Source organism: Egibacteraceae bacterium, from assembly GCA_035540635.1.
Taxonomy (GTDB): domain Bacteria; phylum Actinomycetota; class Nitriliruptoria; order Euzebyales; family Egibacteraceae; genus DATLGH01.
The window spans coordinates 55,449-111,072 of record DATLGH010000003.1; the positions used below are offsets into that span (position 1 = coordinate 55,449).

Here is a 55,624-nt window from a genome sequence, read left to right on the forward strand (position 1 = left end):
GACGAGCTCGTCGCGGTTCTCCGCCGGCGAGGACTCGAGGACGGCCAGACCCCGCGGCTCGAGCTCGGCGCGCAGCCGCGCGGTGATCGCCTCGGGGTCGGTGGGGGCGATCTCCTCCTGGGTGATGAACGCGAGCGCGTTGCCGTTGTACTCGGGGAGGAAGTCGATCTCGCCCGACTCGAGGGCCGGGAAGGTGCCCTCCCGCCCGGCGAGCTGGCTGATGGCGGTCGTCGCGACCCCGCGGGCCTGCAGCGCCTGCGCGTAGAGCTCGGCGAGCACGACGCTCTCGCCGAAGTCGAACGCCCCCATGGACACCGGGGGTGTCGACACGCCGCCGCCGCAGCTGGCGAGTATCGCCAGCGCGACGGCGAGGCCCGCCACCGCCCGGACCCGCGGGTTCGTCATCGCGGCCTCCCGCCGGCTACTCGAGGAACCCCTGCTCGGTCAGCCAGTCCTCCGCGACGACCTCAGGGTCCTCCCGGTCGACCTCCATCCGGCGGTTGAGCTCGACGAGGTCCTCGGTCGAGAGGGCCGCGGCGACCTCGTCGAGCACCGCACGCACCTCGTCGGTCGCCGCCTCCTGGCGCACGACGGGGATGATGTTCTCCGCGGGGATGAGCGGGCGGTCCTCCTCGAGCACTACCCAGCCCTTGTCGTCGATGACGCCCTGCGTCGTGAAGAGCACGCCCACGTCGATGTCGCCCTGCTCGAGGGCCGCGATCGTCAGCACGCCGCCCGCGTCGAGGTCGCGGAAGCTCGCGAACTCGATGCCGTACACCTCCTCGAGCCCTGGCAGGCCGATGCGCCGCGTCCGGTACTCGGGCGGCCCGCCGAGGACGAGCTCGCCGCCGACCGGGGCGAGGTCGCTCACCGTCGAGAGGTCGTACTGCTCGGCGGTCTCAGGGGTGACCACGAGCGCGTTGCGGTTCTCCGCGGGGCTGGGGTCGAGCACGGCGATGCCCTCGTCCTCGAGCTCGGCGCGCAGCTCCTCCATGATCGCGTCGACGTCGGTGCTGTCCGTGCCCCCGGTGAGGTGGGACAGCAGCGCCCCGGCGTACTCCATGAGCACGTCGATCTCGCCGTTGCGCATCGCCGGGAAGTAGATCTCCCGGCTGCCGAGGTTCAGCTGGGTCTCGACGTCGAAGCCGCGCGCCTCGAGCGCCCCGGCGGCGATGTTGCCGAGCAGCAGGGCCTCGGGGAAATCCGCCGAGCCGACGGTGATCGTGCCCGGATCCGCGCCGGTGTCCGGGCCGGCCCCGGGCGCCTCCTGCCCGAGCGGGTCGTCGCCGGCGCAGGCGGCGAGCAGCAGCGCCAGGCCGACGAGCGCCCCGAGGACGCGGTGCGGCCCAGTTCGATGTCCCATATGCGTTCCTTTCGCGAGCGCAGGGTCCTCGTCAGGTCTATGCTGCGGCGGCGGTCATCTTCGCGTCCGCGTTCGCCTCCGCCAAACGCGCCGCCACCCCTTTGGGCACCACGAGTGCCTGGAGACGACCGAAGGCCAGCTCGACGGCGATGGCGAACAGGGCGACGAGCAACGCGCCGGCGAAGACCTGCGGGAAGTCCCGCACGGCGAAGCCGTTCACGATGTAGCGCCCGAGTCCTCCAGAGCCGGCGTAGGCGGCGAGCGTCGCGGTGGCCACGACCTGCACGGCCGAGGTGCGGATGCCGGCGAGCACGAGCGGCAGGGCCACGGGCAGCTCGACCCGCCAGAGCACCTGCAGGCCGGTCATGCCGACCCCCGCGGCGGCGTCGCGGACGTCGGGGTCGACCGCCCGGATGCCCGCGTAGGCGTTCGTGAGGATGGGCGGGACGGCGAACGCGACGAGCGGCAGGAAGATCGACAGGTCACCGAGCCCGACGAGCGTCACGACGAGCAGCACGAGGCCGAAGGTCGGCAGCGCGCGACCGGCGTTCGCGACGTTGACCGCGAGCGCCCCTCCCCGGCCGGTATGGCCGGCGGCGAGGCCCGCGGGCAGGGCGAGGAGGACCGCGACGAGGGTGGCCACGCCCGAGTAGTAGAGGTGCTCGAGCATGCGCGCGGGTACACCGTCGGTGCCCCGCCAGTGCACGGGGTCGGCGAACCAGGCGAGGGCGTCGGTGAGGAACTCCATCTATGCGCCCGCCCTTCGCCACGGCGTGCAGCGTCGCTCGACGGCGAGCAGGCCGAGGTCGGCGACGACGGCGAGCGCCACGCACCCCGCGACGCCGACGAGGAGCGGCGTGGCAAACCGCAGCCGGACCCCGTCGAGGAAGAGCCGCCCGAGGCCGCCTTGCCCGATGACCGCGGTGACCGTGACGAGGCCGATCGTCGTCACGGTCGCGATCCGCAACCCGGCGACGATGACCGGGAGCGCGAGGGGCAGCTCGACGGTGAGCAGCTGGCGCAGGCGGGTGTAGCCCATGGCCGCCGCGGCTTCCCGAACGTCGCTCGACACGCCGCGGAAGCCCTCGACGATGTTGCGGGTCAGCACGAGCAGCGTGTAGGCGGTGAGCGGCAGCACCGCGGTCGTTCGGGAGATGCCGGTGAAGGGCAGCAGCAGGACGAACAACGCGAGCGACGGCAGGGTGAACAGCAGCCCGGTGACGCTGAGCAGGGGCGCGTAGAAGCCGGGCCAGCGCACCGCGGCGAGCGACAGGGGGAAGGCGATCGCGAGGCCCGCGAGCACGGGCACGACGGTGAGCTCGACGTGCTCGACGACGAGACCCTGGATCCGTCCGGTGTTGCGGGCGATCCAGTCCCACCGGATGAGCGCCTCGCCGGCCTGGGCGACGGTGGGCAGCGCGGCGGGCAAGCTCACCGGATCTCCTTCGAGATCAGCTCCTGCGTGAGGATGCCCTCGTACACGCCGCCCCCCGACACCCGCACCGCCACGCCGGTGCGCGACGTGACCATGGCGTTCAGGGCTGCCCGCAGCGAGTCGTTCGCGTCGACCTGCAGGGCGAAAGGGCGCACGAGGCCGTCGCCGACCCGCTGCGCGTCGTCATCGAGCTCGTGGAGGGACACCCAGCCCTCCAGCGTGCGCTCGCCGCCGACGACCACGACCCAGTCGGTGCCGTGGGCACGAGCCACCTCGACCGCACGGCGGGCGCTGTCACCGGGGGACACGACGGGGCCCGGCTCGGCGGCGACCTCGCTGACCGCGATGAGGCCGAGGCGCTTCAACCCCCGCTCCTCGCCGAGGAACTCCTCCACGAAGGCGTTCGCGGGGTCGTTCAGCAGGTCGCGAGGGGCGTCGTACTGCTCGAGGACGCCCGCCTCGCTGAAGATGGCGATGCGGTCTCCCATGCGCAGCGCCTCGTCGATGTCGTGGGTGACGAAGGCGATGGTCTTGCGCACAGTGGCCTGGAGGCGCAGGAACTCCTCCTGCAGCCGCGCGCGCACGATCGGGTCGACGGCGCCGAAGGGCTCGTCCATGAGCATGATCGGCGGGTCGGCGGCAAGCGCCCGGGCCACGCCCACGCGCTGGCGCTGGCCGCCCGACAGCTCGTGGGGGTAGCGCCCCGCCGTGCCTGCCGGCAGCCCCACGAGCGCCAGCAGCTCTTCGACGCGCTCGGCTTTGCGGCGCTCGTCCCAGCCGAGCAGCGTCGGCACCGTCGCGATGTTGGCGGCCACCGTGCGGTGAGGGAACAACCCGATCTGCTGGATGACGTAGCCGATGCGCCGCCGCAGCTCCGCGGGGTTCGTCGCCGCCGCGTCCCGGCCGTCCACGACGATGCGCCCGCTCGTGGGCTCGACCATGCGGTTGATCATCCGCAGCGTCGTCGTCTTGCCGCAGCCTGACGGGCCCACGAAGACGACGACCTCCCCTTCGGCGATCTCGAGGCTGAGGTCGTCGACGGCCACGGTGCCGTCGGCGAAGCGCTTCGTCACCGCATCGAAGGTGATCACCGCGCCCTGAATCCTTCCACTCACTGCAGGCGCGCAGTATGGCACGAAGCGGACCGACGCCGAGGTCATCCGCCCGGGGCGACGCCCTCCTCGACAGGGTCGCCGCCGTGGGCGGGCCGCGTCCCCCGGGGGCGCGCCCGCGGCAGGCCGGCCACCCCGTCGAGCCGCCCCTCGGCGAGGGCCACGCCGAGGATGACCACGGCCGCGCCGGCGAAGAGGTTCCAGCCGAGGGGTTCGTCGAGCACCAGCACGCCGAGCGCCACGGCGACGACGGGGATGAGGTAGGTCACCATCGAGGTGCTCGTCGCCCCCGCCTCGGCGATGAGGTGGTAGTAGAGGAGGTAGGCAAGGCCGGTGCCGACCGCCCCGAGGGCGAGGACGCTGGCGACGACGGTCGAAGTGAGCGCAACGTCGCCGCCGGCCACGAGCGGCGCGGCGAGCCACAGAAGCGCCGCGGCCGCGCCGAGCTGGCCCGCCGCCAGGCTCGCGGGCGGGTAGCCGGTGCCGGACACGTACCGGCGGGTGTACACGAACGCCACGGCGTAGCAGGCGGACGCTCCGAGGCAGGCGAGCTGGCCGGGTAGCGAGCTCGTCAGCGGGTTGGTGTCCCAGGGCCCGACCACGAGGAGCACGCCGAGGAATCCGAGGCCGAGACCGAGTCCCCGCGGCAGGGACAGCCGCTCCTCGGGCAGCAGCCCCAGGGCGAACAACAGCGTGAACAGTGGGGTTGCGCCGTTCAGGACGCCGGCCAGGCCGGAGGTGATGCGCTCCTCGCCGTAGCCGATGAGGAAGAAGGGGATTATGTTCGCGATCACGCCGAGCGCCGTGAGGTGCGCCCACAGCCGCCTGCCTCTCGGCATCGGCTGGCGGCGCAGCGCGAGGATCGCCCACAGGACGATGGCCCCGGCGGACACGCGGCCGAGCACGATCTGCAGGGGGCTCAGGCCCTCGAGCGCGAGCTTGATGAACAGGAAGCTCGCGCCCCAGGCGAGCGCGAGCATGCCGAGCCGCACGAGGTTGCCACGGCTCACCGCGTCCGCTCCGTGCGCGCGGGCACCTGTTCGAGCCAGTCGGCCACCACCGTGACAATCTCGCTGAGGACGGCGCCCGGAGCCCGGCCGTCGGCCTTGCGCACCGCGAAGCCGTGGTCCGCCCCGACGACGACGTGGACCCGCGCGTCGATGCCCGACAGGTGCGCCCGCCGCTCCCGGTCGAGCAACGTGAGTTCGCAGAGACGGTCGCGGTCGCCCTGGACGAACAGCACCGGCACCGAAAGAGCCGGCCAGTGGTCGGTGCGCAGCCGCTCCGGCTGGCCCGCGGGGTGCAGGGGGTAGCCGAGCAGGACGAGGCCGGCGCAGGGTTCGCCCTGCGCCGCGAGCCGGCTGGCGATGCGCCCGCCCATGGAACGGCCACCGAGGACGAGTGCGCGAGCTCCCATGGCCTCGCGCGCGACGGCGATGGCGTCGCGGAAGGCCGACTCCAGGCGCGCCGCAGGGTCGGGCCGCTTCCGGCCGGCTTCGGCGTATGCGAAGTTGAAGGCGAGGACGGGGTGACCCCGGTCGGCAAGGCCCCGTCCCACCGCGAGCAGCAGGGGGTTCGACAGGTCCGTCCCCGCGCCGTGCCCGAGGACGAGACCGGCCCCTCCGCCATCGTCGGGGGGCGCCCACAGAACCGCACTGCTGTGGGGGACCGCCTGGGGTGGGCGCAGCGGCACGCGCAGGCGCTGCGTGAGGGCGGGGGACACGGGGCAGGCGGCTCCGGCTGGCGAGGACGGTACCCGACGATGCTACCGTCGTCCGGCCCCGCCCCCACCCCAGCGGCGGCCTGCGACATCGGGGGAGGGGAGACGCTACGGTCGGGGGTGCAGTCGTTTCTTCCCGTGCCGCCGGACGAGGAGAAGGGGGGTGATGCGGGCGCAATGGGTCGCGTCGTCCTCGCCGCGGTGGCGGTCGTCATCGCCTACATGGGCGTGACCTTCGTGCAGGTCTGGCGGGCGTCCCTCCAGGACGACGACGCTCCCGCTCAGGCGATCATCGTCCTCGGCGCGGCCCAGTACGACGGCCGTCCCTCCCCGGCGCTGCGCGCCCGCCTCGACCACGCGGCGGAGCTCTACGAGCGGGGCCGGGCGCCGGTCGTGTGGGTCACCGGGGGCCGGCAGCCCGGCGACCGCACCACCGAGGGCAAGAGCAGCTACGACTACCTGCGCGCGCACGGCCTGCCCGACGAGGCGCTGGCCATCGAGAACCAGGGGCGCAGCACCTGGGAGTCCCTGGCGGCGACGGCCCGCTTCCTGCACCAGCAGGGCAGGACGGAGGTGCTGCTCGTGTCGCACCCCTACCACTCGTACCGGGTCGCGGGCATCGCCGGGGAGCTCGGCCTCACCGCCCATGTGTCGCCCACCAAGGGGCACCCCCCCACCCCCGTGGAGAGCGCGCGGGCGCTCGGCCGGGAGACGGCCGCCGTCGCGCTCGGCAGGCTCGTCGGCTACCGCCGCCTGACCGGCATCGACCAGCGGCTGCCGCCTGGGCTTCCCCGGCCCGCGATGACCTCGGGGGGCCTGGCTACCCTGTCGCCATGAGCCGACTCCTCATCGCCTTCGGGCTCGCCGTCGCCCTCGCAGTGCCCGCCTGCACCACGGAGGGGCCCGACGCTGGTGCGCCCGCCACCGAGGCGCAACGGGAGGCGGCGCCACCCGCCGACGCACCGGCCGAGCCGAGCCCGGCGCCGCCCGAGGCGCCACCCCAGACCCCGCCCGAGGTCGCTCCGGAGGCCCCGCCCGAGCCGGTGGCCCCACAGGGCCCTCCGGCACTCGCCGAGGACCCCGTCGGGCTCGCACAGCAGATCGTCGCGGCCGAGCAGGCGATCCGCTCGGACCACGCGAGCCCGCAGGAGCTCGCCGACGCGGGTCACGTCCAACAGGCGGCGTACCGCCGGCTCGCCGCGACGCCCGGGTGGCGCGACGCGGTGCTCGGCGCCGTCCCTGCCGAGCTGCACGGGATCGTGGCCGCCCACGTCGACGCGCAGACCGGCCTGAGCGCCCTCACGACCCCGCAGTCGCAGCTGCCGGTCTGGCGGATCCTCCCCCCACCCCCCGCCGAGGAGCTGCTCGGCCACTACCGCGAGGCCGAGGCCGCCTTCGGCGTCGGCTGGGAGTACCTCGCGGCGATCCACCTCGTCGAGACGCGCATGGGACGCATCCGCGGCACGAGCCCGGCGGGGGCGCAGGGACCGATGCAGTTCATGCCGGGCACGTGGGCCGCCTACGGGGAGGGTGACGTCAACGACCCCCGCGACGCAATCCTCGCCGCGGGCCGCTACCTCTCGGCGAACGGCGCACCCGGCAACATGGACAACGCGCTGTTCCGCTACAACCGCAGCAACGCCTACGTCAGGGCGATCACGACGTACGCGGAGCAGATGCGCGCCGATCCCCGCACGTACCGGGGCTACTACCACTGGCAGGTGTACTACCGCACGACCGAGGGCGACCGCCTGCTCCCCGAGGGCTACGACGGCTCGAGGTGACGCGCGCAGCAGGGCAGCGGCGACCCAGCTGCCGTCAGGAAGGTCCCGAAAAAACCCATTGACGGGGAGGGCCGGAGCGAGTCAACTTTTGCCCCGCCGGGGGATCGGCGGCACGCGAAGGGGCGGGGTGCCAGCGCCCCGGGGACCAGAGGGGAAGCCATGCACGCGACTCGTCGGCTCTTCGGTGCCACGCTCACGCTCGCCGTCCTGCTCTCGCTGCTGAGCGCACCGGCAAGCGCGGACCACCCCGACCCCGCCGACGCGGTTGCCGACGACGGGGTGGTCATCGACCCCAAGGCGCAGCACGGTCCCCAGGAGGGGCACCTGCCGGCGTCGAGCGAGAACGTCCAGCTCGTCGGCAGGCTCGACACGCTCGCGACCGTTCCCGGTGGCATCGCCGACGTCGCCGCCCACCGCCGCTACGCCTACCTCGGCGCCTTCCGCCCGGAGTGCACCGCGCTCGGCGGCGGGGGCACGGGTGTGCACGTCGTCGACATCCGCAACCCCGCGAAGCCGACGAAGGTCGCCTTCATCCCGGCGCACCCCAACTCCTACGTCGGCGAGGGCGTGTTCGTCATGGCGATGAGCACCCCCTCCTTCACCGGCGACATCCTCATCCACAACAACGAGCCGTGCGACAGCACCCAGCCGTATGTGGGTGGCGTGTCGCTGTGGGACGTCACCGACCCGCGCAACCCCCGGCCGCTCGCCCTCGAGGCCGGCGACTTCACCCTCCCCGACGGCAGCGCCCGCATCATCCACGGCAAGCCGACGGCAGCGGCCAGCCACAGCGCGCAGGGCTGGACCGTGGGCGACCGGGCCTACCTCGCGATGGTGAACAACCCCGAGGCGCGCGACGTCGACATCCTCGACATCACCGACCCGCGCAACCCCGTGCAGATCGCGGAGGTGGGCCTGCCCGACTGGCCGGCGGCCGTGGTGCAGGGACACGGCGACAACCCGCACCACCACGACATGCAGATCAACTTCATCGACGGGCACTGGTACCTGCTCGTGTCGTACTGGGACGCCGGGCACGTCCTGCTCAACGTCGACGACCCCGCCAACCCCGTCTACGTCGGCCAGACGCGCTTCTTCGACCCTGACCCGTTCACGGGCCTTTCCCCGCCGACCGGCAACGCCCACCAGGCTTACTGGTCGAGCGACAACCGTTTCATCCTCGGCACCGACGAGAACTTCAACCCCTACCGTCTCGTCCCGCGGATCACGTCAGGGCCGTTCGCCGGCGAGGTCTTCACCGCGGTTCCCGCCCCCGGCGCGGCAGCGGTCACCCCCGACGCGCCCCTGAGCGGACCCACACGGTTCGTGGGGCTGGCCTGCGACCCGGCCACCGTGCCGCCTGCCCAGAGCGCGGAAGAGATCGCGGTGATCGAACGCGGCGTGTGCGCCTTCCAGGTCAAGGCGCAGAACATCATCGCCGCCGGCTACGCGGGCGGTGTCGTGTTCAACGCGGCAGCTGCCGGGGCCTGCGAAGCACTGGTGAACATGCTCATCACGGACAGCAACGTGCCGATGATCTTCGTGCCCCGCTCGGCGGGCTACAGGATCCTCGGGATCGAGGGCTACGTACCGGCGAACTGCCCCGCTGGTCCCAATCCGCCGCTACCGGCCGTCGGCACTGGCGGGCAGGGCGTCGACATCCGCTCCATCTTCCAGGGCTGGGGCCACACGACGCTGTATGACGCGCGGACCCTCCAGCCGATCGACGCCTACGCCGTTCCCGAGGCCCTCGACCCCGCCTTCGCGCAGGGGTTCGGGAACCTCACGGTCCACGAGGTGAAGACCGACCCGCGGGCAGGCGTCAACATGGCGTACCTCTCCTACTACGCCGCCGGATTCCGCGTGGTGGCGTTCGACGAGACCGGCATCACCGAGATCGGTCACTACATCGCCGAGGGCGGCAACAACTTCTGGGGCGTCTTCCCCGTCCTGCCGGGCAACGTCGGCGAGAACGGCAGAGGCCGTGGGGCCGACCGGGCCCGCCCGTTGATCCTGCTGAGCGACCGCGACAGCGGGTTGTGGATCTTCCGCTACACCGGCAAGGAACCCAAACCGCGCCCCGGCCCCCGACGTCCGTAGCGGCGAACCGCCGACTGCCGTCGGGCAGGAGTGATCGAGGGGCCTGCCGCGTCTCGGGGTGGCCGGCAGTGCTTCGGCGCCCCCGTGACGGGGAAGGCACCGGGCATGACCCGCCATCACTTCATCGACGGCACCTCGACACCCGGCTTCGGCGAGAAGACCATCCCCGTCGTCGACCCCGCCACCGGCCGAGACGTCGGCGCCATACCGGCGGGTGGACCGGGTGAGGCCGACGCCGCGGTGGCGGCCGCGCGCAAGGCCGCCCCCGGCTGGGCCCGCGCGCCGACGACGAGCCGGGCCGCAGCCCTCAAGGCGGCCGCCCGCGCGGTGCGCGCATGCGCCGACGAGCTCGCACAGCTGCAGACCGCCGAGAACGGCAAACCCCTCGGCATGTCCCGCGGGGACGTCGAGACGGCGGCCGCAACCTTCGAGCAGTTCGCCGAGCTCGGGCCACTGCACCGGGGCCGATCCCTCCACGGCGACTGGGGCGCCCTCGACGCGATGGTGCACGAGCCCTACGGCGTCGCGGCCCTCGTCGTGCCGTGGAACGACCCCCTCGGGCTCGCCGCGCAGATGCTCGCCGCCACGCTCGTCGCCGGCAACACCGTCGTGCTGAAGCCCTCCGAGCGCACGCCGCTCGCCACCGCCCGCCTCGTCGAGCTGCTCGACCTGCCGGCGGGGGTCTGCAACCTCCTGCTCGGCGACGGCCGGGCGGGCGAACCGCTCGTCGAGCATCCCGACGTCGACCTCGTGCTCCACACCGGCTCGGTGGCCACGGGTCGGCGCATCGCCGAGGCGTGCGGCCGGCAGCTGAAGAAGGCCGTCGTCGAGCTCGGTGGCAAGGACCCGCTCGTCGTCGACGCGGGCGTCGACCCGCGGTGGGCCGCGGAGCAGGCGGCGCAGGGCGCCTTCGCCAACTGCGGGCAGATCTGCACTGCGGTGGAGCGCATCTACGTCCACGCCGACGTCGCCGACGCGTTCGTCGACGCGCTCGTGGAGCGGGCCGAGGAGCTCGTCGTCGGCGACGGCCGTGAACCTGGAACGGACATGGGACCGCTCGTCGACGCACGTCAGCGCAACCTCGTGCACCGCCACGTCACCGAGGCGGTGCATGCAGGCGCGATCCTGCGCACCGGTGGGGTGATCCCCGACGGCCCCGGCTTCTTCTACCCGCCGACCGTGCTGACCGGCGTGACGGACGACATGGCGGTCATGCGCGAGGAGACCTTCGGGCCGGTCGCGCCGGTTCGGGTCACCGCCTCCTTCGCCGAGGCGGTCGAAGCCGCGAACCGCACGGAGTACGGTTTGGCCGCGACGGTCCTCACCGCCTCGCAGGCGCACGCGCAGGAGGCGTGGCGCGAGCTGCGGGCCGGCACGGTGAAGGTCAACGCGGTGTGGGGCGGGGCGCCGGGCGGCGCCGCGCAGCCCCAAAAGGCGAGCGGTCTGGGCTACGGCTACGGCCCCGAGCTACTCGACGAGGTGACGACGACGAAGGTCGTGCACTATCGGCCGGCGGGCGGGTGACCTCGCCGGGCGTCGGGGGCCTCTCGAGGTGACGCGCGCCCCTCTCCCCGCAGCGACGTTGCGGGAGAACCTCTCAGCAGGCGTCGTCGGGCAGGTCCCCGCACCGTGGTCGTCGTCGGCCACGAGCAGTGCGTACACCCGCTCGGCAGCGCTCTGCATCCGCGACCCCAGTGGCCCGGTTGCCTCGGCGCGAAACGCGTCGACCAACTTGTTGTTGAAGGCTCAATAGCGCGCTATGGTGGAGGACATGAGGTTGAAGGATCAACTTTCGAGAGGGCCGGTGCGGTGATCACGCGACTGAACCACGCGGTGCTGTTCGTCCGCGACGTCGAGCGCAGCGCCGCCTTCTACGTGAACGTGCTGGGCTTCCGTCGCCTGCCGATGGACGTCGGGTTCGACGCGGCGTTCCTCCAGGCCCCCGGTTCCACGAACGACCACGACCTCGGGCTCTTCGGCATCGGTTCCGCGGCGCAGCCGTTCCCGGCCGGCCGCAGCAGCGTCGGGCTCTACCACCTCGCGTGGGAGGTCGACACGCTCGAGGCGCTCGGCCGCCTCGAGCGGGCGCTCGCCGACTCGGGCGCGCTCGTGGGCGCGAGCGACCACGGCACGACAAAGAGCGTGTACGGGCGCGACCCCGACGGGCTGCAGTTCGAGCTCGCCTGGATCGTGCCCGCGGACCGCCTGACCGAGGACGCGCTCGATGCACGCTCGCGCATCGGCCGCCTCGACCTCGCCCGGGAGCAGGCTCGGTACGGGTCTGCCACCCCGGGGGGAGTAGGAATCTCTCACTCCACACACCCCTGAAACCGTTCCCAGGGCGCTTCGGCGCCGCCGCACCCCAAGAAGGAGAGCACCATGTCGCAAGCTGTTTCCGTCCGCACCGTCGCCGGCGTGCAGGCCCCCGAGGCCGGCACCTACGCCATCGACCCCGACCACTCGGTCGTCGAGTTCGTCGTGCGCCACCTCGGCCTTGCGAAGGTGCGGGGCCGGTTCAACGAGTTCGAGGGCATGATCGACATCGCTGAGGACATCGAGCAGTCGTCCGCGCGGGTAACCATCCAGGCCGCGAGCATCGACACGCGCTCGCCCGACCGTGACACCCACCTGCGCAGCGGTGACTTCCTGGACGCCGAGAATCACCCCGCTCTGGAGTTCCGGTCGACCCACGTGCGGCACGAGGGTGGGGAGTGGCTGGTCGACGGCGAGCTCACCGTCGCCGGCGTCACCCGCCCCGTCACCCTCGACGTCGAGTTCGAAGGTGCCGCGACCGATCCGTGGGGCAACGTGCGCATCGGCTTCTCCGCAGGGACCAGGCTCAACCGGGAGGACTTCGGGCTGACCTGGAACCAGGCGCTCGAAACCGGCGGTTGGCTCGTCGGCAAGGACGTCCGGATCGAGCTGTCGGTCGAGGCGATCAGGCAGGGCTCGTAGGGCTGCTGCGCTCGAGCAGGCACAGCCCGAGCTGCGCCACCTCGGCAAGGGTGTCGCGGGCGTCGCCGCCCCACTCGGGGGCGTGCTCGCCGAGCAGCGTGGCGGTCGCCATCAGGGCGACCGCCACGTCCGCGTTCACCGCCACACCGAGCGCCGCGAGGTGTTCGGTCAGGGCGAGCTCGAGCAGATGGAGCTCTGCCGCCTGCCAGGCCTCGGCCTGCGCGGCCTGCCCCCGTACGCATGCCGCGAGGGCGCTGATGTCGTTCACGTGTCCCCCTTCCCGCGCCTCCTACGGTAGCGCCGGATCGGGGGGAGCGAAAGCCCCCCTTTCGGGGCGGGGCGTTGCTAGGAGCGGTCGTCCAACCGGGACCGCACGGCGTCGCGCACGCGGTCGACGAGCGCGGCCGCAGGCGCCGCCGCAAGCTTGCCGATCGGACCCGTCGGGGCCGAGGGGTGGGGGCGCGTCGGCACGATGGAGCGGGCGCCGTCGAGGGCCCTGCCGAGGCTGGCGAGCTCGTCGGCGGAAAGCGCCTCGCGCACCCGGGGGAAGAGCGTGGACTCCTCCTCCTCCACGTGGTGGCGCACCTCGCTAACCAGCTGCTGCATGCGCTGGTCGAAGCCGGCCTCGTCGGCGGTCATCTTGTCGACCTCGTTCAGCGTCTGCTTGATCTCGAGGTGCTCGTCGACGGCCTCGTCGGCCAGCGCCTCCCCGTCCGGGACGGCCGCTCGCAGCCTCGGGTAGAACAGCAGCTCCTCGATCTCGCCGTGGACGGCGAGGTCGTGGACGACCTCGTGGGCGATCTTCGTGCGCTCCTCCACGTCGGTCGTGCCCTCGTACTGCTCGAACAGGGTCTCGATGTGGCGGTGGTCGCGGGTCAACAGCTCGATCGCGTCGGTGTTGCTCTCCATGGCAAGCCTCCTCGGGACTGCGGGCGCGGTTCGCGTCCGGTTTCCCCCATGGGCCGGCGGTTATCCCCGGGGGCCTCTGCCGGGCGGACGGCCCATGCGGACTGTGCGGCAGCCCGCGGCCGCGAGAAGCGCGACGAGGGCCAGGCCGGGCACACCGCCGCCCACGCCCGCAGCGCTCCCTTCGCAGCCGGACGGGTGGGGAGGGCGGCGCTGTCCACAGCGGTCGCGCCGGGCCCGGGCGTCAGGGCCGCTGCCGCCTGCCCGCCGACCGGGACGCTGCCGGCGAGCTCGACGTCGACGAGCGCGGTGCCCGACCCCGTGCCGTAGCCGTAGAGCAGCGTGACCCAGCCCTGGTTGAGGACCGACCCGGAGTACAGCGCGTAGCGCAGGTCCGACCAGGAGATCTCCGGAGCGATGGCGTCGACGCGGGGGTCCACGGCTGCGCCCATCGTCTGGATGCCCGCGGCGTAGGAGCCGCCGGACATGCCGACGACGGGGTCGCCGGAGGCGTCGGTCGCGACCGGCGCGTTCTCCACCGCCCAGTCGATGAGGGCCCTGACGTCACAGCCCTCGACGTCGGGGTCGTTGATGCGGATCTCCCCGCCGGAGCAGCCGAAGCCCCGCTGGTCCCACGTGACCACGACGTAGCCCTCGGCGAGCAGGCGCGCGAGCGTGCCCGCGCCCGTGTCGACGAAGTCGCGTCCCGGCAGCCTGGTGCCCTGTCCCCGCTCCCGGCTGCCGCCCCACCCGTGCGTGCGGAGCATGAGCGGCGGCGCTCGAGGAGGCCCGGCGCTCCGCTGGGCGAGCGCGGGCAGGGCCGGGGACAGCCGGCTCGTCACCGCCTGCACCCCCGCCGGACGTTGGAGCGCCGCTACCCGCTCCGGGGCGCCCGGGGCGAGGACAGCGATTCACGTGGAGCCCGGAGGTGGGCTTTGCGCCCCGGCCGGCGCCCGCACGGCCAGGACGGTTTCTACGCATTCTCCCTGTTGCGTGCCGCCCACCGGCACGCGGATACTCCCGCCGGCGGAGAGGGTCAACCGGCCGGGGGGAGATCACCATGTGGAGCCAGGTGCACGAGATTGCGGCGGGGCAAGCAACGACTGCTCGGCCGCCCCGCAGGCGCGCTCTCACCGTCGCCCTTGCGGTGCTGCTCGCCACGGCGGCCAGCCTCGTCGCGTTGCCGGCGGCCGACGGCGCGCCCGCACGGCCGACCGGACCGCAGCGCTACGAGATCTGGGCCCTCGACCAGGGGGCGGGGATGAACCGCATCCACGTGTACAGCCCGGCCCTGCGCGAGCTCGCCCGCATCGAGCTCGACGGGATCGTCGACACGCCGCACATGATCGACTTCGACTCGCGCCAGCGGTACGCCTTCGTGGCGAACACCCGCTCGGGCAACGTCGTGGTGATCCGTGCGGTAGACCGCCAGGTCGTCGCGGTGATCCCGACCGGGGCGACGGCGCACATGGCGGCGGTGACCCCCGACGACTCCGCGGTGTGGGTGGCGAACATCGGCGCCGGCACGCTGACCGAGATCCTGCTCGACCTCGACGCGGAGCGTTTCACGCTCGGACGGACGATCAGGATCGCCGACGACCCGCTGTTCCGGCAGTGGGAGGGGTTCCCGAGCGCCCGCCCGGTCTGCCATGAGTACACCGCCGACAGCCGCTACGCCTACGTCACGCTCGGCCCCGCGGCGGGGGGGCTGGTCGTCGTCGACCTCCACGAGGGCCGGCTCGTGCGGGTCTTCGACCCCGACGTGGTCAAGGCGAACTGCGGCCTCGCCCGCTCCGCCGACGGCACGAAGATGTACGCCAACCACGGCCTGGTCGACCCGCCTGCCGGGGAGTGGTACGTGTTCGACACGCGCGACCACACGCTCCTGCGAACGGCCGGCAGCGGAGGCGTCGACGCACACGGCGTGCGGGTCAGCCCCTCGGGCGGGGAGCTGTGGATGGTCAACCGCGCGTCGAGCAACGCCATCGTGGTCGACACCGCCACCGACGAGGTGCTCCGCACCATCCCGTTCGTCGGCCGCTCCCCCGACATCCTCGACTTCTCGCCGGACGGCACGCGCGTGTACGTGAGCCTTCGCGGGCCGGAACCGCGCAGCGGACCCCACGCCATCCAGGGTGAGACGCCCGGCTTCTCCGTGCTCGACACGGCCACCGGCAAGATCCTGGCCACGGTCGTCCCGTCCCCCGGCCAGCGCGCGAGCGACTTCCACGGCATCGCCGTGCGACGCTGCCTGACCCCGGTCTCGCCGAAGGCGTCGCGCACCGGGGCGCAACGCGCCGAACGCTGCGCCGACTGAGCCGGTAGGTCGGCTGGCCGCCTGCGTCTTGCCGAGCGCTCAGCCGATCCGCCGGGAGGCCGGGACGGATCCGAGACCCCGCGCGCCATCCCCCTCCCACCGTGGGCGACTGGTGCGAACGCCCGGGGCGCCACTACCCTTCGGAAGTCGTGGCGGGCGTCAACCTCATCCCGCCGCGGAAGGTGAACCGTGGCTTCGACCCTGCATGCCGGCATCGGCATCGCCATCCTCGGTGTGCTGTCCGCTGCCATGACATTCGGCATGGCTCACCATGCGGCGCAGGTGTCAGCGCCCGAGGCCGAGTCCGAGCCCGCGACGTCGATCGCGGCGTTCAAGCCCCGGCCACCCGCACGCGCGCCGACCGACCAGCCGATGCGCGCGGCCCGCCCGGCGCCGGCGTTCCGGATCTCCGGGAGGGGAGAGGGCCACGGCGTGGGCCTGAGCCAGTGGGGCGCCTACAGCATGGCCCGCGAGGGCGCCGACCACGAGACGATGCTGCACCACTACTACACCGGCGTGCGGGTCGGCTCGCACCCGGCGACCGCCAACGAGATCCGCGTCGCCCTCTTCCACGGCAACCCCGCCGTCGCCGACCCCGGGCGGGTCCTCCTGCAGTCGCCGGGCGGCGGCGTCGCCGTGGCGCTCGCACCCGGAGCCCCCGGGCACCTCATGCCCCCCGGCACGCAGTGGACCCTGGCGCACGACGGCGCGTTCGTGCTGCTCGACGGCAACGGCGCCGAGATCGAGCGAGGTCCGGGGCCCGTGGCCGTGACCTACCCCACCGGGGGGCCGGCGGCGCTGCGCCTGCCGCAGGTCGCGCGGTCGGGTGCCAACCACGAGGGCGGCCTGAACCGCGGCCATCTCGAGGTCAGCGCCGGAGGTGGTGTGCTGCGCCCCGTGGTGACGCTGCCCATGGACGACTACCTGCTCGGGGTCGACGAGATGCCCGGCAACTGGCCACTGGAGGCTCTGAAGGCTCAGGCGGTGACCGCCCGCACGTTCGCCGCCGGCCGTGTGGCGGCGGGACTGCGTCCCGAGTGCGCCTGTCACGTGACCGCCACCGTGGCCGACCAGGTCTACGTCGGCTACGGCCACGAGGGCGCCGCCGGGACGAACGGGTGGCGGGGCGCGGTGACCGGCACGGGCGGCAAGGTGCTGATCTACGACGGTGCCCTCGTCGAGGCTGTCTACTCCGCCGCGCACGCCGGCACGAGCGAGCACGTCGAGCAGTCGTGGGCCTTCGACGGCAGGACTTTCCCCTACCTGCGCAGCGTCGCGGACCCGTGGGTCCACGACCCGCTCGTCGTCGGGGAGTACCGCCGGGCTGCCTGGGCGCATGGTGTCGACCACGCCGTGCTCGCCGACCTCGTCGGCCTGGCCACCGTCGCCCGCGTCGAGGTGGCGCAGCGAACCGTCGGCGGCAGCCCCGAGGAGCTGGCCGTGTCCGGCTGGGATTGGAACGGCGCACGGGTCGAGGACGTGCCGTTCCGCGGGCAGGGCATCGGCGTGGCCGCAGCCGATCTGTTCCTCGCGCTGCGCGCCCGCAACGCCCACCCACCTTCCCAGCAGATCGCCGAGTTCGGCTTCGTCGCCTTCCCCGACGTGCCGGGGCTCTCCCCCCACGCCTACAACGTCGCGGCGATCGCCGAGCGGGGCGTCGCCGCCGGTCGCCCCGACGGTCTCTTCGGCCCCGACGACCCCGTCCGCCGCGACCAGATGGCCACCTTCCTGGCCCGCGCCCTGAACCTGCCGCCCGTGGAGGAGGACCACTTCGGCGACGTGCCTGCGGACTCGGTGCACCGCCGAGCGATCAACGCGCTCGCCGCAGCAGGCGTCGCGGCAGGCCTCGGCGATGGGCGCTTCGGACCGGCCACCGCGGTGACCCGCGAGCAGATGGCCACCTTCCTCGCTCGTGGGTTCGCACTGGCCCTCCACAATGAGGACCGCTTCGCCGACGGCGCCGGCTCGGCGCACCGCCAGGCGATCAACGCGGTGGCCGATGCGGGCATCACCGCGGGTTGCGCGCCGACCCGCTTCTGCCCCCGCGACCCGGTCACCCGGGGACAGATGGCGAGCTTCCTCGCCCGCGGGATCGGCTACGGCTGGTAGCACGCGTCAACCTGCGCGTTGCGCCAGAGCGAAGGATCGACATGGCCTGGCTGAGGTCACCGTCGGCCGACCATGACGCTGCGGCGGCTCGAGCGCGCACGGCCTGTGCCGGGTTCGGCGGGTCGCGCGGCCAGCTCGGCGCGAAGTCGATCGCAGGGAGCTGGCAGGCGGCCGTGCACGGCGGCCGGTGAGCTCGGGCCTTTCGCGACGACGGACAAGCCGCTTTCATGGATGCACGGTGGTGACGAGGTGCCTGCCGATGGACGTGGCGGGCCGCGCTGTTTCCCGGGAGGCCCGCCTGGCCGGGCAGGCCCAAGGAGGATCGTCATGAGCGACGAGCGTGCATTTCCCTCACCGCTCGGTGTGCCTGCGGGGCCGTCGCTGTCCACACCGCAGCTCATCGCCGCCTACCTCGCCGGCGCGCGCACGGGTTGCGCGCCGGAGGCGCACATCGAGTGGCCGGTGCTCATGGCCCACGACCACCTCGTCGCAGTGCACGTCGACGGCGCCGTGCTCATGCGCGGCGAGGTGCCCGCCGTCGCCGAACCGGTGCGGGCGGCGCTACAAGACGCCATGGAGGCCGTCGGCGTCCTCCTCGTCGAGGAGGAATCGGTGCTCGCCGGGGCCGTCGCTGCCGAGCTGGCCGTCCCGCGCGGGTTCGAATGGGACCTGTGGGCCCGAGACGCCGACGAGGCGCGCGAGGTGCTCGCCGCCCGTGCGCTCGGCCAGGCGGTCGGCATCCCGGAGGCGGATGCCGACATCGAGCGCAGGCGGGCGGAAGCGCAGACGGAGGCCTTCCTCCGGCAGATCGAGCGGGAGTGGTAGCCGGAACCACGCCTCCCGCGGGCGGGTGGTAGTCACACCGCGCACCAAAGATGATCCGATCGGATCATGGAGTCCTGCGTGCATGCACCCGACTATGGAGGAGGCCGGGAAGGACCGAGGACGGGGGGAGGCATCGACACGTCGACACCGGCGATGCTGGCATTGTCGGGCAGCGTCGCGCTCGGCTACTTCGTCATCGCGCTCGTGGTGGCGCCCAGGATCCGCATGCCGAGCGCGTCACCGAGGGTGGTACTGCTCGTCCGCGGTGCGGCGATCATGTTCTTCCTCGGATGTGGTCTGACGCACCTGCACATCCTCGTGCACACCCACGGCGTCGGCGGCAGGGTCCGGCCGGTCGAAGCGCATGACCTCGCCATCCACGTCATGCAAGCGGTCGGCGCCTGGCTGTTCATCGTGGGCGCCGCCCTCAAGCTCGAGCTGCACGTCGTCGCCTCCGACCGGACCGCCCGGCAGCGCGACGTCGCCAGAGCGAAGCTGGCCGCGCAGCAGGTCATCACCGCGGCCTTCGAGCGGCGTGCCGCGAGGGCCTCGGCCCTCGCCCGCATGAGCGAGCAGGCACTGACGCAGCGCGACCCCGCCGACTTCGCCCGTCACGCGGCGACGGTCGTACGCGAGGCGCTCCCGCACCGTTGCTCCGTCAGCATCGCCGAGCACGCGCTCGCGCCGGTGTCCCCCACCGCTGACCGCCTCCTCATGGTGGAGTGCACCGACGACTGCGACGACGGGGACATGGAGTTCATCGCTTCCGCGAACAACGTGATCACCAGCGCCGTACGGCGTCTGCACCTCGAGGAGAAGCTGCGCTTCCGCTCGTTGCACGACCCGTTGACGGGCCTGCCCAACCGCGTCCTGTTGATGGACCGCCTCGAGCAGGCGCTCAACAGGACGATGCGCTCGAACCTGCCGGTGTCGGTGCTCTTCATCGATCTCGACGGGTTCAAGCGCGTGAACGACGCGCTGGGGCACGAGGCCGGCGACCAGCTCCTCGGGGAGGTCGCTGCCCGCCTGCGCGCCGTCGCCAGGAGCGAGGACACGGTCGCGCGGCAGTCAGGCGACGAGTTCATCCTCGTGTGCGAGCGGACCGACGCCACCACTGCGCTGGACATCGCCCGGCGCATCGCCGAGAGCGTCAGCAGGCCCTACCCGCTCGTCGACGGCGGCGTGCACGTCACCACCAGTATCGGCATCGCGACCAGCGATCGCGCCTGCGCCGCCGAGGAGCTGCTGCGCCGCGCCGACACCGCGATGTACTACGCGAAGCAGCGTGGCCCCGGCGGCGTCGAGACGTATGGGGAGGCGCTGCGGGCTCGGATCGTTCGCAAGGAGCAGATCGACCGCAACCTGCGGGGGGCCCTTATCCGCGGTGAGTTCTCCCTGGTCTACCAGCCGATCGTCGGCCTGCCCGTCCGAGGACGCCCCGAGCAGGTGATCGGCGCGGAGGCACTCCTGCGCTGGCACCACGGCGTCGACGGGCCGGTCCCCCCGGCCGAGTTCATCCCGGTGGCGGAGGCCCGGGGCCTGATAACCCCCATCGGCGAGTGGGTCATCGCCCAGGCATGCGCGCAGGCGGCCCGCTGGCGCGCACAGATGCCCGAGGACGAAGAGCTGCTCATGGCGATCAACCTCTCCGCACGCCAGCTCGCGGAACCCGATTTCGCGAGCAAGGTCCGCGCCGCGGTCCTCGCAGCCGGGGCCCGACCCGCGGACATCGTCGTGGAGCTGACCGAGACGGCGATAACCGACGGCGACCAGGAGTCGGCGCCGTTGGCCGCGACGCTTCGCGAGCTGCGGGCGTTCGGCATGCGCGTGGCCCTCGACGACTTCGGAACCGGCTACTCCAGCCTGACCCATCTGCGCACGCTTCCGCTCGACATTCTCAAGGTCGACAGCTCCTTCGTGGCCGGGCTCGGCAAAGGCGGCAACGAGCAGGCGATCGTCACCGCGCTCGCCGGCTTGACCGAGGACCTCGGCGTGCAGGTGGTGGCAGAAGGCGTGGAGACCCCTGAGCAGCTCATCGCTGTCCGCAACCTCCGCTTTCACATGGCTCAGGGCTTCCTGCTCGGCCACCCGATGCGTCCCGCGGAGATCGCCGACCTTCTCCCGATCGCGGGCGTCGATGCCGTCGCGGAGCGCGAAAGTGTAGAAGTTCGCGGGCGAGACGTCCCCAGCCTCACCAGACGCACGGACTCCGGGACGGCACCGAGTTCCCCGTCGACATCAGCCTGAGGCCTCTGGAGACCGAGCACGGCAGGGTGGTGTCGGCAAGCCATCCGCGGCGTGACGGAGCGCAAGCGGGCGGGGGAGGCGCTCCGGCAGGCCTACGAGAAGCTGTCGGCCTCCGTCCACGAGCTGGAGCGCCACGACCCGACCTGCCGGTCTTCCCACACCCTCCCCAAGGTAGGGATCGTCGGGCAGGTTCTCCTCGCCCGCGGAGACCAGCGGTCGCTGGCGGACGAGCTCGGCGGCGCGCACGACGAAGGTCGCCATCTGGTCGCGCCGCGCCCCCGGGAAGGCGCATACTCGCTCGAGCTCACCCCGCGGGCGATGCCGTACCAGACCACACACGCGATCGCTTCCCCGTGGACGTTGCCCTCGACATCGACGAACCCCGGGGACGGCACGTCGCCTTCCGGACACGCAGCCGACGCCGCTGCGGCCCGCGGTACGGGACTGAGGTACGCCGCGGTCAATGCCGACACCCACGCGACATGGCGTCAACAGCTCCTCGACGGGTTCGTCCGAGGCGCGGCCCACGCCCGGGCCAGGCGCCAGCGTCGGGAAGGTCCGTGGCTCGGGCTCGACAGCGCCGGCGGCATGCGGTTAGGTGGTCGTCACAGGGGGACGTCCGCGCGGGTCCGTGGCGGCGCCCCCGCGAAGGCGAGGAGGAAACCGTGACGTCCCAGGAGTACGTGACGCTCGACTCGGCCGAGCAGCCCGGGATCAGCATCGAGGAGCTGCAGCTCGCCACCCGCAACCACGGCATGCCGCTCGAGGCGCTGCGCTACGACGTGACCCCGCTCGGGCTGCACTACCTGCTCACGCACTTCGACATCCCCGCACTCGACCCCGCCACCTGGCGGCTGCGGATCGGCGGGTGGGTCGCACGCCCGTTGACGCTCACCCTCGACGAGCTGCGCGCCCGGCCTACGGTCACCCGGCGCGTGACCATGGAGTGCGCGGGCAACGGCAGGGCGCGGCTGTCACCCCGCCCCGTCAGCCAACCATGGCTCCTCGAAGCGGTCGGCACCGGCGAGTGGACGGGCACGCCCGCCGCCGATGTCATTGACGAGGCCGGCGTCACCCCCGACGCGATCGAGGTCGTGTTCACCGGTGCCGACCGCGGCGTGCAGGGGGGCGTCGAGCACGCGTACGCCCGGAGCATCACCCTCGACGAGCTGCGGGCCACGGGGGCGCTGCTGGCGTGGGGGCTGAACGGCGTCGCCCTGCCACCCCAGCACGGGGCGCCGGTCCGCCTCGTCGTACCCGGCTGGTACGGGATGACGAGTGTGAAGTGGCTGACGTCGATCGACCTCACGACCACGCCGTTCGACGGCTATCAGCAGGCAGGTTCGTACCGGTTCCGCCAGACCCCCGACGAGGTCGGTGATCCGGTTACGAGGCTCGCGGTCCGCTCGCTCATGATCCCGCCGGGCATCCCCGACTTCCTCACCCGCCGGCGCATCGTCGACCGCGGCACGCACGAGCTGCGCGGCCGGGCGTGGGCGGGACGGGCGCCGATCGCCGCGGTGGAGGTCAGCACGGACGGTGGCCGCACCTGGCAGGGCGCGGACCTGCACACGCCCTCCGACCCCGCGGCGTGGACCGCCTGGCGCGCCGTCTGGCACGCCGACGCCCCTGGCGAGACGGAGGTCTGCTGCCGGGCGCGGGACACGTCCGGCAACGCCCAGCCGGATACGCCGTCGTGGAACCTCGGGGGCTACGCGGTGAACGCCGTGCAGCGCGTCGCCGTCACCGTCCGCTGAGGGCTCTCGAAGGAGGCCGGCTCACTGCGCCCGCCTCCCGCCTGGCGTGGACGGTGCGTTGACCCACACGGTCTTCGCGTTCGTGAACTCGCGGATGCCGGGGGCCGCCAGCTCCCGCCCGTAGCCGGAGTCTTTCACGCCCCCGAAGGGCAGCCGGGGGTCGGACTTCACGAGCTCGTTGACGAAGACCATGCCCGACTCGATGCGGGCCGCGAACCGCTCACCCCGCTCGAGGTCGCCGGTCCACACCGCCGCGCCGAGCCCGAACCGTGAGCTGTTCGCCAACGCCAGGGCCGCCTCGTCGTGCTCGGCGTCCATGAGCACGGCGACGGGCCCGAACACCTCCTCGGCCGCCGCGGGGGCCTGCGCATTCACGTCGCGCAGCACGGTCGGGGGGTAGTAGAACCCGGGACCCTCGACGGGCTGACCACCCGTGAGAAGGGTGCCGCCGTCCTGGTGGTCGAGCGTGCGGCGCACCTGATCGTGGACGGTGTCGCGCAGGTCGGCGCGGGCGAGTGGCCCGACGTCGGTCTCCTCGTCGGTCGGGTCGCCGACGACGAGCTGTGCGACCTCCTCGCAGAAGCGTTCGACGAACTCCTCGTAGACCTGCCGGGCGACGATGATCCGCTTCGCGTTGATGCAGCTCTGCCCGGAGTTGAGAAAGCGACTCGCCACCGCCGTCTTCGCCGCCATGGCGAGGTCCGCGTCGTCGAGGACGGTGCAAGGGTCGGATCCCCCGAGTTCGAGCACGGTCTTCTTCAGGTGCCGCCCCGCGGCGCCGCCGACGGCCCGTCCGGCCCCGTCGCTGCCGGTCAGCGTCACGCCACGCACCCGTCGGTCGGCGATGATCCGGTCCGCTTGCTCGTGGCTGATCACCAGCGCCGTGAAGCCACCTTCGGGCAGGCCAGCGGAGAGGAACGCTTCCTCGAGCGCGAGGGCGCACCCCGTGGTTGCGGCGGCGTGCTTCAGCAACCCGACGTTGCCCGCCGCAAGCGCCGGCACCGCGAACCGCAGCACCTGCCACAACGGGAAGTTCCACGGCATGATCGCGAACACGGGCCCGAGTGGGTCGAAGCGGACGTAGCTGCGGACGGCCTCGGTGTCGTGCTGCTCCGGCGCCAGGTACCCGGGGCTGTGCTCGGCGTAGTGCCGGCACAGCCACACGCACTTGTCCACCTCCGCGCGCGCGGCGGTGATCGGCTTGCCCATCTCCGCGGTGACGAGGCCGGCGAGGTCGTCGCGACGCGCCTCGAGCACCTCGGCGGCCTTTGCGAGCACGCCCAGGCGCTCGTCGAGCGGGCGGTGCCCCCAGTCGTCCTGCCACCGCGACCACGCCCGCGCCAGCCGCTCCCCCACGGCGGCGTCGTCGTGGCGCTCGTAACGGCGGAGCACCTCGCCCGTGGCGGGGTTCACCGTCTCGATCACGTCGCACCTCCGGATCAGCCGACCTCGCCCAACGCAGCCGGCGCGTCAGTGGTCGCGCTCGTCTCCCCTGGTGGCGCCCGCCATCACGGCGTCCACGTCGTACCCGTCGAGCTGCTGTCTGATCAGGCCCGTGGCCGCAGCGACCTGCTCGGCCAGCTTCGCCTGCCACTCCTCGTGGAACACCGCCCCGTCCACGAGCGTGCTCCGGTGCGCGTCGTCGAAGGCCTCGGCCCGCAGCAGCCGGCCGAGGCCTTCGAGCAGACGCAGGACCGTGACGGCGTCGGTTGCGGTGAGGTGGACGGCGGCAGGTCGGTCAACCATCACCGATCGCCTACCCGCGCTGCGTGACCTGCATGCATCTGGCGCACGTGGCGGCTGCTACGTTGCCTGCATGCGCCACCCTTCCGCCTACCGCCAGCTCGCCACCGTCTGCTGCGCGCTCGTCCTCCTGCTCGCCGCCTGCGGTCCGGGCGGCGAGTCCGGCACGGACGACGAGGCGGCGGACGTGCGGGCGCAGCTCGAACAGGCGCAGGAGCGCATCGCCGAGCTCGAAGGCGAGCTCGAAGCGGCCCAAGAAGCGGCCCACGACGACGACACTGAGCCGACCCCGCCGGGTGACCGCGGCGAGCCGGCGACCCCTCACACGCCGGAAGGACTCGTCGAGCAGCTCCGCACGTACTTCCCCGCCGCCGACCTGCCCGAGGGGTGGCAGCCCGGCACGACCAGCTGGGTGCCCGCCGACGTCCCTGTCGGTTACGGCCAGGCCGACGACCCGGCTTTCGGCACGCCCGGTGAGCTCGCGACTGCGCTGGCGGCCGAGGTGGCCGGCCCGCAGCTCGGCTCGGACGTCTGGGAGGTGACGGCACGGGTCCTCGCGTCCGAGGGCGCGGAGGCGACAGCCGCCGTGCTCGTCTGGGGCCTCGCGGACGACGCGGTGGCCGGCAGCGACCTCCGGTTGTACCTCGCCCGCAACGACACGGGCTGGTACGTCGACTCTGCCGAGGAGCGCTTCCACTGCCGGCGCGGCGTGTCGGGGGACCTCTGCGTCTAAGGGGGTTCCTGGCGAAACCTCGGCGGTCAGCGGCGCTGACCCGCTGACGGCGCCAACGGTGCAGCCACGAGCGTCTCGCGCATGCGCGCGGCGACGTCGGCACCGCTCGCTGCGGTGATGGCGGCGACGACGACGATCGCGGTCGTCGTGGAGTACGCGTCCGCGAGGACGCCGGCGAGGACCGCGCCGACGGCGAAGCCGATGTCGCGCCAGAACCGGTAGACCCCGATGGCCGCGCCGCGCCAGGAGGGATGAGCGACATCTCCCACGGCGGCGAGCAGGGTGGGGTAGGCCATCGCCGTTCCCGCGCCGAACAGGGCACTGCCGGCCGCCCAGACCGTTGCGGTGTCGCCCGAGGCGATCACGAGCAGGCCGGCGGCCTCGGTCCACTGTCCGCCGGCGATGAGCCACTTGCGCCCGATGCGGTCGCTCAGCCCGCCGGTGAGCAGCTGGCCGACGCCCCAAACCGCAGGAGCGACTGCGGTGAGCAGCCCGACCCTCGCGACGCCGAGGCCTCCCGCGGCGAAGTAGAGGGGGAAAAGCCCCCACGCCATGCCCTCGTTGAGGTTGTTCACCAGGCCCGCCTGGCTCGCGGCGGACAGGGAGGGTTGGCGCCAGGTCGCGAGGGCGACGACCTCACGGGTCGTCGTGCCCGCGCCGGCGAGCGTCCCTCGGGTGGCGGCACCCGCGCCGCGGCCCGTCGCCTGCTCGGCGACCTCCTGGGCGACGTGGCCTGCGGTCTCACGCACGAAGAGGGCGGACAGACCGAAGCCCAGACCCACGAACGCCACGCCGAGGAAGAACGGGGCGGGGCGCAGGCCCCAGGCGGCGGCGATCGCCCCGGTCGCCCAGGCGGCCGCCGCGACCGCGCCGTAGCCCGCCGCCTCGTTGAACCCCATGGCGAGACCACGCCGGGCGGGCCCCACGAGGTCTATCTTCATGATGACCGTCACCGACCAGGCCAGTCCCTGGTTGACGCCGAGCAGGACGTTGGCGAGCACGACCCACTCCCACGCGGGCGCCCACATCAGCAGGAACGGCACGGGCGCCCCGACGACCCATCCGGCGAGCAGGACGGGCTTGCGCCCGTAGCGGTCGGCCAGCGCCCCGGCGAAGAGGTTCGTGCACGCCTTCGTCACCCCGAACGCGGCGATGAACGTGAGCATCGCGGTGAACGAGCCGAGCCCGAAAGCGTCCTCGGCGAGCAGCGGCAGGACAGTGCGCTCCTGACCGACCATCCCGCCGACGAGGGCGTTCACGCCGACGAGCAGGGCGAACTGGCCGAGGTTGTCCCGCAGTCCCAGCCGGACGGGACACGGGCCCGCCCCGGCCGGTGCCGGGGGGGTCACGGCGCCGTCCGCAGTTGGGTGCCCCTCGCGGCGGCGAGCTCCTCGGGGCCGCCCGCTAGTGCCGCGACGTCGCGGTGCCCGGCACGGGCGAGCAGGCTCGCCGCGGTCATCGCGCGCTCGCCGTGCGCGCAGTGGGTCAGCAGCGGCCCCCCGCCGAGGTCGTCGCCGGCAGCGGTCAGCGCGCCGAGCTCGACGTGGCGGGCGCCGGGCAGGTGGCCCGCCGCCCACTCCCCGTGCTGGCGGACGTCCACAACCCGCCGGTGCTGTTCGGCGTGCGCGGCATCGACCAGGGGGATGCGCGCGAGGTTCCTGCCCGCGGCGGCCCAGGCGTCCACTCCCCCGGCGAGCTCCCCTGCGAGCCGCTCGAAGCCGATGGACAGCGCCGCCCGGACGAGCTGCCTGCGGTCGGTGTCGGCGTCGGCCACGAACACGAGGGGACGGCCTCGGTCAACGAGCCAGCCGAGCCACGGGGCGAACTGGGGACGCAGGGGGATGGACAGGGAGCCGGGGATGTGGCCGGCGGCGAACGCGGCGACGCCGCGCACGTCGACGACCTCCGCACCGGCGCCGACCAGCCGGTCGAGGTCCTCGACGGAACGCGGCTCGAGGGCCGGTGGCTTCGGCCCATACAGCCGCGGGCCCGCCCGGTTCACGTTCCGCAGCTCGAGAAAGTACGGCGGGTAGCTGCCGAGGCCGCCGAGCAGACGGGCGACGAAGTCGTCCTCGTCGGCGGCCTGCAGCAGCGGGTTGGCCGCCCGCTCCGCGCCGATGGTGGTGACGCGATCGTCGCCGGCGCCCGTGGAGCAGAAGGACCCCGCACCGTGCGTCGGGTAGACGGTCAGCGCGTCGGGCAGGGACAGCAGGCGGTCGCGCACGGACCGGTACGCGGCCCGGGCGAGGCGGTCGGTGTGCGCGGCGCCCAACAGGTCGGGGCGGGCGACGCCCCCGACGATGAGCGTCCCGCCGGTGAACACGGCGAGCGATCGGCCGTCCTCCTCGATGAGGTAGGCGAGGTGCTCGGGTGTGTGCCCGGGCGTCGCCAGGGCCCGCAGGGTAAGACCGCCGACGTCGACCTCGTCACCGTCGTCGAGCAGCCGCGCGTCGAAGTCCACCGGGGCGCCGCCCGAAGCGAGCACCACCGCGCCCCCGGCGGCCAGCTCACCGCTGCCGGAGACGAAGTCGGCGTGCAGGTGGGTCTCCGCGGCGAAGCGGATCCGCCAGCCGCGCTCCTCGGCGATGCGGAGGTAGGGGGACGGGTCGCGGAAGGGATCGACGACCATCGCACCCCCGTCGCCGAGCCCGACGACGTACGAGCTGTTGCCCAGGCCCTCGTCGACGACCGCCACGATCTCCATGGCCGCACCCTCCCCACCCACCGGCACGCCATCCATTATTCCATAGATCTCTAGAATTCGCTATCATGGGCTCGGCCGGTGAGCCCGACCGTGGACAGACTCATGAGCAACCGCCAGCTGAAGGACGCGCTGTACGGCCAGCTCGCGAGGGCGGCCAAGGCCCTGGCGAACGGCAAGCGCCTCGAGGTGCTCGAGCTGCTCGCCCAGGGCGAACGCCGTGTGGAGGCGATCGCTCGGGCGACCGCCATGAGCGTGACGAACACGTCCGCGCATCTCCAGGTGCTGCGCCAGGGCGGTCTCGTCGCCGCGCGCAAGGATGGCACCCGGGTGTACTACCGCCTCGCCGGTGACGACGTCGCGCGGTTCGTCATCGCGTTGCGCGACCTCGCACGGTCCCGCCTGGGGGATGTCGACCGCGCGGCCCGGGCGTACCTCGACACGCCCGATGACGAGCAGGGGCCCGTCTCGCGGGAGGAGCTGTGGGAGCGCATCCAACGCGGGGGCACCGTCGTCGTCGACGTCCGCCCCGCCGAGGAGTACGCCGCCGGGCACATCCCGGGCGCGGTGTCCGTTCCCGTCGACGAGCTGGAGGCCCGCCTCGCCGAGCTTCCCGAGGATACCGAGATCGTCGCGTACTGCCGGGGGCCGTTCTGCGTCTACGCGCCGCAGGCGGTGAGCGTCCTGCGGCGCCACGGGCGCACCGCACGCCAGCTCGAGGACGGCTTCCCCGAGTGGCGCCTCGACGCGCGGCCCGTCGAGACCGCGCGGTCGCCCGCAGCCTCGCTGTAGCGGCCGCCGCTTGCCGTGCGGGGGGGAAGATCCGGCCCGGGTCGCGCCCGACCATACGGATGCAAGTGAACCCGGGCCATGGCCCGGCCGGATCATTTTCTCGCGCGATGAGGGACTAGATCGCCACCGGCGCCGGCGGCTCGGGTTGCGCGCCCTCCGACAGGCGGCCGTCCTCGAGCCACAGCACACGGTCGGCGAGGCCGACGATGCGGGGATCGTGGGTGACGCACACGACACTCGTGCTCCCCTCGTCGACGAGTCCGCGCAGGATCCCCATGACGCCCGCGCCGGTGCGCGAGTCGAGCGCACCGGTCGGCTCGTCGGCGAGCACGAGCGGCGGGTCGTTGGCCAGCGCGCGGGCGATGGCCACGCGCTGGCGCTCGCCTCCGGACAGCTGAGCGGGCAGGTGGTCGAAGCGGCGCTCGAGCTCCATCCTGGCGAGCAGCTCGCGCGCGCGCTCCTCGGCCGGCGCACGCCGCCGACCCGCCGCCTCGAGGACGATCCGTACGTTTTCGACCGCAGTGAGGTTGGCGAGGAGATTGGCCGCCTGGAAGACGAAGCCGACGCGGCGCAAGCGCAGCTCCGGCAGGTGCCGCTCGCCCAGGCCGCTGATCTCGTCGCCGCCGAGCCACACACGACCGGACGACGGCCGCAGCAGCCCCCCGCACATGAGCAGCAGCGTCGTCTTCCCCGACCCGGACGGTCCCATGACGAGGACGAGTTCGCCCCGGCCGACCGTGAACGACGCGTCGACCGTCGCGCTCACCTCCTCGGCCGTCGTCGCGTACGTCTTCGCCAGGCCCTCGACCCGCAGGACCGGTTCGGCCGCTGCGTCAGCCGGCTCGCTCACGCGCGGAACACCTCTGCCGGGTGCAGGCGGGCGATAGGCCGGGCGGGGACGAATGAGGCCACGAGCGCCATGCCGGCGGTCGCGGCACCGGCGAAGCCGACGTCGGAGGGGCTGATCGAGGCGACGAAGACCGGTTGGAGGACCTCGGCGAGCGCCGCCACCCCGAAGGCGAGCGCGCAGCCCGCGACGAAGCCCGCCGCGGCGGAGATCATGGACTGCTGGAACACGATCGTGTACAGCCTGCGGTTGGAGAAGCCGATCGCCTTCAGCACCCCGTACTCCCGCGCCCGCTCGATCGTTGCGGTGTAGATGATGAGCCCGATCGTCGCCGCCCCCACCGCCATGGCGATGAGCACGAGGACGAACAGCATCGGCCGGAAGCCGTCGCCGAGGGTCCCCGCTTCGGCGTCGGCCAGAGCCTGGCTCGTCCGCGCGCGCACGCCGGCGACCTCCCGTTCGAGGTCGCGGGCGACCCGCGCGGTCGACGCGCCCTCGGTGCGCACGAGGAAGTGGCTCGCCAGGCCCTGCGCATCGAAAAGGCGGGCGACGTCTCGCCGCTGCAGCCAGGCGTACTGGTAGACGAGGGCGTTGCCGCCGCGCACCACCGCGGCGACGCGCATGCGGGTACCCCCGATGTCGAGCACGTCGCCGGGCGCCAGGCCGTGGATCTTCGCGAACACCCGGTCGATGACGAGCTCACCGGGGCGCGGTCTCGGTGCGGCGTCGCCGAGCCCCCTCGGCCAGCCCGCCGCGCGGGCGCCGTCGACACCGACGAGGAAGAGGTCGACGTCGCGGCCGTCGAGGGGGAAGGTAACGGCGCGGGTCAGCAGCGGGTAGACGCCGGCCACGCCCGCCACGCCGGCGAGCTCGTCGCGAAGGTCGGCGGACAGCGTCGAGGTGGACTGGATGAGCCGGTCGGGGGTGGCCGCCTGGCTCACCCACAGGTCCGCGTCGACGTTGCGGGCGTAGTCGGTGGCCTGCGTCAGGATGCCGTCGTAGAGGCCCCGGACGATGAGGATGAGGAGCACCGCGAAGGCCACGCCGCCCGTCGACAGCAGGAAGCGGGCGCGCTGATGCCCGAGGTTCTTCCACGCGATGTTCGTCATGGCCCGTCGCCACCACGGTCGTGCCCCGCAGGCCTGCCTGGCGGAGGTCCGGCCGTGGCGATCGCCCGGCCGTTCTCGAACGCCGTCCGACGAGCGATGAGGGGGTCGAAGAAGCGTTTGGCGGTGAGGTGCTCGGTCGCCTCCGCGGGCAGCACGCGGTCCAGCATGCGCAGGTGAGCGGGGAACCAGCGCGGCGGAACCTCTCCCGCGAGGCGGTGCCAGGCCGCCTGGAGTGGTGTCGCGAGCAGGAGGAAGTCGGCCCGGAAGCGGGCGTAGTCGCAACGGTGCCGGTAGTGGTCGGCGTAGGTGGCGGCCAGGACGCGGGGGAGGTCCCCTTCGATATGGGCTCGCGCGCCCGCCACGAGCGCGCGCCAGAACGGCAGCGCCCCCGACGCCGTCGCGCTGCCGGCCGCGTCGATGGCCTCGAACGCCTCCTGCCAGTGGGGCTCGGCCGACCCATCCACGCTGCGCACGTAGAGGTCGTGGAAGCGGGGAATGAGGCGGAGCGTCCACGTGGGGTGCGCGACGTCGCCGCGCGCGCACGCCTCGATCATGGCCTCCGTCACGTACTGGTAGACGCGGCTGAACCAGTGCCGGGCGTCACCGCCGGCCTCCATCGCGTCGGCGAGCGCGCGTAGGCGTCCCGCCGTGGCCTGCGCGGCGTCGGCCGCGGCGGGGTCGTCGTCGTCGCGGAAGGCGAGCGTGGAGTGCGCGCCCGCCGCCTCGGCGTCCTGCGAGGCGTCACCGACCACCGAGGCCAGCCGGCGAATGCTCTCTTCGAGCTGGGGGGCGAGGGTGCGGCGCACGAAAGCCGTGGCACCCGGGGCGACCAGGGCCATACCGAGCTCCCAGCACAGGCGTGTGCCGGCCCCCTCGGGAAGGAGGCGGATCTCGCCGCGGTGGTAGCGCACGGACCGCGATCCGACCGCGCGGTAGACGAACCGGAACGGCGCGTCGGCGTACTGGACGGCCTCGGTCACGGGCGCCAGGGGGCGGGGCAGGACGACCTGCCGGAGCGCCCCGACGCTGCCGAAGCCTCCGCTGTCGCCTTCCTCGAGCCCCCGCACCGGTGCGCTCGACCAGCGGTTCAGGCGCTGCGGCTGGCTGACGAACGGCCACACGGCCGCCGGCGCGGCCGGTAGCCAGCCGTCGAGCGTGAGCACGCTGAAGGACTGCCGGCGCACCCGCGTGGCCATGCTCCGCCCTCCCGCATCATCCCGCATCCGCTCGCACGCCGGATCATCTCCCCACCGGCCCGCGTCGTCAACGGACCAAGCCCCCCGACCTCCTTGACACCCCCGCACGCGCATCGTAAGACTCGGAGGCACGGGAGAATGAAGCCCGTGTCAGCGCGGGAGGGAACCGTGCGCCCGGCGGCGAAGCGCGGGCAGCCCTCGGAGGAGGGGGCGCGCACGCAGGTGCGGCTGCAGTCCGCGGGACTGCGGTGGCTGCTGCTCGTGTCGGGGGTGCTCGTTCTGCTCGCGGGTGTCCAGCTGTTCGTGTTCACCGAGCGCACCGACGAGTACTTCGCCTGGACCGTCGTGCCGCCGGTGAGCGCGGCGTTCCTCGGTGCGGGCTACTTCGCGGCGATGGCGATGGAGTGGGTGGCCGTGCGGCAGCGCACATGGGTTAGCGCCCGACTCGTCGCCGTGACGATCTTCTTCTTCGCGTCGCTCACGATGGGCGTCACGCTCGCGCATCTCGACCGCTTCCACTTCACCGGCCCGACCGCGGGAACGGTGGCGGTCACGTGGACGTGGATGGTCATCTACGGTGCCGTGCCGCCGCTCATGGCGGTCTGCCTCGTCGTGCAGCGGCGGATGCCGGGCGAGGACCCGCCGCGGGTCGCCCGACTGCCGGCCTGGTTCAAGGCATTGTTCGGCTTCCACGCGCTCGTGATGGTCGTCGTGGGGATCCCGATGTTGGTCGCGCCCGTCGCGACGGGCGCCGCGGTCTGGCCGTGGGAGCTCACGCCGCTGACCGGACGGGCGGTGGCGGCGTGGCTCGTCGGCATGGGGTTTGCCGGCGTCCTCGCCCTGTGGGAGGACGACTGGACGCGGCTGCGGCCCGTCGCGGTGAGCTTCATGCTCCTCGTCGCGCTGCAGCTCGTCGCGCTGCTGCGCTACGCCGACATGCTCGACTGGCGACGGCTGCGGTCCTGGCTGTACGTCCTGTACCTCGTCGACATGCTTGCCATCGGGGGCGTCGCACTACGGGAGACCCGCCGGGCTGCCAGACGTCGCCCTCTGGACGCCCAGGGGGCGTGAGGGCTGCGGTCTCGCCGCCATGCGCGCCTCGAGCCGGGGGTCATCGGCGGTGGAGCGCCGGGTGAGAGATGACCGCTGCGTTCGGAGGGCGCGGGTCCCAGCCCGTGGCGCGCGCCAGCCACACGAGGCCCCGCGCCCCGTACTGGTCGAGCGGGCGCAGCGACGCGTCGTGGAGGTTGAACAGCAGGCCGAGCGCGAAGCGCAGCCGCCGGTCGCTGACCATCGCCCTGGTCACGAGGCGTTCCATGCGCTCGGGGTCGGCGATCATGGTCACCAGGCCCCGGCCAAGCCGGTGGTAGTCGCCGTAGTGCCGCTCGACCTCGCGCGTGTACTCCGGCACGGACTGCGCGCCGCAGTCCATGGCCGCATGCACGTGCCGGGCAGCGGTGCGACCCGTCTCGTAGGCGTAGGCGATGCCCTCGCCGGTCGCGGGGTTGATCATCCCGGCCGCGTCGCCGACGAGCACGTAACCCGGGCCGTGAGGGGGCCATACGCTGCCGCCCATGAACAACCGGCCCCCGCGCCGGCCGACCGGCGCGCCGGGAGCGAGGACCCCGTCGCGTTCGAGCCGCGCGACGAACCGGTCGAGGTGGCCGTGCAGGCTGACGCGGTTCCACCCGTGCGCGGTGTTCAACAGCCCGACGCCGACGTTGACCGCACCCCCGACCCCGGGGAACGCCCATCCGTACCCGGGCAGCAACGCGCCGTTCTTTCGAAGATCGACGTAGACGTCGAACCAGTCGAGCTGTAAGGAGCCCGCCGGGCTGTACTGCCGCAGTGCGAGCCCCACGGGATAGTGGAGGTCGTGCGTGCGACCGAGGGCGCGCAGCACCCTGCCCGTCGAGCCTTCGGCGCACACGACCCAGGCGGCGCTGACCGTCTCCTCACGCGCGCCCGCACGGATGACGAGGCCCCGGACCCGGCCGCGCTCGACGACGGGCCGCAGGGCTCGCGTGTTGTAGCGGACCGTCGCCCCCGCAGCCGCGGCGTTGTCGAGCACGGTCGCGTCGAGCACCCGTCGGGGAACGACGAGCCCGAAGTCGCACCACTGTCGCGTGGGGGGCATGCGTGCGGTCCTCGTCGTGGCTGCCGCGCGCACCCGGACTCCCTGCACGCGCCGCCAGTCGCCGAAGCGGTCGCCGAGTCCCATGTCGACGAGCATCCGCACGGCGCGTGGGGTGAGGCCGTCGCCGCAGGCCTTGTCGCGGGGGAAGGCCTTCTGCTCGACGACGAGCACCGATCGCCCTTGCCGCGCGAGGTAGTAGCTCGCGGCAGCCCCCGCGGGCCCGCCGCCCACGACCGCGACGTCCACCTCGACCGCCAACCCCGCGCCCTCCGCATGTCGATCGCGGCCACGCAGACGGGCGTCGGCCGCGAGGGTCACTCTGGCAAATCCTCCGGGCCGGAGCAAGCAGTTCGGCGAGGACGCCGCCGCTCCTGGGCGAGCGGGGGACAGCGCGCCCGCTTCTCAGCCGACCCCGAAGCTCCCCGTGTCGATCTGCCGGTCGAGGAACCGCCGAGCGACCGCGTGCAGGCGCTGGTTGTTGTCGCGCGCGTAACGCCGCAACCGTCCGAAGGCCTCACCGGTGTCGATGCCCTCCCGGTCCGCGAGCACCGCACTGGCCTGCTCGATGACGATGCGGCTGTCGAGGGCGTGCTGGAGCTGGGTGATCTGCTCCTCCGCAGCGGTGAGGACCCGCTGGTGGACCATGCCGATCGAGGCCATGGTCGCGAGCGCTCCGGCGACGACCGCGTCCTCGTCGCTGAAAGGGCCGGGCCGCTCGCGGAAGACGTTCAGCGCACCGATGTGCTGGGCCCGTAGCCGCAGCGGGCGGGAGTGCACGCTGCGCAGACCCCTGGCCGCGGCGTGCTCGACGAACGCCGGCCATTGTTCGGCATGGTCGAGGAGGTCCTCTGCCTCGACGCGGCTGCCGCTGCGGTGCGCGAGGACGCAGGGTCCCTCCTTCGTCTGCACCTCGAACTTCTCGAGGCTGTGCAGGTCGCTGCTGGAGGAGGCCGCCACCTCGAGGCCTCCCGAGCTGTTCATCAACAGCACGCCCGCCGCGTCCGCTTCGAGGAGCTCCACGGCGCGGTCGCAGAGCAGGTAGAGGAACTCCACGACGTCGTAGTCGGCGACCAGCGTGTCGGCCAGCTCGACGAGCGTGTGGGCCAGCAAGCGTGCGCGTTGCACCGTCCGGCGTTCCTTTCACGGTTCGTCTCGCGATGATGACCCGCCACCGCCGGTGGCAACCCTCAGCAGTTGCCCCAACATCGACTGCATTCCCCTCGATCTGCCCTACACTAGTTCCGTCGCCGGTAGCCCGGCGCCCGCGCTCGAGACCCCGGCGCGTGATCGCAAGCGTCGCTCCAGCCCCCCGGTGGCGCTGTCCGAAGACTCCCCTGGACAGCGCCGTGCACGAAATCGCCACCCCACACCCGTCGCCACCGGGGCCGCTCCGGACAGTGACGCTGGCCCCGGCCACGCCGAGCGCCGCCGTCGCCCGTCGGGTCGTGCGCGAAACCGTGAGCGCCGAGCTCCCCGCGGAGACCGCCGAAACCGTCGAGCTGCTGACGAGCGAGCTCGTCGCCAACGCGGTGGCGGGCACCGGTGACCCCTGCGTCCTCGCGCTGTCGGTGCCCCACCCCGGTGTGCTGCGCGTCGAGGTGGGTGACAGCTCCCCCGCCTGGGGCACTGCAGGCTTGCCATATGAGCGGCGAGAGCGGGGTGTGCTGCCCCCCGACCCGATGGCCGAGGGCGGCCGGGGCCTGCTGCTCGTCGCCTTGCTCTCCCGATGCTGGGGCGTGGCCCCGTGCCCCACAGGGGGAAAGGTCGTGTGGTTCGAGGTGGCCTTGTAACCCTGCCCAGGCTTGCCGGTCCACCGCCCCGGTCCCCGGCGGAGGGACCGGTCCTCCTCCCCTCCGGCTACTTGCCGGTCGCGCGCGACTTCGAGGTCGACCGCTGAGCATGGCGATCGGGCGGGGAGCGGCGGCTCCAACCAGCCGAAAACGACGCTCGCGCAACCTCCCCGTCCGGCTAGACTGCTAGACTGGGGAAGCAACACAGCGATTGAGACGCTGGTGGCCCGCCGCTTCCTTCGCGGGTGGGTACCGCTCTTTCGGTCTGCACTTCGCCGAGACGTTGACGCCTGTTTCAGGGTCAGGGTCGTCCCCTTCGCCCTCACCCGGGCTCCGCAGAAGGGAGCGCCATGGCCGATCAGTCCGCGCTCAACCGTGCCTTTGCCGACTACGCCCGCACCATCGCGCGACGCTACGAGATCGGCGACGCGCTCTACCGGCTCACCGACCAGGTGGTGGACATCCTCGGCGTGGACGGTGCCGGGGTGTCACTCGCGGACCGCGACGAGGTGCTGCAGTTCGTCAGCGCGACCGACGAGCAGGTGACCATCGTCGAGGAGCACCAGGCCGGAACCGGCGAGGGCCCGTGCCACGACGCCTACATGAAGGGCGAGCAGGTCACCTCCACCGACCTCACCGTCGACACCCGGTGGCCGGTGTACACCCCCGTCGCCGTCGAGCAGGGACTGCGCGCCGCGGCCGGCATCCCCATGGTCGTCGAGGGCGAGCGGATCGGTGCCCTGAACCTCTACACCGAGAGTGCTCGGGAGTGGCCCACCGACGAGCTCGAAATCGCCCAGCTGCTCGCGGACATGGCCACCGGCTACATCGTGAACGCGCGCAACCTCGCCGAAAGCGAGAAGCTGGCGAGCCAGCTCCAGCACGCGCTCGACAGCCGCGTCGTCATCGAGCAGGCGAAGGGTGTGGTGGCCGAGCGTCACGGCCTCTCGACCGCCGACGCCTTCCTGCGCCTGCGCCAGCACGCCCGCAGCCACAGCTCCAGGCTCCACGACGTCGCCAGCGCCATCATCGACGGCGAGATGTCGTTGTGACCGCACCGGCCGCGCCGGACGTGGCCCCGGCGCGCGACCGGCAAGTTTCTCTTGCATCGACGGCGGGAAACCCTTGACAGTCAGGCCGTCAACCAGTACCAATAGCAGCCACCTAACTGCATACCTCGCCGGGCAGGGCGCGACGCCCTCCGCACACCAGAGCCCCGGCCCACGATGCCCGAGTCCCCGGCACGTTGTGCAGCGCGAACTCCGCGCGCACACGGGCGGGTGTGCCAGCCCCACGCCCCGGAAGAGCGCGTACGGGAGTTCGTATGGACACCGAGATCTGGGGACTGTGCGGGTGGTGTGACCGGTGGTTCTACTGCCCCGGCTGGTACGACAAGGGGGCCCCGCAACCGCTGTGCCCCGTCTGCGGCAGTGAACCCGCCGCTATCGACGAGCGTCCGACGGGTCGCACAACCATCGCGGCGCCGCCACGGGAACCGCTCTCCTGTGCGGACGCGCCCGCACACCGCCTCATCACGGGCCTGTGCCCGAAGTGTGGCTCGTGGTTCGCCTGCAACGACTGGTTCGACAGCAGCGTGCCGTTGCCCTGCTGCCCCTCATGCCACCTCCCGCCCGTGAAGATCCACTGCCAGACGCCGTCGGGGACGTTGAAGATCAGCGTCGACCTCGACCGCAGCCTGGGGGGCCGGGACGACCCGCCTGCCAACTCGCGCACCCCCGCGACTCGCTGAGGAGCCGACACCACCCCGTTTGCTGAGCTTGCCGGGCGGGCAGCAGGAAGTCCGCGAGGCAAGATCCGCGAGGCAAGGGGTGAAGATGATCGTCAAGCACAAGGGGATCCGGCTCGGCCGTGCGCTCGGTTGGTTCAGCATCGCGCTGGGCTCCGCACAGGTGCTGCTCACCGAGCGGATGAACCGCCTGGTCGGCGTCGACGGGATGCCGACCGCCAAGGCGCTCATGCGCGGCGTCGGCGTCCAGGAGCTGACGGTCGGGGCTGCCATTCTCAACAGCCCCCGTCCGGTCGGCTGGCTCTGGAGCCGCGTGGCTGGCGACGTCATGCATCTCGCGATGCTGCGGGCGGCCATGGGGTCGAGCGGCAGCGACCGGTCCCGTGTCCGCGCCGCCGCCTACGCGGTGCTCGGAGTGGGCGTTGCCGACCTCGTCGCGGCGAGAGCCCTCGCGCGCGCATCCTCCCGCATCACCGAGGACGGCGCCACGCGGCTGCGCACGGCGATCACCGTCAACCGGCCACCCGAGGAGGTCTACCGCTCGTGGCGCGACTTCGAGCGGCTGCCGCAGTTCATGTACCACCTCGAGTCCGTGCAGCCGACCGAACAGGGCCGCTGGCACTGGGTGGCCCGCGCGCCGGCGGGCAAGACCGTCGAGTGGGATGCAGAGATCGTCGAGGACCGGCCGGGTGAGGTCGTGGCGTGGCGCTCGCTGGAAGGCGGCGACGTGGACACCTGCGGGTTGGTCCGCTTCGCCCCGGCGACCGGCGACCGCGGGACCGAGGTCGTTGTCGAAATGGAGTACACGCCACCGGGTGGACGCGCCGGCGCCGTCGCCGCGAAGCTCTTCGGGGAGAGCCCCGAACAGCAGGTCCGCGACGACCTGCGGCGGTTCAAGCAAGTCATGGAGACGGGCGAGGTGGTGCGCTCCGACGGCAGCCCTGAAGGCAGCACGACGCACCGCCAGCTGAAGCAACGCCCGGCGCAACCGGTCGGCTGACGCTCGCCGCGGCAGCCGACGTCGAAGACGAAAGAGGGATCGTGATGAAGGCAACCTGCTGGATGGGACCGAGGACGGTCCGCGTCAAGGACGTGCCCGACCCGAAGATCCTCAACGGCCGTGACGCGATCGTGCGCATCACCTCGACGGCGATCTGCGGATCCGACCTCCACCTGTACGGCCACTACGTCCCGGGGCTCAAGGTCGGCGACATCCTCGGCCACGAGTTCATGGGAGAGGTCGTCGAGACCGGCCCGGAGGTGAGCAACCTCGCGGTGGGGGACCGCGTCGTCGTGCCGTTCCCGATCGCGTGCGGGGCCTGCAACGCCTGCAAGCGCGAGCTCTACTCGCTGTGCGAGAACTCCAACACCACGGCGCCGCGTGCGGAGAAGCTGTGGGGCCACTCCCCCGCCGGCATCTTCGGCTACTCCCACCTGCTCGGTGGCTACGCCGGGGGACAGGCGGAGTACGTGCGGGTGCCCTTCGCCGACGTCGGGCCGCTCAAGATCGAAGACGACTCGCTCACCGACGAGCAGGTCCTGTTCCTGTCGGACGTCCTGCCCACCGGCTACATGGGTGCCGAGCTCTGCGATATCCGCCCTGGCGACGTCGTCGCCGTCTGGGGTGCGGGCACGGTCGGGCAGTTCGCTGCCCTGAGCGCGCGGCTGCTCGGCGCCGAGCGCGTCGTCGTCATCGACCGGGTGGCCCGCCGCCTCGAGATGGCGCGCGAGCATGCGGGCGCGGAGACCCTCGACTACGAGCAGACCGACGTCCTCGCGGAGCTCAAGGACATGACGGGCGGGCGGGGACCCGACGCCTGCATCGACGCGGTCGGCCTCGAGGCCCATCACCCTGCGGCGCCGCTGCACGCCTACGACAAGGCCAAGCAGTTCGCGCGGCTCGAGACCGAGCGGTCGCATGCGCTGCGCGAGGCGATCATGAGCTGCCGCAACGGCGGCACGGTGTCGATCATCGGGGTCTACGGAGGCTTCGCCGACAAGTTCCCCATCGGCTCGGTCATGAACCGGTCGCTCACCATCAGGACCGGTCAGTGCCACGTGCACCGCTACATGCGCCCCCTGCTCGAGCGCATCACGAAGCGCGAGATCGACCCGACCTTCGTCATCACCCATCACCTGTCCCTCGACGAGGCGCCGAACGGCTACGACACCTTCAAGCACGACAAGGACGAGTGCGTGAAGGTGGTCCTGCATCCGTGAACGCGTGACCGCCGCGAGGGCGCGCAGTGACCGCTGAAACCGGAAACCCCCGGATCCGAGAGGGCGACCCGCCCCCCGAAACGGCCCCGCACACCGTCCGCGTGCCCGTGAACATCCACCGCTGGGACGACATCTCCTTCCTCCACTGGGCGTTCGACCCCGACGACATCGCCCCGCTCGTGCCGCAGGAGGCGACCCTGCTCACCCATGAAGGCAAGGCGTGGGTCGGGGTCACGCCGTTCTTCATCCGGGTGCGCCCCCCCGGTGTTCCGGTGTCGCCCCCCGGATGGTCCTTCCCCGAGACGAACGTGCGGACCTACGTCGCCGGACCTGACGGTCGGGACGGGCTCTGGTTCTTCCGCATGGAGGTCACCGCGGCATGGTTCGCGGCCGCGTTGCGCCTGGTCGGCCTGCCCTACGTCCGCCAGCGCATGCGCGTCGACCGAGAGGACGGTCGCTTCGTCTACAAGTCGGAGGCCCGTGACTCGCAGGGTGGCCACGACATCGTCCTGCGCCCCGGTGAGCCGCTCGACCCCCCGAGCGGCGGCCCCCTCGAGCGGTTCCTCACCGCCCGGTGGGGCGCCTACCACCGCGAGGGACCCCTGCTGCTCTACAGCCCGGTGGAGCACCCCGCATGGGACCTGCACACCGCCGCGGTGGAGAACTGCGACGTCGACGGCCTTTTCCGCGCCGCCGGTCTGCCCACCCCTGTCGAGTCACCTCTCGTCCACTACTCGACAGGGGTGACGGTGAAGGTCGGCCCGCCGCAGAAGGTGACGTGACCCGGGGCCACCCGACGTCCGGCACGACCGGGACACACCCACCACGGGCGTTCGTCGGAGGTTCGCTCGTGCTGGGCTTCGGCCTTGGCGGGCTCGTCGACGGCATCGTCCTCCACCAGGTCCTGCAGTGGCACAACCTTGTGAGCGGCCAGGTGGCGAACACCACCCTGGCGGGACTGCGGACGAACCTGTTCTGGGACGGGGTGTTCCACCTCACGACCACCGCGCTCGTCGTCGCCGGCTTCCTGGCGCTCTGGCGGGCGTGGCAGGGCCCCCGCCACGCCGGCGGCGATCTGCGCGCCCTGCTCGGACTCGTGCTCGTCGGCTGGGGCGCGTTCCACGTCGTCGACCAGTTCGTGTTCCACCTGCTGCTCGGGCTCCACGACATCCGCGACGACGCGCCCAACGTCGGGCTGTACAACTGGGGGTTCTTCGCCGTCGGCGTGGCCCTCGCCGGGCTCGGCACGCTGCTGTGGAGGAGGGCGGCACGAGCGGGGTCGCGGCCGGGTGAGCGCCTGCGGGAAACACCGCGATGATCCTCGCGACGAGGTTCGACCCTAGCGCGAACGGGGAACCGACCGGCTACGGGCCGCCGACCGAGGAGTGATGACCGTGGCCGCGACCGTCTCGGGGCGCCGCGGCGTGGGAGCGTAGCGGCGATGGACGCGCTCGCCGTCCTGGCGCTCCTCGCCGGTGGCGTCGTCGCGGTCGCCGTGGCCCTGGACGTCTTCTTCACCGTCATCCACCCCGACATCGAGGGACCGATCGCACGGTTCGTCCAGCGGGGGGTGTGGGAGGCGTTCGCCGGGGCGGCCCGCGGATGGAGGGCGCGGCGCCGGGGCATCCTCGCGATGGCCGGCCCCGCGATCATCGCTACGACGTTCTTCGTCTGGGTGGCGCTGTTCATCCTCGGCTTCGCGCTCATGTTCTACAGCGGTTTCGCCTGGTACCGCAGCGAACCAGAGCTCGGTGGCCTCACCTTCGTCGACGCGCTGTACTTCTCGGGCATCACCGTCACCGTGCTCGGCTACGGCGACATCACGCCCCTGCACGGGGCCTACAAGGTGCTCTCCTTCGTCGCGTCCGGTTCGGGTTTTGCGCTCCTCACCGGCGCGGTCACCTACCTGATCGAGGTGACGAGCAGCGTGGACGAGCGCTCCCGGTTCGCTCTGCGGGTCCAGGACGAGTCGGGAGGGCAGGCGCAGGGCGTCGGGTTCGTGCTCTCGGGCATGGAGTCGGGCGACGTGTCCTACCTCCGCAGTCGCCTCGAGGACCTCGCCGCCCACGTGCGCCTCGTGCAGGACAAGGCGCACCGCTATGCGATGGTGGCGCTGTACTACCGCTCACGGAATCCGGTGTACGACTTCGAGCCGGCGGTGCGACTCACGGCCGAGGCCGCGGCCGCGGCCCACGTGCTCACGCAGGATCCCGTCTGGGCGGGTGCCGCGCCCTCCGTGCGCCACCTCGAGGCGGGCGTCAGCCGGTTGATGCGCACCGTCGCCGAGCAGTACCTCGGTGACGACACCGCCGAGCGGGTCAGGCGGGCACCGGCCACGGAGGCCGACCACGAGCTCCTGCACCGCGTCGCCGAGCACCTGCGGGGCGCGGGGGCCAACGTGAACGGCGGCACGGTGGACCCGGCGCTGCGCCTGGCGGCGCGTTCGCGGGTCTTCCTGCGCGGCATGGACCGCATCACCGCCTGGACCGAGGAGAGCAAGGCAGCGCTGGCTGTGCCGGAACGCCTGTGAGTGAGCGGGCCGCAGCGTCGCGCTCCTCGCCGCCGCCTCGTTGACGGGGGCCTCAGGCAAGCGGCGGTGAAGACGCCGTGGTCGCCGGGGTGCTGCTCGCCACCGGGCCGGTGGTCCGCGCTCCTGCTCGCCGTGCCGTTGATTCGGCCGCCCCCGTGCGGCTGCCGCCGTCGCCGTCCCGAGGCCCGGGACCGTCTGCGGCTGGCGAGGGCGTGGCGGAGCGCCCGGTTGCTTCACGCGGGCGCGTCGGCGACTACGTCGCCTGGCAGACAGCCGGTGCGGCGCTGTGGTGCGCGTGGCTCCTGCTGGGCCTGTGACGCCGACCGAGCGCGAACGCCGAAGCGCCCCCGACCGAAGGGCGGGGGCGCTTCGGGGAGAACCGTCGTCAGCGCTGAGCGGTCTGACGCTCAGGTGTCGTGCGGTCAGTCGTCGCGCGCGTCAGGCGCTGGTGCTTGCACCGCTCGGCCGCGGGTGCATCCACCGGTAGCGGTCACGGTCAGCGGTCCCGGCCGCCTCGGAGGAGCCCGACGCCGAGGAGGAGCAGACCTACGGCCACGAGCGGCGCGCCGACGAACGCGAGGAGGATGAACCGGTTCGGCTCTGCCGCGTCCGGGGACAGCACCGACAGGAAGAAGGCGGCGGGAAGCAGGATGGCGCCGGCGGGGATGGCGTGCCGGACGAACCCGCGCAGCCGTGCCGGCAGGCGGCACTCGTCGACGTAGCGCAGGGCGACGAGCGCGAGGATGAGCAGGACCCCGGCGTGCGCATGCCCTGCCCGCCACAGTTCCCGGCGCAGGGGGTTCTCCGCGTACGCCGGATCGCTGAGCAGCAGTCGCAGCAAGCTCACACCGCCGTAGACGACGGTTGGGAAGACGACGAGCAGCGTGCCGGCGAGCCGGCGGGACTCCTGGCTGAGGCCGGAGGGGGTTGGGGTCGGTGCGGGGGCCGCCCGGTCCATGTCAAGCCCTTCGTCGGTCAAGGGGTGACGGGCCGCCGAAAGGAACGCCGCCGTACCGTCCACTGTGGACGGTCTCCGTTCATGGTAGACATACCACAGTGGACGGTCAAGAGGATCTTTTGGAAGGTGCCGCGATGGCTGACAGACCGCTGAACGCGACCGCCGCCTCCCTGCTCGGCTTCCTCCACTTCGGCCCGCAGACGGGATGGGACCTCCTGAAGATCGCCGAGGCGCTGATCGGTGACTTCTGGTCGCTGACCCGCAGCCAGGTCTACCGTGAGCTCGCCGCCATGGCCGAGCGCGGCCTCGTCGAGGCCGGCCCCGCCGGACCCCGGGACCGCCGACCGTACGCCCTCACCGGGCAGGGGCGTGCGGCCTTCGCCTCCTGGGTCCGCCAGGAGCCCGGTCCCGAGACCATCCGCTTCCCCCTGCTCCTCACCGTCACCTTCGGCCGCCACCTTCCGGGGGAGCAGCTGGCCGCCATACTCGAGGAGCACCGCCGGCGGCACGCCGCCCGTCTCGCCGACTACGAGGCCCGCAGGCGACGGCTCGACGACGCGGACGCCGACCCCTACGCCCTCGCCACCCTCGACTTCGGTCTGCACTACGAGCGCGCGGTGCTCGACTGGTTCGCCGGACTGCCCGACGTGCTCTTCCCGGAGCGGCCAGGGTGAACCCCGAGCGTCACATCACTCGCTATCGACAATCGCTACGTGTACGTCAGCCCTGCGGTTCGCTGATGTTGACCATCCAGTGGACACCGAACTGGTCGACGCACATGCCGAACTCGTCGCCCCACACCTGCTTCTCCAGCGGCATCGTGACGGTGCCGCCGCCGGACAGCTTGTCCCAGTAGCCACGCAGCTCGTCGGCCTCGTCACCGCTGAGGCTGATCGCGATGTTGCTGCCGGGGTTGTGCTCCATGCCGGCCGGGAGGTCAGAGGCCATCAGCGTGAAACCCCGGTCCGTCTCGAGCAGGGCGTGCATGACCTTGTCCGCCTCGGGCGAGTCCGGCTGGCCGAACTCGCCGAACGTGCTCACCGTCAAGGCGCCGCCGAAGACGCTCCTGTAGAACTCCATCGCCTGCCGGGCGTTGTCGGGGAAGTTGAGGTACGGGTTGAGGCGGGCGGGCATCGTGACTCCTTTGCGTTCGTCGTCGCTTTGCTCCAGGGGCGCTCGCTCCGAGCGCGGCAGCCGGCTCGAAGGGTGCCTCACCGGTCTAGACGGTGGGGCAAGCGCCGGCTCATCGTGGCGGCCGTCTTTCCTGCCCCCACGGCGCTCGGGGCGATGGGCATCGGCGGAGGCGGCCGCGCGCTGCAGCAGGACGGCGCGTTCGCGGTCGTTGCGGGTGAGCGCCGCGGCCCGCGCGAACTCGCCTCGCGCCTCGTCGTGACGGTCGAGCTTCGCGAGCAGGTCGCCGCGGACGCTCGGCAGCAGGTGGTAGCCCTGCAGCGCGGGCACCCCGGCCAGCGTGTCGACGACAGCCAGACCGTCGGCGGGACCGGAGGCCATGGCGACGGCGACTGCGCGGTTGAGTTCGACGACGGGCGATGCCGTCCGGTCGGCGAGCGCGGCGTAGAGCTCGGCGATGCGCGACCAGTCGGTGTCTTCCGGCGTGCGCGCGCGTGCGTGGCAGGCGGCGATCGCCGCCTGCAGCGTGTAGGTGCCGGGCACGCCGGCGAGCGCCTCGGCGCGCTCGAGGGGGCCAGGCCGCGGCGGATGAGCAGGCGGTCCCACCGGGCCCGGTCCTGGTCGCCGAGGAGGATCCCCTCGCCGCCGGGTCCGACCCGCGCGCGCAGGCGTGAAGCCTGCAGCTCCATCAGCGCGACGAGGCCGTGGACCTCGGGCTCCCCAGGCAGCAGCCCGGCGACGATCCGGCCGAGGCGCAGGGCCTCCTCGCACAGTTGGGGGCGGATCCACTGCTCACCGGCCGTGGCGGCGTAGCCCTCGTTGAAGATGAGGTAGACGACCTCGAGCACCGACGGCAGCCGGTCGGCCAGCTCGTCACCACGGGGCACCGCGAACCGCACCCGCTTCTCCGCGAGCGAGCGCTTCTCGCGGACGATGCGCTGCGCGACCGTCGCCTGGGCGACGAGGAACGTCCGGGCGATCTCGTCCGTGCGCAGCCCGCCCAGCAGCCGCAGGGTCAGCGCGACCCGTCCCTCGGCCGCCAGCACGGGGTGGCAGGCCATGAACACGAGCCGCAACAGGTCGTCGCCGATGTCGTCGACCGCGTCGACGAGGTCGTCCTCGGCGCCGTGCTGGCGGAGCTCGAGGTCCCGGCCGAGCTCGGTGACCTTGCGCTCGAGCCGCGCGTTGCGGCGGAACTGGTCGATCGCGCGGCGGCAGGCGACCGCCATGAGCCAGGCGCCGGGGTTGTCGGGGACGCCTGACTGCGGCCACCGCTCGAGCGCGGCCACGAGCGCCTCCTGAGCGAGCTCCTCGGCCAGGCCGATGTCGCGGACCTTGCGCGTCAGCGCCGCGACGAGCCGCGCCGACTCGATCCTCCAGACCGCCTCGACGGTGCGGTGCGCCGAGGCGTGGGGCCCACCGCCGGGGCGGGAAGAAGGATGATCGGCAGCCGTCACGGCGACCGATCAAACCACTTCCGCCGCCCGGCTGCAGTCGGGGCGCCCGGGCTGCTCCTGCTGCCGCGCACCTCCTCGCGCAGGCGCTCCTCCTGCTCCCGCAGCTCGGGCGTGAACGCCTCGCCGAAGTCCTCGGCCTCGAACACCGGCCGGATCTCGATCTCGGTGTGCACCCCTTCGGGGTTGGGGACGCGCTTGACCCACTCGATCGCCTCCTCCAGCGACGAGACCTGCCACAGCCAGTAGCCGGCGATCAGCTCCTTCGACTCGGTGAAGGGCCCGTCGACCACCGTGGTTCTCGGACCGTCGAAGCGCACACGGGCGCCCTTGGCGCTTGGCTGCAGCCCCTCACCGTCGAGCATGACGCCCGCCTTGACGAGCTCATCGTTGAAGTTGCCCATCGCCGCGAGCAGTCCCTCGCTGGGCAGCTTCCCGGCCTCGCTGTCCTCGGTCGCCTTCATCAGCACCATGACGCGCATCCTGGTTTCCTCCTGGTCCGTTGGCCTGCCGCCCCGCCTTCGACGTGGCTCGGGCGTCGCTTCTACCCATGCGTCGAGCAACGCTGGCTCAGATCGATACCTCGGGAGAAAGAAAGCTCACTGCCGTGCAATCAGGGTTCCCCAGGGCGCCTGGGCCTCGAGGTCATGGTGAGAACGCACCATCCGCCGGCCGTCCGCGGATGGTGCGTTCGCGCGAAGCTGGCGGCCGCCGTCCTCGTTACGGTGTGGACGACCCAGATGAGGAGGGCGCCATGTCCAGCACCGCGGAGACGTTCGAGCTGACCCGGGAACAGGCGGAGTTCTACGAGGCCAGGTTCGTGCCGGCCCTGTTCGCCGAGTGGGCGCCGCTGCTCGTCGACGCGGCCGCAGTCTGCCCGGGCAGCTCGGTGCTCGACGTGGCGTGCGGCACCGGCGTCGTTGCTCGTACCGCCGCCGCACGCGTCGGCGAGGAGGGCAGGGTCGTGGGCGTCGACCGGTCTCAGGGGATGCTGGAGGTCGCGGGCCAGCTCGCACCTCAGGCGCAGTTCCGCCTCGCAGACGCCGAACAGCTGCCGTTCGAGGACGGGTCGTTCGACATGGTGCTGTGCCAGGCTGGGCTCATGTTCTTCTCTGACCCGGCGCCGCGCTGGCGGAGATGGCCCGCGTAATCACGCCCCAGGGGACTGTGGGTGTCCAGGTGTGGGGCCGGCTGGAGTCCAGCCTCGGCTACCTGCCGTTCGTGGAGGTCGCCAGCCGCCACGCCGGTCGCGAGGCCATCGGCCTACTGACCACCTACTTCGTGCACGGCGACCTCGACCGGCTGAAGGAGCTGTTCGCCACGGCGGGACTGGAGGTGACAGCGACGACCACGCGGCTGGGCGCGATGCGTTTCGACTCCATCGACGAGTTCGTCACCATCGAGGTGGAAAGCACCCCGCTGGGTGGCATGCTCGACGACGCCACCCTGGAGGCCATCCGCGCCGACGCCCGCCAGGCTCTGGACCGGTTCGTCACGGACGGCGGCGTGTCGGTGCCGATAGAGGGCCACATCGTGGTCGCCCGGCGGGCCGGATGACCGCGATCCATGCCGTCTACCGCCCGCGCCACGGGCTGTCCGAGCCCGCGCGGCAGATCTTCGTCGGCTCCGGACCGCTGAATGTCCTGGGATACGGGCCCTACGAGGCGCTGCTTGCCGACCACGGTCTGTCCTTCGCACGCCGACAGTGGGTATGCTGATTGCCCGCTACCGGCGTCGAGCCTACGCTGCCTGCCAGCGGGAAGCGTTCGACGTCGGGGAGGTGGCTGGTCATCGCCGGCACCGCGGCACATGACCCGCTCACGGGAAGGGCGGGTCCCGCCGCCGCGTGGCGGGAGGCCTACGCGCGGCTGGCGTCGCGCGACCGTGCCTCTCTCACCGCCGCCGAGCTCGACACCCTCGCAGAGGCCCTGTTCTGGATGGACCGGCCTGTCGATTCCGTCGGGGTGCGCCGCGACGCCTACGCCGCCCACGTCGCCGCCGGCGACTCCGACGGGGCGGCGATGGCGGCGTGGCAGCTGTACTACGAGCACGCGCTCGTCGGCGAGCTCGCGGTCGCCAGCGGCTGGCTCGAGCGCGCGTGCGAGCACGTCGGCGCCCGTGACGGGTCGGTGGTCGACGGTTTCGTCGCCGTCGCCGAGGCCGACCGCGACCATCTCGAGGGCCGGCTCGACGACGCGCTCGCATGCGCCGGTCGGGCCGTGGCCATCGGGCGGACCAGCGGCGACCGGGATCTGCTTGCCATGGCGTTGCAGACCAAGGGCCGGCTCCTCGTGGCCCTGGATCGGGCCGCCGAGGGGATCTCCCTGCTCGACGAGGCCATGGTCGCCGTCATCAACGGCGAGCTCAGCCTGCTGTTCACCGGGTGGGTGTACTGCTCGGTGCTCGGCGTCTGCCACGACATCGCCGACCTGCGACGCGCCGCGGAGTGGACCGACGCAGCCCTGCGCTGGTGCGAGACCGTGAACGAGGGTCTGCTCTACCCCGGTCTGTGCCGCATCCACCGGGTCGAGCTCGCCTGCCTGACCGGCGCCTGGAGCACCGCCGAGGCCGAAGCGCGTCGGGCCTGCGACGAGCTGCTCTCCCACGACCCGCGCTACGCCGGCGAGGCGGTCTACCTGGCGGCCGAGCTTACCCGCCTGCGCGGTGACCTCGACGCCGCCGAGGCCGCCTTCCAGCGCGCGCACGCGCTCGGCCGCGAGCCACAACCCGGACTCGCGCTCGTGTGGCTCGCACAGGGCCGTGGCGCTGCCGCCGTCGCCGCGCTGCGCCTGGCGCTGCAGCCGGGCCCGTCAGCGCCCCTGGCGCGGTCGGCTCTGCTGGCCGCGCTCGTCGAGGCCGAGATCGCCGCCGGTGACCTCGACCATGCCGAGGAGGCTCTCCACGGGCTCGCCGCCGTGGCGCAGCGGACCGCCAGCCCCTACCTGGAGGCCACCGCCGCCGCGGCAGACGGCCTGGTCCGGCTCGCCCGCGGCGATGCCGCAGGGGCGCTGCTGCAGCTGCGCCGCGCGCGCGCGCTGCTGCAGGACCTGGCGATGCCCTACGAGGCGGCCCGCGTGCAGGTGGCGATCGGCATGGCCTGCGACCGTGCCGGCGACCGCGGTACCGCTGAGCTCGAATTGCGCGCCGCGGAGGCCACCTTCGCCCGCCTCGGCGCCCGCGCGGACCACGAGCGGGCACGTGGCCTGCTCGGCCAGACGCCGGCGTTGGGACCGCTCACGCCGCGCGAGGCGGAGGTCCTCCGCCTCGTCGCCCAGGGCCGCACGAACCGGCAGATCGCCACGGACTTGGTGATCAGCGAGCACACCGTCTCCCGACACCTCACGAACATGTTCACCAAGCTGGGCGTGACCTCACGAGCGGGCGCTACCGCCTACGCCTACGAGCACCACCTCGTCCCAGGTCAGGCTTCACCTCGGCCGTCCTCGGCGTGAGGTGTCCCTCCGCCACAGGCGGGAAGACCGTGGGCGGAGGCAGCCAGGATCCTCCGCCCTCTACATTGCGGATCGGCACGCACGACACCTGGGCACGCGGGACGGGCGGGACGAGCAGCCAAGATTCCCGCGCCCGCGCGGGAAAACCGGCTGCGGACGCCGGTCTTGTCGAACACGGCCTTCAGGTGCTGCTGGACGGTGTGGGGCGACACGAAGAGGTGCCGGGCGATGTCGGCGGTGGAGGCGCCCTGCAGCACGAGGCGGGTCACGTCCTGCTCCCGCTCGGTCAGTCCGTAGACATACATGCGCAGCGGCGCCATGCGGGCAGGGTGGGCGGGTCCCCGTCGGGCAGCTCGGCCAGCCAGCGCTCGACGCCGGGGGTGACCGAGTCGACCTCCCACCGGTCGGTCAGCACGAGGAGCCCGGGTGCGTCGGGCCGGTCGGGCTCGGTGGCCTCGCCGAGAAGCAGCCCCCGGCGCGCACCTTCCGCCAGGTAGGGCGCCACGCCCTGCACGAACGTGACCTCCTGCTCGTCGAACAGCGCCTGCCCCGGCTCGCGGTACAGGCCGACGGCCCCCCACACCTGGCCGTCGGCGGAGCGCAGCGCCGCGATGAGCTCCTGGTCGCCGCCGAGGGCCATGCTTTCGTGCCACCGCGGGCTGCGGCTCGGGGGTCGCCGCCGGTGGCCTCGTGCAGCGTCGAGACGCCACGCGCGGAGCGGGCCTCGTGCGGCAGCTGGGGCACGCCCTCGCCGAAGTGGCTGGTGATGAGCAGGGAGGCGGGATCCAGCGTGAACCAGCAGGGGGCCAGCCAGTGGGGCACTGCGCGTGCGAGCACCTCGGAGGAGGCGCGCCAGAACGACACCAGGTCGTTCCCCTCGCCGGCCAGGCGCGCAATCGCTTCCGTCGCCCGCTCCGCGGTGTGCGCTCTCATCCAGTCCAGGCTAGGAGGACCCCGTGGCCCGGTGGGTGACGCCGGACCCGGCGCGTCGCGCCGCCATGCTGCGGGGATTCTTCTCCGTGGTGGTCGACGTCTCCCTGCGCCACGACGAGGTCTACGTCGACGGGGACCGCTGCGGGGCGGCGTTGTGGTGGCCACCCGGCGTCTCCCTCGTCGAGCCCGCCGAGGAGGAGCACTTCGCCCAGCGCATGCGGGAGGCGGTCGGGGCGGACGCCGACCGCATCTTTCAGGCCATGGCCATCGCGGACGAAGGGCAGCCGGACACGCCGTGGGCCGTGCTCGGCTTCCTCGGCGTCGTGCCCGAGCGGCAAGGGCCGCGGGCTAGGCAGCGCGCTCATTGCCCCGAGGCGGAAGCACCCGCCCGGGTAGGTCATCCCGCCTCGCCGCCGCCCGCCTCCGCGGGCGCCCGCTGGGCGAGGACGAGCCCGAAGCCGGGCAGCACCTCGCGCCAGGAGGCGCGGGCGAACCCGGCGTCGGCCAGCAGCCCACGGAACTCGTCGGGGGTGTGGAAGCCGACCCATCCGGGGTCGGTCCGGCGGGCCAGGGGGGCGCTCGCGGCGTTGTACCAGGCGGGTCCCGGGTCGACGATGGCGTAGATGCCTCCGGGCCGCAGGCTCTCCCGCACGGCCGCGGCCGTTCGCGCGGGCTCCGGGAAGTGGTGGTGGGCGAGGCAGGTGAACGCGGCGTCGAAGGCGCCGGCGAACGTTGGCGGGAGGTCCCCGGCGTCGGCCTGAAAAAAGGCGGTGTGGTCGAGCCCGTGCGCGCGTGCGGCGCGGTGCGCGGTGACGACCATGCCCGCGGCGAGGTCGACGCCGACGACCTCGCCGCGCGGTACGAGACCGGCGAGGCGCTGCAGCTCGCGACCCGGGCCGCACCCGAGGTCGAGCACCCGCGCGTCCGACGGGAGCAGCGGGGCCAGCACGTCGAGCGCCTCGTCGACGATGGGGCGGGAGAAGGGCTGGACGTACGCCTCGTAGATCTCCGCCATCTGGTCGAAGGCGGCGACGAGGTGGTCGTGGCGGCTCCCGCCGTCGAGCACCACCGGGTCCGGGCACGCGACCGAGAACCGCGGTCCGAGCCCCGGCCGGGGCACGGAGACGGGGTCCTCGCCCGTCACACGGCTGCGCAGCCCGAGGGTCCGCTTCAGCGCCTGCGCGGGGTACAGCACCGTGGCGGCGTACGACCACATCGCGCCGACGAGGACGCCGCCAGCGACGGGGTCGTGGCCGTCCGCCATCACCCGGCCGCGTCGGGCCGGCGCCGCACGACGATGGGCACCGGCGTGGCCGTGAGCCCCGGGATGGTCAGCTCGCCGCGGTAGCTGCGGTCGGCTTTCAGGTCCTCGCCGATGATCGCGGTCACCCGGACGAGCATCTGCTGGCCGGGTTCGAGGGTGACGACGGCGGGCTCGAACGCGAGCGGCGGGCGCACCTCGGCGCCGTCCTCGTCGGTGAACGCCGACGCCGCCACCGGGGCGGAGACCGGCCCGTCGAGATCGTTCTCGACCAAGAACACGCCGAGGGCGGAGCCGCCCGCCTCGGCTTCCAGGACCATCGCGGCGACGGCCGGCGACTCCTCCGGGCGGGTCCGCTGGGGTGCCCGGGCCGGCGTCCCGCGAGCGGCCATGGAGCGAAGGTCGCCGAGGCGCACGGGCAGCCGCAGGTCGTCGGCGAGCTGGCGCAGCGTCCGCAGGTAGTCCACCGTGAGCTGCCCGAGCGCGCTGTAGTAGCGGGCGTTGGCCTCGGTGGCCCGGCGCACCGCCTCCTCAAGCGACAGCGCTTCCGCCACCGGTCAGCCCTGCCTCGGGCCCGAACCGCAGGGACGCTGGCAGTAGAAGTGGTCGTACCAGTGGTGCACCTGGTCGGCGCAGTCGTCGACGCTGACCTCGTGGCACGAGTCGCCTCCGCGCCGGATGGTCGACACGGTCCAGCGGAGCACGTGCACGCGGCACCCGCGCACCCACACCGTGTGCGTGCGGTCTCCGGACGCCGCGTCGGTGGGTACGGCGGCCGACACGACGAACGTGGCGTCCTCGTACGGGTCGATCGTGGCCTTGGCGGGGTCGACCGTGACGCCGCTGCCCTTGACGTCGACGCCGACGGCCTGGGACGCCGGGCCGCAGTTCGTCACGGTGATGCGCAGGACGGCGGTGCCCCCGGGGCACACGTGGCTGCGCACGGGCCCTAGTCGCCGCGGATACCAGCACGGGTCGGGGATCTCGCAGCCGCAGCCGCCGGCCGCCCGCGCGAGCAGGGCGCCCGGGTCGGGCAGCACCACGCCCGACAGCAGGTCGCGTCCCAGGCGGGCGCTCCTCGTCAGCAGGTCGCCGACGGCCTCGGCCGCGCCGGCGAGCGTCGTGGGGCGCGTGGTGGTCATCGCGGCTGCTCCTTCGGTGGGGCCGGCTCCGCCTCGACGGTGATGGCGTAGGTCCAGCCGGCCAGGTGCCAGATGGCCGTGTAGGTGCGCCCGGGCTGCAGCCGGTCCGAGGCGCTCAGCGTGAGGGCGATCTCCGCCACGCCGCCGGGCTCGACGGGTCCTGCACCCTGGTCGACGCCGATGCGCAGCAGGCCGCCGTGCTCGCCGGCGAGGCCGTCCATCAGCCGGTCGAGGCGCGCGCTGCCCTTCGCCTTGTCGTCGCGGAGCGCCCCCCCGATGGCACGGTCTGCGCCGTCCACGGGGAAGAGGCCGACCGCGTCCGCGCGGGGCACCTCGACGGCGACGTTGCCCTCGTTCACGAGGGTCAGGCGCTCGGTCGCGCGTCCACCCGGCGCGACGCGGAGGCGCAGCTGCGCCGGGTACAGCTCGACCGCGCGGTTCGGCTCCACCTCGACGACCGCCGGGTAGCGCTCCTCCCCCGCCGTCAGGGTCCCCTCGTACATGCCCGCGGGGGTCGTCGTCGGCAGGGTGAGGCGCACGAGCGTGCCGGGGCCGCTCGGGGCTAGGAGGACGGCGACCGCCTCGGGGTCGGGCAGGTCGACCTCGAGCGCGAACGACGCCTCGCCGAGCGCGAGGGGGACGAAGGCCTCCACGGCGTCGGGCAGTCCCCGGAAGCGCAGCGGCCCGGTCCGGTTGGTCGCCGTGGCCATGGGTCAGCCCTCTCCGGGCTGCTCTGGGCCTGCGGGCTGGTCGACGTCGAGAACGCGGGTCCGGCTGGGCCCGCAGCGCTCGCAGGGATTCGGCCGGTAGGGCTCGGTGATGACCTGCGCCTCGCCGCACAGGCGCAGCGCGAGCAGTGGCAGTCCGAGCACCGACAAGCCGACGGTGAAGTCGGCCGGCAGGTGCCCGCGGATCGAGGGGAGCTCCTTGATGCGCAGGGACGCGTCGAGGGGGGTGAGCGTGAGCGTCACCGGGTTGACGGTCACGGGGTTGAGGGTGACCGGGTCCACGCCCAGGCGGATCTTCGGGAGGGTGTCGACGTTGATGTGGAAGGTGCTGGGGATGCCGCTCACGCTGACGGGCCCTATGGGCCCGGTGATCTTGCTCACGAACGGCTGTGGGATGCTCACACCCACCGGGCTTCCTTTCCCCGGGACGTCACCGCATCGTCCTCCGTGCCGGAATGTCCGTCAAGGCCGGGGTGGGTCGTCGCCGTCGGGGAGCAGGTCGAGGCGCTCGAGCAGCCTGTCCTCCGCCTCGGCACGGCCGCCCGGGTACCGCGTCGGGGGCCGCGGCGCGGGAGCGGTCGGGCGCCCCGCCCGACCGGGGTCCGAGCGGAAGTCGCGGGCCAGGTCCTGCAGCGCGGGGCTGCGGGCCGATGCGTCGAGGAGGATCTCGATCGCCTGGAGCATCCGCACCGCGGCCTCGTCGGAGGCCTGCACGCGCAGGCGGCCGGTGAGGACCGCCTCCGTGACCTCGAGGTAGCCGTCGAGCAGGTGGAGCACCGTGGCCCGGTCGGTGGCGCCGTGCCCGTCGGGCTGCGCCCCCGCCGCGGCGGGCGCGGCGACGAGGCCGGCGGCCGTGAACGCCACGTCGACGGTCTCGTCGTCGAGGGTGATGCGCGCCTGCCGGGAGCCCACGACCGCACGCAGGCGCGCGAGCGCCGCCGCGTCCGCGTCGCCGAGGCGCCGCACGAGCTCGCCGACGTACTCCCCCAGCGTCCGGTGGGGCGGGCCGTCAGTCGACATGCTCGAAGACCCCCAGACCCTCGGCGGACAGCTCCGTCCCGCCAACCCGCCCGCGGCAGCGGAACGTGCCGGGCAGCTCGTGGATGAACCCGTACCCGCGCCGGACGGGGTCGGCCGCGATGATCTGCCCCGCCCCGTCGACGCGGAAGTCGACGGCCACGTCGTCCCCGCCCTCGCGCGCCTCGATGCGCACGGACGCGGGCAGGTCGGGGGCCGCGCGGTCCTGGTGCAGCGCGGCCATCGCGCCGGGCAGCCGGCGCAGCGGCGCGGTCCAGCGGCCGTGCCTGCGCACCGTCACGCTCGACCCGACGAACGTCCGGCGGATCCCCGGCGCCCGCACGAGCAGGAGCGGGCGCCCGGGGCGGCGACGGGCCCGGTCGGTGGTGCGGGCGAGCACGATCGCCGGACCCTCGGGGGCGAGGAAGCTCCCCCAGTCCCAGCCGAGGTCCTCGCCCCAGTGCCAGCGGCCCCAGTTGTGGTCGTGGTAGCCGCTGGCTGCCTCGAGCGCCAGCGTCCGGTCGCCGACGCGGACGGTGCCGGAGACGGCCAGCCGCGGCACGGCGTACCAGGCCACCCACCCGGGGCCGAGTGGCATCGGCGCGTCGGCGACGTGGGCGGGGCCGACGGCCACGCCGGTGACGCGCACGTCCACCGCGTCGTCGCGCAGGCGGAGGGCGGCGTGCACCCGCCCCGTCGCGTGGTCGACGCCGAGCGCGGCGTCCTCGAGCGCGATGCTCGCCGTGCCGAGCGTCGCCGCGGCGGCCTCGCGCACGATCACGCCTCCCGCCCAGCCGGCCCCCGGCAGGTGGACGAGCCCGGCGGCGGCGACCCGGGAGCGCGGGTCCCGGGGCGGCCCGTGCAGCGACACGTTCACCAGGCCGACGGCGCCGGCTGCGTGGTCGAACACGTTGAGGTGCAGCCACTCCTTGTACGCGGCGGCTGCGGGGTCGGTCGGGTGCGGCGGGCGGAGGGGGTCGAGCGGGATCACCGCAGCAGGGGGCCCGACGCGAGGCCGGGTGCGCCACCGCCGGGGCGCACGCCCCGCGACGGCAGCGTCGGCGCGGCGATCGCCTCGACGGCCCGGCTGACCTCGACGCCGAACGCCCACATGCCGAGGAGGTAGTCGGCGAACGTGGCGGGTGCCGGCGCGTCGTCCGTCTCCGCCCGCTCGGCGGGCAGCGGCAGGAGGGCGAGGGTCTCCTCGAGGTCGTCGGCCAGCAGGAGGGCGAGGTCGTTGCGGAGGTGGTCGAGCACCGGGCTCGGCGGCGCCTCCGCCATGCGGTCGATGCCCAGCGCCGCCCACACGGCCTCGCCGTTGCCCCCGATCCGGCCGGCGGTGATGGCCTCGTGCAGCCGCGCGCCCTCGGTCG

Annotated in this window: 61 protein-coding genes (2 of these 61 only partly in view); 28 read left to right on the forward strand and 33 right to left on the reverse strand. The window is 73.0% G+C overall.

The features are described from left to right. The 7 genes from VM324_00555 to VM324_00585 all read right to left on the reverse strand — a co-directional run. On the reverse strand, positions 1–405 hold the 5' portion of the coding sequence (locus VM324_00555) for an ABC transporter substrate-binding protein (GenBank protein HVL97768.1). It extends 486 nt beyond the left edge of the window; 405 of the gene's 891 nt are visible here — the first part of the coding sequence; it begins with the start codon at positions 403–405; its stop codon lies beyond the left edge, outside the window. Between the two features lie 16 nt (positions 406–421). Continuing rightward, the gene (locus VM324_00560; protein ID HVL97769.1) at positions 422–1,363 is read right to left on the reverse strand and encodes an ABC transporter substrate-binding protein; all 942 of its coding nucleotides are present in this window, start codon (positions 1,361–1,363) and stop codon (positions 422–424) included. A gap of 37 nt (positions 1,364–1,400) precedes the next feature. Next, positions 1,401–2,111 (reverse strand): ABC transporter permease, encoded by a 711-nt coding sequence (locus tag VM324_00565; protein ID HVL97770.1) that lies wholly within the window; start codon positions 2,109–2,111, stop codon positions 1,401–1,403. Further along, on the reverse strand, positions 2,112–2,798 hold the full coding sequence (locus VM324_00570) for an ABC transporter permease (GenBank protein ID HVL97771.1): 687 nt from the start codon (positions 2,796–2,798) through the stop codon (positions 2,112–2,114). Beyond that, a complete protein-coding gene (locus VM324_00575) occupies positions 2,795–3,889 on the reverse strand; it encodes a betaine/proline/choline family ABC transporter ATP-binding protein (GenBank protein ID HVL97772.1) in 1,095 nt (364 codons plus the stop codon). Before VM324_00575 ends, VM324_00570 begins: the two co-directional genes overlap by 4 nt. A gap of 65 nt (positions 3,890–3,954) precedes the next feature. After that, positions 3,955–4,920 carry a DMT family transporter gene (locus VM324_00580; GenBank protein ID HVL97773.1) on the reverse strand — a complete coding sequence of 322 codons (966 nt, stop codon included), beginning with the start codon at positions 4,918–4,920 and terminating at the stop codon, positions 3,955–3,957. Then, positions 4,917–5,633 (reverse strand): alpha/beta fold hydrolase, encoded by a 717-nt coding sequence (locus VM324_00585; protein ID HVL97774.1) that lies wholly within the window; start codon positions 5,631–5,633, stop codon positions 4,917–4,919. The genes VM324_00580 and VM324_00585 overlap by 4 nt, the downstream gene beginning before the upstream one ends. Before the next feature lie 174 nt (positions 5,634–5,807). Here VM324_00585 and VM324_00590 point away from each other — a divergent pair, with 174 nt between their 5' ends. The 6 genes from VM324_00590 to VM324_00615 all read left to right on the forward strand — a co-directional run bounded on the left by VM324_00590 (position 5,808) and on the right by VM324_00615 (position 12,469). Continuing rightward, positions 5,808–6,467, forward strand: coding sequence for a YdcF family protein (locus VM324_00590; GenBank protein HVL97775.1), 660 nt, complete (start codon positions 5,808–5,810; stop codon positions 6,465–6,467). After that, positions 6,464–7,414 (forward strand): lytic transglycosylase domain-containing protein, encoded by a 951-nt coding sequence (locus VM324_00595; protein HVL97776.1) that lies wholly within the window; start codon positions 6,464–6,466, stop codon positions 7,412–7,414. The genes VM324_00590 and VM324_00595 overlap by 4 nt, the downstream gene beginning before the upstream one ends. 159 nt (positions 7,415–7,573) lie before the next feature. Further along, a complete protein-coding gene (locus VM324_00600; protein ID HVL97777.1) occupies positions 7,574–9,514 on the forward strand; it encodes a PA domain-containing protein in 1,941 nt (646 codons plus the stop codon). Positions 9,515–9,619: 105 nt separating this feature from the next. Continuing rightward, positions 9,620–11,038: an aldehyde dehydrogenase family protein gene (locus VM324_00605; protein ID HVL97778.1), complete on the forward strand. Its 1,419-nt coding sequence runs from the start codon at positions 9,620–9,622 to the stop codon at positions 11,036–11,038. 285 nt (positions 11,039–11,323) lie between these two features. Beyond that, entirely contained in the window at positions 11,324–11,842 is a 519-nt protein-coding gene (locus VM324_00610) for a VOC family protein (GenBank protein HVL97779.1), read from the forward strand. 51 nt (positions 11,843–11,893) lie between these two features. Next, entirely contained in the window at positions 11,894–12,469 is a 576-nt protein-coding gene (locus VM324_00615; protein ID HVL97780.1) for a YceI family protein, read from the forward strand. On the opposite strand, the gene VM324_00620 is transcribed toward VM324_00615, so the two are convergent. The 3 genes from VM324_00620 to VM324_00630 form a co-directional block, all read right to left on the reverse strand. After that, complete coding sequence (locus tag VM324_00620; protein ID HVL97781.1) at positions 12,453–12,737, reverse strand: hypothetical protein; 285 nt, start codon at positions 12,735–12,737, stop codon at positions 12,453–12,455. The two genes, VM324_00615 and VM324_00620, sit on opposite strands and share 17 nt — an antisense overlap. A gap of 77 nt (positions 12,738–12,814) precedes the next feature. Then, a complete protein-coding gene (locus tag VM324_00625; protein ID HVL97782.1) occupies positions 12,815–13,378 on the reverse strand; it encodes a hemerythrin domain-containing protein in 564 nt (187 codons plus the stop codon). After that, entirely contained in the window at positions 13,345–14,217 is an 873-nt protein-coding gene (locus tag VM324_00630; GenBank protein HVL97783.1) for a CocE/NonD family hydrolase, read from the reverse strand. The genes VM324_00625 and VM324_00630 overlap by 34 nt, the downstream gene beginning before the upstream one ends. A gap of 218 nt (positions 14,218–14,435) precedes the next feature. Between VM324_00630 and VM324_00635 the strand changes: the two genes are divergently transcribed. The 6 genes from VM324_00635 to VM324_00660 all read left to right on the forward strand — a co-directional run bounded on the left by VM324_00635 (position 14,436) and on the right by VM324_00660 (position 22,630). Next, entirely contained in the window at positions 14,436–15,692 is a 1,257-nt protein-coding gene (locus VM324_00635) for a YncE family protein (GenBank protein HVL97784.1), read from the forward strand. Between the two features lie 189 nt (positions 15,693–15,881). Continuing rightward, positions 15,882–17,801 (forward strand): SpoIID/LytB domain-containing protein, encoded by a 1,920-nt coding sequence (locus tag VM324_00640; GenBank protein HVL97785.1) that lies wholly within the window; start codon positions 15,882–15,884, stop codon positions 17,799–17,801. A gap of 327 nt (positions 17,802–18,128) precedes the next feature. Further along, entirely contained in the window at positions 18,129–18,626 is a 498-nt protein-coding gene (locus VM324_00645; GenBank protein ID HVL97786.1) for a hypothetical protein, read from the forward strand. A 66-nt stretch (positions 18,627–18,692) separates the two neighbouring features. Continuing rightward, entirely contained in the window at positions 18,693–20,873 is a 2,181-nt protein-coding gene (locus tag VM324_00650; GenBank protein HVL97787.1) for an EAL domain-containing protein, read from the forward strand. Positions 20,874–20,924: 51 nt separating this feature from the next. Next, positions 20,925–21,542: a hypothetical protein gene (locus tag VM324_00655; GenBank protein ID HVL97788.1), complete on the forward strand. Its 618-nt coding sequence runs from the start codon at positions 20,925–20,927 to the stop codon at positions 21,540–21,542. Then, the gene (locus VM324_00660) at positions 21,539–22,630 is read left to right on the forward strand and encodes a sulfite oxidase (GenBank protein HVL97789.1); all 1,092 of its coding nucleotides are present in this window, start codon (positions 21,539–21,541) and stop codon (positions 22,628–22,630) included. Before VM324_00655 ends, VM324_00660 begins: the two co-directional genes overlap by 4 nt. Positions 22,631–22,651: 21 nt before the next feature. Here the strand turns inward: VM324_00660 and VM324_00665 are convergent, their stop codons facing one another. Together VM324_00665 and VM324_00670 are read right to left on the reverse strand one after the other, a co-directional pair. Continuing rightward, positions 22,652–24,055 (reverse strand): NAD-dependent succinate-semialdehyde dehydrogenase, encoded by a 1,404-nt coding sequence (locus tag VM324_00665; GenBank protein ID HVL97790.1) that lies wholly within the window; start codon positions 24,053–24,055, stop codon positions 22,652–22,654. Positions 24,056–24,100: 45 nt separating this feature from the next. Next, positions 24,101–24,376: a hypothetical protein gene (locus tag VM324_00670; GenBank protein ID HVL97791.1), complete on the reverse strand. Its 276-nt coding sequence runs from the start codon at positions 24,374–24,376 to the stop codon at positions 24,101–24,103. A gap of 70 nt (positions 24,377–24,446) precedes the next feature. Between VM324_00670 and VM324_00675 the strand changes: the two genes are divergently transcribed. Next, positions 24,447–25,106, forward strand: coding sequence for a hypothetical protein (locus tag VM324_00675; protein ID HVL97792.1), 660 nt, complete (start codon positions 24,447–24,449; stop codon positions 25,104–25,106). Between the two features lie 26 nt (positions 25,107–25,132). Here VM324_00675 and VM324_00680 read toward each other — a convergent pair whose 3' ends face one another. Both VM324_00680 and VM324_00685 read right to left on the reverse strand, forming a co-directional pair. After that, positions 25,133–26,455, reverse strand: coding sequence for an MFS transporter (locus VM324_00680; protein HVL97793.1), 1,323 nt, complete (start codon positions 26,453–26,455; stop codon positions 25,133–25,135). Continuing rightward, entirely contained in the window at positions 26,452–27,810 is a 1,359-nt protein-coding gene (locus tag VM324_00685; GenBank protein HVL97794.1) for an MBL fold metallo-hydrolase, read from the reverse strand. The genes VM324_00680 and VM324_00685 overlap by 4 nt, the downstream gene beginning before the upstream one ends. A 102-nt stretch (positions 27,811–27,912) precedes the next feature. Here VM324_00685 and VM324_00690 point away from each other — a divergent pair, with 102 nt between their 5' ends. After that, on the forward strand, positions 27,913–28,599 hold the full coding sequence (locus VM324_00690) for a metalloregulator ArsR/SmtB family transcription factor (protein ID HVL97795.1): 687 nt from the start codon (positions 27,913–27,915) through the stop codon (positions 28,597–28,599). A gap of 115 nt (positions 28,600–28,714) precedes the next feature. Here VM324_00690 and VM324_00695 read toward each other — a convergent pair whose 3' ends face one another. From VM324_00695 to VM324_00705, 3 genes are read right to left on the reverse strand one after another with little or no spacing between them, the layout of a single operon-like run. Beyond that, positions 28,715–29,449, reverse strand: a complete 735-nt coding sequence (locus VM324_00695) for an ABC transporter ATP-binding protein (protein ID HVL97796.1) — start codon at positions 29,447–29,449, stop codon at positions 28,715–28,717. Then, the gene (locus tag VM324_00700) at positions 29,446–30,555 is read right to left on the reverse strand and encodes an ABC transporter permease (protein ID HVL97797.1); all 1,110 of its coding nucleotides are present in this window, start codon (positions 30,553–30,555) and stop codon (positions 29,446–29,448) included. Before VM324_00700 ends, VM324_00695 begins: the two co-directional genes overlap by 4 nt. Then, complete coding sequence (locus VM324_00705; GenBank protein ID HVL97798.1) at positions 30,552–31,751, reverse strand: DUF5995 family protein; 1,200 nt, start codon at positions 31,749–31,751, stop codon at positions 30,552–30,554. Before VM324_00705 ends, VM324_00700 begins: the two co-directional genes overlap by 4 nt. A 138-nt stretch (positions 31,752–31,889) precedes the next feature. Here VM324_00705 and VM324_00710 point away from each other — a divergent pair, with 138 nt between their 5' ends. Beyond that, the gene (locus VM324_00710; protein ID HVL97799.1) at positions 31,890–32,822 is read left to right on the forward strand and encodes a hypothetical protein; all 933 of its coding nucleotides are present in this window, start codon (positions 31,890–31,892) and stop codon (positions 32,820–32,822) included. A gap of 40 nt (positions 32,823–32,862) precedes the next feature. On the opposite strand, the gene VM324_00715 is transcribed toward VM324_00710, so the two are convergent. Together VM324_00715 and VM324_00720 are read right to left on the reverse strand one after the other, a co-directional pair. Next, on the reverse strand, positions 32,863–34,206 hold the full coding sequence (locus VM324_00715) for a geranylgeranyl reductase family protein (GenBank protein ID HVL97800.1): 1,344 nt from the start codon (positions 34,204–34,206) through the stop codon (positions 32,863–32,865). 84 nt (positions 34,207–34,290) lie between these two features. Continuing rightward, positions 34,291–35,013, reverse strand: coding sequence for a GAF and ANTAR domain-containing protein (locus VM324_00720; GenBank protein HVL97801.1), 723 nt, complete (start codon positions 35,011–35,013; stop codon positions 34,291–34,293). 272 nt (positions 35,014–35,285) lie between these two features. Here VM324_00720 and VM324_00725 point away from each other — a divergent pair, with 272 nt between their 5' ends. From VM324_00725 to VM324_00760, 8 genes are all read left to right on the forward strand, one after another. Further along, positions 35,286–35,678, forward strand: coding sequence for an ATP-binding protein (locus VM324_00725; GenBank protein HVL97802.1), 393 nt, complete (start codon positions 35,286–35,288; stop codon positions 35,676–35,678). A gap of 350 nt (positions 35,679–36,028) precedes the next feature. Next, the gene (locus tag VM324_00730; GenBank protein HVL97803.1) at positions 36,029–36,730 is read left to right on the forward strand and encodes a GAF and ANTAR domain-containing protein; all 702 of its coding nucleotides are present in this window, start codon (positions 36,029–36,031) and stop codon (positions 36,728–36,730) included. A gap of 272 nt (positions 36,731–37,002) precedes the next feature. Next, the gene (locus tag VM324_00735; protein HVL97804.1) at positions 37,003–37,428 is read left to right on the forward strand and encodes a hypothetical protein; all 426 of its coding nucleotides are present in this window, start codon (positions 37,003–37,005) and stop codon (positions 37,426–37,428) included. Positions 37,429–37,513: 85 nt separating this feature from the next. Further along, a complete protein-coding gene (locus tag VM324_00740; GenBank protein ID HVL97805.1) occupies positions 37,514–38,425 on the forward strand; it encodes an SRPBCC family protein in 912 nt (303 codons plus the stop codon). Between the two features lie 62 nt (positions 38,426–38,487). Next, positions 38,488–39,645, forward strand: coding sequence for a zinc-dependent alcohol dehydrogenase (locus tag VM324_00745; protein ID HVL97806.1), 1,158 nt, complete (start codon positions 38,488–38,490; stop codon positions 39,643–39,645). A 26-nt stretch (positions 39,646–39,671) separates the two neighbouring features. Beyond that, complete coding sequence (locus tag VM324_00750; GenBank protein HVL97807.1) at positions 39,672–40,427, forward strand: DUF2071 domain-containing protein; 756 nt, start codon at positions 39,672–39,674, stop codon at positions 40,425–40,427. Between the two features lie 68 nt (positions 40,428–40,495). After that, entirely contained in the window at positions 40,496–40,963 is a 468-nt protein-coding gene (locus VM324_00755; protein ID HVL97808.1) for a DUF2243 domain-containing protein, read from the forward strand. Positions 40,964–41,086: 123 nt separating this feature from the next. Further along, on the forward strand, positions 41,087–42,175 hold the full coding sequence (locus VM324_00760) for a potassium channel family protein (protein ID HVL97809.1): 1,089 nt from the start codon (positions 41,087–41,089) through the stop codon (positions 42,173–42,175). 496 nt (positions 42,176–42,671) lie between these two features. On the opposite strand, the gene VM324_00765 is transcribed toward VM324_00760, so the two are convergent. Beyond that, positions 42,672–43,133, reverse strand: coding sequence for a hypothetical protein (locus VM324_00765; protein ID HVL97810.1), 462 nt, complete (start codon positions 43,131–43,133; stop codon positions 42,672–42,674). Between the two features lie 134 nt (positions 43,134–43,267). Between VM324_00765 and VM324_00770 the strand changes: the two genes are divergently transcribed. Next, positions 43,268–43,807, forward strand: coding sequence for a helix-turn-helix transcriptional regulator (locus VM324_00770; GenBank protein ID HVL97811.1), 540 nt, complete (start codon positions 43,268–43,270; stop codon positions 43,805–43,807). 46 nt (positions 43,808–43,853) lie between these two features. Here the strand turns inward: VM324_00770 and VM324_00775 are convergent, their stop codons facing one another. The 3 genes from VM324_00775 to VM324_00785 form a co-directional block, all read right to left on the reverse strand. Continuing rightward, positions 43,854–44,267 (reverse strand): VOC family protein, encoded by a 414-nt coding sequence (locus VM324_00775; GenBank protein ID HVL97812.1) that lies wholly within the window; start codon positions 44,265–44,267, stop codon positions 43,854–43,856. A 77-nt stretch (positions 44,268–44,344) separates the two neighbouring features. Continuing rightward, positions 44,345–45,721, reverse strand: coding sequence for a DUF6596 domain-containing protein (locus tag VM324_00780; protein HVL97813.1), 1,377 nt, complete (start codon positions 45,719–45,721; stop codon positions 44,345–44,347). After that, positions 45,718–46,191 carry a YciI family protein gene (locus VM324_00785; GenBank protein HVL97814.1) on the reverse strand — a complete coding sequence of 158 codons (474 nt, stop codon included), beginning with the start codon at positions 46,189–46,191 and terminating at the stop codon, positions 45,718–45,720. The genes VM324_00780 and VM324_00785 overlap by 4 nt, the downstream gene beginning before the upstream one ends. Before the next feature lie 281 nt (positions 46,192–46,472). Between VM324_00785 and VM324_00790 the strand changes: the two genes are divergently transcribed. From VM324_00790 to VM324_00805, 4 genes are read left to right on the forward strand one after another with little or no spacing between them, the layout of a single operon-like run. Beyond that, positions 46,473–46,868, forward strand: a complete 396-nt coding sequence (locus tag VM324_00790; GenBank protein ID HVL97815.1) for a methyltransferase domain-containing protein — start codon at positions 46,473–46,475, stop codon at positions 46,866–46,868. Next, positions 46,856–47,275 carry a hypothetical protein gene (locus VM324_00795; protein ID HVL97816.1) on the forward strand — a complete coding sequence of 140 codons (420 nt, stop codon included), beginning with the start codon at positions 46,856–46,858 and terminating at the stop codon, positions 47,273–47,275. Before VM324_00790 ends, VM324_00795 begins: the two co-directional genes overlap by 13 nt. After that, positions 47,272–47,436 (forward strand): hypothetical protein, encoded by a 165-nt coding sequence (locus VM324_00800; protein ID HVL97817.1) that lies wholly within the window; start codon positions 47,272–47,274, stop codon positions 47,434–47,436. Before VM324_00795 ends, VM324_00800 begins: the two co-directional genes overlap by 4 nt. Further along, positions 47,437–49,170: a LuxR C-terminal-related transcriptional regulator gene (locus tag VM324_00805; protein HVL97818.1), complete on the forward strand. Its 1,734-nt coding sequence runs from the start codon at positions 47,437–47,439 to the stop codon at positions 49,168–49,170. On the opposite strand, the gene VM324_00810 is transcribed toward VM324_00805, so the two are convergent. From VM324_00810 to VM324_00855, 10 genes are all read right to left on the reverse strand, one after another. Further along, the gene (locus tag VM324_00810) at positions 49,140–49,490 is read right to left on the reverse strand and encodes a helix-turn-helix transcriptional regulator (protein ID HVL97819.1); all 351 of its coding nucleotides are present in this window, start codon (positions 49,488–49,490) and stop codon (positions 49,140–49,142) included. The two genes, VM324_00805 and VM324_00810, sit on opposite strands and share 31 nt — an antisense overlap. After that, positions 49,457–49,810 carry a hypothetical protein gene (locus VM324_00815; protein HVL97820.1) on the reverse strand — a complete coding sequence of 118 codons (354 nt, stop codon included), beginning with the start codon at positions 49,808–49,810 and terminating at the stop codon, positions 49,457–49,459. Before VM324_00815 ends, VM324_00810 begins: the two co-directional genes overlap by 34 nt. Before the next feature lie 690 nt (positions 49,811–50,500). Beyond that, complete coding sequence (locus VM324_00820; protein HVL97821.1) at positions 50,501–51,367, reverse strand: class I SAM-dependent methyltransferase; 867 nt, start codon at positions 51,365–51,367, stop codon at positions 50,501–50,503. Further along, positions 51,367–51,918: a hypothetical protein gene (locus VM324_00825; protein ID HVL97822.1), complete on the reverse strand. Its 552-nt coding sequence runs from the start codon at positions 51,916–51,918 to the stop codon at positions 51,367–51,369. The genes VM324_00820 and VM324_00825 overlap by 1 nt, the downstream gene beginning before the upstream one ends. Before the next feature lie 3 nt (positions 51,919–51,921). Further along, complete coding sequence (locus tag VM324_00830) at positions 51,922–52,506, reverse strand: hypothetical protein (GenBank protein HVL97823.1); 585 nt, start codon at positions 52,504–52,506, stop codon at positions 51,922–51,924. Beyond that, entirely contained in the window at positions 52,503–53,216 is a 714-nt protein-coding gene (locus VM324_00835) for a hypothetical protein (GenBank protein ID HVL97824.1), read from the reverse strand. The genes VM324_00830 and VM324_00835 overlap by 4 nt, the downstream gene beginning before the upstream one ends. Before the next feature lie 3 nt (positions 53,217–53,219). Continuing rightward, complete coding sequence (locus tag VM324_00840; GenBank protein HVL97825.1) at positions 53,220–53,642, reverse strand: hypothetical protein; 423 nt, start codon at positions 53,640–53,642, stop codon at positions 53,220–53,222. Positions 53,643–53,696: 54 nt separating this feature from the next. Then, complete coding sequence (locus tag VM324_00845; GenBank protein HVL97826.1) at positions 53,697–54,254, reverse strand: hypothetical protein; 558 nt, start codon at positions 54,252–54,254, stop codon at positions 53,697–53,699. Further along, positions 54,244–55,242: a hypothetical protein gene (locus VM324_00850; GenBank protein HVL97827.1), complete on the reverse strand. Its 999-nt coding sequence runs from the start codon at positions 55,240–55,242 to the stop codon at positions 54,244–54,246. The genes VM324_00845 and VM324_00850 overlap by 11 nt, the downstream gene beginning before the upstream one ends. Then, a protein-coding gene (locus VM324_00855; protein ID HVL97828.1) for a hypothetical protein crosses the window boundary here: on the reverse strand, positions 55,239–55,624 show its 3' portion. It continues 181 nt past the right edge of the window; the window shows 386 of its 567 coding nt (coding positions 182–567); its start codon lies off the right edge, out of view — the gene reads right to left on this strand; the stop codon is at positions 55,239–55,241. The genes VM324_00850 and VM324_00855 overlap by 4 nt, the downstream gene beginning before the upstream one ends.

Excerpts from the sequence above, each read along its gene's own strand:
- VM324_00560 (HVL97769.1), bottom strand. The coding sequence starts at position 1,363 with ATGGGACATCGAACTGGGCCGCACCGCGTCCTCGGGGCGCTCGTCGGC.
- VM324_00565 (HVL97770.1), bottom strand. The coding sequence starts at position 2,111 with ATGGAGTTCCTCACCGACGCCCTCGCCTGGTTCGCCGACCCCGTGCAC.
- VM324_00590 (HVL97775.1), top strand. The coding sequence starts at position 5,808 with ATGGGTCGCGTCGTCCTCGCCGCGGTGGCGGTCGTCATCGCCTACATG.
- VM324_00595 (HVL97776.1), top strand. The coding sequence starts at position 6,464 with ATGAGCCGACTCCTCATCGCCTTCGGGCTCGCCGTCGCCCTCGCAGTG.
- VM324_00600 (HVL97777.1), top strand. The coding sequence starts at position 7,574 with ATGCACGCGACTCGTCGGCTCTTCGGTGCCACGCTCACGCTCGCCGTC.
- VM324_00605 (HVL97778.1), top strand. The coding sequence starts at position 9,620 with ATGACCCGCCATCACTTCATCGACGGCACCTCGACACCCGGCTTCGGC.
- VM324_00615 (HVL97780.1), top strand. The coding sequence starts at position 11,894 with ATGTCGCAAGCTGTTTCCGTCCGCACCGTCGCCGGCGTGCAGGCCCCC.
- VM324_00625 (HVL97782.1), bottom strand. The coding sequence starts at position 13,378 with ATGGAGAGCAACACCGACGCGATCGAGCTGTTGACCCGCGACCACCGC.
- VM324_00635 (HVL97784.1), top strand. The coding sequence starts at position 14,436 with ATGTGGAGCCAGGTGCACGAGATTGCGGCGGGGCAAGCAACGACTGCT.
- VM324_00645 (HVL97786.1), top strand. The coding sequence starts at position 18,129 with ATGAGCGACGAGCGTGCATTTCCCTCACCGCTCGGTGTGCCTGCGGGG.
- VM324_00650 (HVL97787.1), top strand. The coding sequence starts at position 18,693 with ATGGAGTCCTGCGTGCATGCACCCGACTATGGAGGAGGCCGGGAAGGA.
- VM324_00670 (HVL97791.1), bottom strand. The coding sequence starts at position 24,376 with ATGGTTGACCGACCTGCCGCCGTCCACCTCACCGCAACCGACGCCGTC.
- VM324_00675 (HVL97792.1), top strand. The coding sequence starts at position 24,447 with ATGCGCCACCCTTCCGCCTACCGCCAGCTCGCCACCGTCTGCTGCGCG.
- VM324_00685 (HVL97794.1), bottom strand. The coding sequence starts at position 27,810 with ATGGAGATCGTGGCGGTCGTCGACGAGGGCCTGGGCAACAGCTCGTAC.
- VM324_00690 (HVL97795.1), top strand. The coding sequence starts at position 27,913 with ATGAGCAACCGCCAGCTGAAGGACGCGCTGTACGGCCAGCTCGCGAGG.
- VM324_00700 (HVL97797.1), bottom strand. The coding sequence starts at position 30,555 with ATGACGAACATCGCGTGGAAGAACCTCGGGCATCAGCGCGCCCGCTTC.
- VM324_00705 (HVL97798.1), bottom strand. The coding sequence starts at position 31,751 with ATGGCCACGCGGGTGCGCCGGCAGTCCTTCAGCGTGCTCACGCTCGAC.
- VM324_00710 (HVL97799.1), top strand. The coding sequence starts at position 31,890 with ATGAAGCCCGTGTCAGCGCGGGAGGGAACCGTGCGCCCGGCGGCGAAG.
- VM324_00730 (HVL97803.1), top strand. The coding sequence starts at position 36,029 with ATGGCCGATCAGTCCGCGCTCAACCGTGCCTTTGCCGACTACGCCCGC.
- VM324_00735 (HVL97804.1), top strand. The coding sequence starts at position 37,003 with ATGGACACCGAGATCTGGGGACTGTGCGGGTGGTGTGACCGGTGGTTC.
- VM324_00740 (HVL97805.1), top strand. The coding sequence starts at position 37,514 with ATGATCGTCAAGCACAAGGGGATCCGGCTCGGCCGTGCGCTCGGTTGG.
- VM324_00745 (HVL97806.1), top strand. The coding sequence starts at position 38,488 with ATGGGACCGAGGACGGTCCGCGTCAAGGACGTGCCCGACCCGAAGATC.
- VM324_00760 (HVL97809.1), top strand. The coding sequence starts at position 41,087 with ATGGACGCGCTCGCCGTCCTGGCGCTCCTCGCCGGTGGCGTCGTCGCG.
- VM324_00765 (HVL97810.1), bottom strand. The coding sequence starts at position 43,133 with ATGGACCGGGCGGCCCCCGCACCGACCCCAACCCCCTCCGGCCTCAGC.
- VM324_00770 (HVL97811.1), top strand. The coding sequence starts at position 43,268 with ATGGCTGACAGACCGCTGAACGCGACCGCCGCCTCCCTGCTCGGCTTC.
- VM324_00775 (HVL97812.1), bottom strand. The coding sequence starts at position 44,267 with ATGCCCGCCCGCCTCAACCCGTACCTCAACTTCCCCGACAACGCCCGG.
- VM324_00785 (HVL97814.1), bottom strand. The coding sequence starts at position 46,191 with ATGGTGCTGATGAAGGCGACCGAGGACAGCGAGGCCGGGAAGCTGCCC.
- VM324_00790 (HVL97815.1), top strand. The coding sequence starts at position 46,473 with ATGTCCAGCACCGCGGAGACGTTCGAGCTGACCCGGGAACAGGCGGAG.
- VM324_00795 (HVL97816.1), top strand. The coding sequence starts at position 46,856 with ATGGCCCGCGTAATCACGCCCCAGGGGACTGTGGGTGTCCAGGTGTGG.
- VM324_00800 (HVL97817.1), top strand. The coding sequence starts at position 47,272 with ATGACCGCGATCCATGCCGTCTACCGCCCGCGCCACGGGCTGTCCGAG.
- VM324_00810 (HVL97819.1), bottom strand. The coding sequence starts at position 49,490 with ATGGCGCCGCTGCGCATGTATGTCTACGGACTGACCGAGCGGGAGCAG.
- VM324_00815 (HVL97820.1), bottom strand. The coding sequence starts at position 49,810 with ATGGCCCTCGGCGGCGACCAGGAGCTCATCGCGGCGCTGCGCTCCGCC.
- VM324_00820 (HVL97821.1), bottom strand. The coding sequence starts at position 51,367 with ATGGCGGACGGCCACGACCCCGTCGCTGGCGGCGTCCTCGTCGGCGCG.
- VM324_00830 (HVL97823.1), bottom strand. The coding sequence starts at position 52,506 with ATGACCACCACGCGCCCCACGACGCTCGCCGGCGCGGCCGAGGCCGTC.
- VM324_00835 (HVL97824.1), bottom strand. The coding sequence starts at position 53,216 with ATGGCCACGGCGACCAACCGGACCGGGCCGCTGCGCTTCCGGGGACTG.
- VM324_00845 (HVL97826.1), bottom strand. The coding sequence starts at position 54,254 with ATGTCGACTGACGGCCCGCCCCACCGGACGCTGGGGGAGTACGTCGGC.